A 55,774-nucleotide genomic window follows, 5' to 3' on the forward strand; every position below is an offset into this window, starting at 1 on the left:
CGGCGGGGTCGTCCTCGACAACCAAGATGAGCGGTTTTACGGCAGAGTTCGGCACAGCGCTACTCCTTATCAAACGAAACGTCGGCGACGGGAAGCTCAATCGTAAAGACCGAGCCGTGCGGGTCCGCCGCGGCAACCTCTATGCTACCGCCATGCGCCAATGCAATGGAGCGGCAGAGCGAAAGTCCCAGGCCCACGCTACGGTGGCTGTCGGCAAGACCGTGGTTGGCGGTGTAGAACGACTCAAAGATCCGCTCGCGGTCCTCGGGCGCAATGCCCGGGCCATCATCGGCCACTGAGCACGTCACGTGCCCACCGTCGACGCCAATCGAAATCACGATATGCGAGCCTGCGGGCGTATAGGTGACGGCGTTGTTCACCAGATTGACCACCAGCTGCACCATCAGGCGCGCATCGACATTGACGAGCGCCGGCTCATCGCACGGCACCACCTTAAGGTCGTGCTCGCGCACGGCAGGGTTCACGTGGCGCAGTGCCTCCTCGACGATATCGTCCATGAGCTCGAGCGTGGTCGACAGGCGCATGCCGCCACCCTCGAGCTTGGTGATAGCGAGCAGATTCTCGACAGTGGCGTTGAGCCATTGCGCATCCGAGCGAATGGACAGGAGCAGGCCGCGGCGCGTCTGGGCGTCGAGCACGGCGGTGCCGGTCGAGCCCTGGTCGAGCAGCACGTCGGCATTACCCGAAATACTGGTGAGCGGTGTGCGCAGGTCGTGCGAGATGGAACGCAGCAGGTTGGCGCGCAGCTGCTCGTTTTTGGCGAGCACCGCCGCCTCCTCGCGGGCCTCCATGGCGCGGGCGCGATCGAGTGCCAGCTCGCCTTCGCTCACGATGGCATCGGCAAGTGTCCGTTCCTCGTGTGTTAGCACATCGGGCTCGGCAACGATAGCCAGCACGCCCACCACCGAGGCGGGGTCGCCCGAGCGCACGAAGCCGTCGCCCGTGCGAACCGTCAGGTAGATGCCATAGAACGCCGAACCGCCAAACGTGGCGTCGAGCGGCGTTCCCACGTAGGCGGACGCCGAGAGCCTCGGCGGCATCTGCGGCGCCAGCTCGTGCACCGGGGCGGCATCGCCCACGGCCGTGTACGTCGCACGCGGCAGCAGGTCATCGCCCTCGGCGTCGGCGCTGTACCACACGACCGGACAGCCCGAAAGACGCGCCAGCTGCGTGGCCATGGCGTGAACGATCTGATGCTGATCGGCGCACCGCTGCAGCATGCGGTTGGTCTCGAGCACCATATGCGTGCGGCGGTCGCTGGCGGCAGCCTGTGCCAAGGCGCGGCGCAGGGCCAACGCAATCGAGCTCGACACAAGCGAGACCACAAACATGATGAAGAACATGCCGGGATAGCCGCGGTCGATAAGCGACAGCGAGTAGCGCGGGTCGACAAACAAGAAGTTGTAGAGCGCCACGGCGGCAGCCGAGCTCAGCAAGCAATACAGGCGACTCCAGGTAAAGAATGCGCACAGCTGAACGGCGAACACATAGACGATCATGATGCTCGGCGCGAGACCCGGATGGTCGAGCAGCGCGCCCACAATCGTCGCCGCGACCAGCAGCCCCACCGACACGCAGATATCGTACAGGGGGCCGCGACGCGTCATCGTAGTGCGCCGCCACCAAAAGCTATCGGCAATATCGCCGTCCGTACGGACGTCCATCAGCGTCCCGCCCCTCTCTCAAAAACAAAAACCACCACAAAGGGGACAGGCACCTTTGTGGTGGTTTCCCCTTGTGGTGGTTCCAAGTGTAAAGCCTTTGCAACCTGCGGACGTTAGACAAACAGCACGTGCGCGAGCAGTGCGCACACGCACGCCGCGACAAGCACCGTCACCACGATCGAAATCACGCGGTCGGCCATGTCCATGTTGGCCCGATTCGTAAAGAACCGATCTTCGGCAGCATCGGCGCGTATCTCATGCACCAGCTCGGTCGCAAGATCGCAACCGTCAAGCACCTTTGCATCCATGGTTTCCTCCCAGGACTCAATCCCCGTCAATACAAGCCCGCCCGTTCGCAGACAAACCTCGAGCTTCGACTACGGCCGCTCGTTGGGAGCCAGGCGCTGCATCTTGTTCACGGCCTTGAACTTGGTGAACAGCGGCACGTACTCAAAGCTCACGTTGGAGTTCTCCAGGCCGTACCAACGCGCGGGCGTGCCGGCGGCGCGGCGAATGATGTACTTGAGCGTGATGGCCGTACGCTCGCTGGGCTCCACATCGCTTTCGGGCGCCAGAAGCTTACGGATCAGGACGAACTTGAACGTGCCGATGTTACCCGGATCCTTGTAGACCGAGTAGTCATGCGTCTGCGGCGGCAGCTCGCCGGTGGCAGCCAGGTCCTGAACAACCTGACGCAGGTAGGCATTGACGCGCTGGTTGATCTTGTAGCCCAGGTACAGATGCACGCGGAACACGTAGTCGGTGCCGAACGTCTCGACCGAATAGGCAAAGGTGTGCGGTTCGTCCATAGTCTCGACATTCACAAACCACCAGGCGCGGGCGCGCTTGGGATGCTTGTCCAAAATCGAGTAGACGATGTCGCGGTCGATGTAGTCGGTATGGGTGTCCTTGGTCAGGTACACGACGTTGTCGCTCATGCGCTCGTAACGGTCGTCGTCGCGCAGGCGCTTGAGCTGCGGTAGGTAGCTGCGCAGCGGCAGCAGCGTAAACTGGCGCTGCTCGACCGCCGTGCCGTTGTACCAGCACACCATGATGCCCATGATGAGCGCGGCCATGAGGATGGTGAAGTAGCCGCCGTGGAAGAACTTGGTGAGCGAGCTCACGAAGAAGAAGCCTTCGAGCAAAAGGAAGAAGGCCGCGAAGATCCACGGCGCGACCTTGAGCTTGCGCTCCTCGTGCAGGTAGAAGAAGAGCAGCAACGTGGTGCACATCATAGTCAGCGTAATGGCAAGGCCGTAGGCGGCTTCCATATGCGCCGAGTTCTGGAACAGCAGCACCACGATGACGCAGCCGACAAGCATGACGTTGTTGACCATGGGGATGTAGAGCTGGCCCTTGGTCTCGGCAGGGTAGAAGACCTGCATGTGCGGCATGAGGTCCAGACGGCTGGCCTCGGACACCAGCGAGAATGCGCCGGTGATGAGCGCCTGCGAGGCAATGATGGCCGCAACGGTGGAAAGGCCTACGGCAAAGGGACGCAGGCCCGGGGCGAGCATCTGGTAGAACGGGTTGAGGTCGGCAATGCCCATGAGCTCGGGGTTGGCAGCGTTGTTCATAAGCCAAGCGCCCTGGCCCATATAGGAAAGCAGCAGGCAGCACTTAACGAACGGCCAGGTAGCGTAGATGTTGCCGCGGCCGACGTGGCCCATGTCGGAGTAGAGCGCCTCGGCACCGGTGGTGGCGAGGAAGCAACTGCCCAGAATCATGATGCCCGCGTGGTTGTTGGGGCTCAGCAAAAAGGCGATGCCGCGCACCGGGTTGAGGCACAGCAGCACGGCGGGGTGCTGGAAAACAAAGAACAGACCCGTGCCGCCCAGGAACAGGAACCACAGCGTCATGATGGGGCCAAAGGCGTGACCGATCTTGGCCGTACCGATGCGCTGTACCAAGAAGAGCACGATGATGATGGCGAGCGTAATGGCGACGACGCGACCCTGGTCATCGCCCAGCACGGCATGGACCGCCGGGATGGTGCGCAGGCCCTCGATGGCCGTGGTAACGGTAACGGCAGGTGTCAGGATGCCGTCGGCGAGCAGCGCGGCGCCACCCAGCATGGCGGGGATGATGAGCCACTTGCCGCAGCGCTTGACCAGGCTGTACAGGGCAAAGATGCCGCCCTCACCATGGTTATCGGCGCGCAGCGAGATGAGCACATACTTGATGGTGGTCAGCAGCGTGACCGTCCACACGACAAGGGAGAGCGCGCCGAGCACGAACTCCTCCGTGACGCTTCCGATGCCGCCGTTGCCGGCAACGAGCGCCTTGGTTACATACATAGGGCTGGTGCCGATATCGCCGTACACCACGCCCAGCGTGACGAGCATCGCCGAGATGCTCACAGGAATCGCAGCGTGCGAAGCTGCCTCCTTGGCCTTTTGTTCCATAAGCCGGTTTCCTCCCAACTTTAATGTTCGAAGGGATTATAGGTAATCGGCCCATGTTTTAATGCACTGTTTTCCCAGCTAGATAAAGATTTATACAGTCTTTAGGCCACCGCGGCGATATGAAGTGTGACAAAGGGACTATCCCCTTGTCACGTTCGTCATTTTCCGAGCCAGTTTTTGAACCACCACTCCATGGAGCGGCTCATCTCGGCCATAAAGGGGCTCGTGTGCTTGCGGGTGTAGATATCCACGACGCGCTCCCCCACCTCGCGGGCGTGCGGGCGAAACATCGCATCCATCTCGGCCACCTGCGCATCCATAGTCGCGGCATCCGCACGGCAGTAGCGCTCCTCGTGCACCAGGTTCACCACGGGGTGCGCGATTGCCGGGCGCTCCTTACGGGGCGTGCCGATGATGAGCATCGACAGCGGCATGGTATAGGGCGGCAGATCGAGCAGCGCGGCAACTTCCTCGGCGTTCTCGACGATGTCGCCGATATAGCAGCTCCCCAGCCCCAGGGCCTCGGCGGCAACCACGGCGTTTTGCGCGGCGATCACGGCATCCTGAGCCGCGATGGCAAAGTCGCCCAGACCCGGCGCGCGGCGGGGCGCCTTACCCGTGCGCTCTACAAACTCGGGCTCAAAGCAGCCCACGTGCTCAAACAGATCGATCCACTTGGCATAGTCGACCACAAATATAAGTGCCCAGGGCGCCTTGGCGATCATGGGCTGGTGGTCGCACAGGTCGGCCAGGCGGTCGAGCGTTGCCTGCTCGCGGATGCTCACGATGGAATACATCATCATGGCGCCCGCCGACGGCGCGCGGCTCGCCGCATGCAAGATCGCCGCCCGCTGCTCGTCGGTCACCGCCACGGGACGGTCGTCGTCATCACGCGCGAAGGCACGCGTGGACGAGCGGTGTTCCAAGATGTCCAGCGCCGCGTTGCCCGTAGTCTCGACCGGATAGCCGCCCGCGTCCACGCCCACAGCTCCGCCGCAGTACTCGGTGCCCGTCATACAAACCTGCTCGCCCATAGCTCTATCCTCGCTAATTCTTTAAGAAGCCTTTACGTTTCCGTGTAATTCCCGTCCATTATCGCGCAGGCCGCCACTACATTGCGCCACACCGCCGCACGTGCGCGTTAATATGGCTGGTTGTTGTGCGCAGCCACCAATTGCAGCGCATATCTTGGTAACAATCGGGTAAACCCCCGCTTTCGTACGTTTTAGTTTGTGAGGAGTCTCAGCATGTTCGCTGCCGCCATCTCGCTCGTCGGTCTTGCGGCGACCGTCTACCTTGTCTTGCGCGAGGCCAAGGCCATTCGCGCTCAGTCGGGCACCGTTGCCAAAAGCGCTCTTGGGTGGAGCGTCGTCTTCGGCCTGTTCCAGGTCTTTTTGACTATTTGGGGCGCCATTGGCCTCGTCGCCCAAAACGAGCCGCTCGCCTTTGTGATGCTCATCCTGACCAACGCCATCCTCACCGGATGCGCCTGGGCCAGCATCGCCCGCGATCGCATCGCCCCGCGCGTCTTTGCGTTCGCCAAGCCCGACGCCCCCGCCCCCACCGGCAAGCTCGCCCGCCTGCGCGGCGCCTTTGTGGGCAAACCACTCGTCGCCGCCGTCCTGTGCCTGCTGCTCGCCGGCGTCTTTGCGCTGCTGGGCATGGAGGTCTCGTCCAACCACGACTTTACCTGGGTCTACCCCCTGTGCATCCTGCTCGAGTGGGCCATCATCACCGTGCTCATGATTGGCTTGTTCTTCCTGTTCCAGCGCCACGGCGCAGCTCCCGCGGTCCTGGCCTTTGCCCTCTTTGTCCTGGGCATTGCCGAGTTCTTCGTCATCACGTTTAAATCCATGCCCATCCAGCCGGGCGACCTTTCGGCCATCTCCACCGCCGCCGCGGTCGCCGGCACCGGCTACACCTTCTCCATCTCGCTGTTCTGTGTGCTGTCCATGGGCTTTACCGCCATCGCCATGCTGCTGTGCGAGTACGCCGGCCTGGTTGCACCGCACCGCCAGAAGGATGCCGCCAACGCCAAGCGCATGCTGCTCACCAACCTGCTCGTGGCCGTGCTGTGCCTGGGCGGTGTGACCGCGCACGTCACGCTTATCGACTACTACAACACCCTCGGCATCACCGTCTACACCTGGCGCCCGCTCGAGAGCTACTGGCGCGAGGGCTACCTGCCCGCTTTCATTAGCGCGGCGCAGTCCATCAAGCCGCCCAAACCCGCCGACTACTCCGTCGACGATGCCAAGGCCACGCTCAAAAAGTACGCCAAGGCCTACGACAAGTCCGACGCCGCCAAGAGTGACGAGCGCACCGCCGCAAAGGAGCAGTTCGACAGCGAGAAGCCCACGGTCATCGCCATCATGAACGAGACGTTCTCGGATCTGTCGATCTACCAGAACATGCGCGCCGGCTACGAGGGTCCGCAGTACTTTAAGAGCCTGTCCAACTGCCTCAGCCGCGGCAAGCTCTACGTGAGCGCCTACGGCGGCGGTACCGCCAATACCGAGTTTGAGTTTATGACCGGCAACTCCATGGCCAACTTGGGCTCGGGCGTGTACCCCTACACCATCTACAACATGGAGACGACCGGGAACCTGGCAGAGCAGTTCAAATCGCTCGGCTATTCCACCACGGCTATGCACCCCAACCACGCGACCAACTGGAACCGCGAGAACGTCTACAAGGACTTTGGTTTTGACCAGTTCCTGTCCATCAACGATTTCCAGGGAGCCGATACCCTGCGCGGCATGGTGACCGACCAGGCTACCTACGACAAAATTCTTGAGCTGCTCGACCAGAACGCCGATCCTCAGTTTATCTTCGATGTGACCATGCAGAACCACTCGGGCTACGACACGGGCCTGCTTCCGGTCGACAAGCAGATGCACCTGAATATCGACACGACCGATCTGGACGCCAAGACCGTCGAGGACGGCACGCTGTCCGATGTCGACGAGTATGTCTCGTGCATCGAGCAGTCCGACCAGGCACTGCGCTACTTCCTCAACGCCCTGAGCAAGCTCGATCGCAAGGTGGTCGTGGTGTTCTGGGGCGATCACCAGCCGTTCTTCCCGTCCAAGTTCAACGATAAGTGGTTTACCGGCGAAGACGATGCCACGCATCAGGAGCGCCTGTGGCAGACCGACTACATCATTTGGGCTAACTACGACGTTGCCGGTTGCGACCAGACGAGCGAGGTCGACGACCTGTCCACCAACTACCTGTCCACGCAGCTTATGCAGCTGATCGGCGCACCCCTCTCCGACTACCAGAAGGCGCACATGACGCTGCGTGAGTCGCTGCCCGCCATCAACTCGGTGGGCTACGAGGACGCCAGCCTGCGCTGGGCGCTCTCCTCCAACGTCACCGGCGACGACGCCGCCGCAGCAGCCGCCACCAAGGCGCGCGAGGATTACGCCAAGATGCAGTACTACGAGATGTTCCGCGACGGCAAGAACGTGTACACCGAGCACTTCCAGACCGAGGCCAACGAGACCGACCCCAACCTGGCGCCGGGCACGACCAAGATCAAGTAGCGGGTCACTCATAACTGAAACGTCTGTCCGGGCGGAGGCATATAAGGTTCCCTGCTCGGACAGTCCTGCGCAAGACGAAGGCCACGTTATGTGGCCTTCTTTGTTTGCGGAAAGTGTGTCCCGGAATTCTTGTCTGGAATGGGATGCAGTTTCCGCTTGGGACCCGATTGGGAAAGTGTGTCCCACTATTCAGCTGGATTCCGGGATGTATTTTCCGGTTGAGGCTCGTTGGGAAAGTGCGTCCCACTTTGGGGGCTGATTCTGGGACGTGGTTTCCGGTTGGCTCTCATTGGGAAAGTTCATCCCATTTCTCGGCCTAATTATGGGACGCAGTTTCCCGTTGAGGACCCTTTGGGAAAGTGCGTCCCGGTCTGGGCGCTCAAACTGGGATGGATTTTCCGGATGAGGGCTTGACGGAAAATGTGTCCCGTTCCGGGCGCTAATTGTGGGATGCAGTTTCCGCTTGCGGAGTCTCCACTCAACAGAAAACCCGGGTGGCCTGTTTTTTGGCTACCCGGGTTTTTGGGTTGTCGATATGTTCGACTGGCTACTAGTGGGTCTTGCGGCGCTTGATCAGCATGATGAGGGCTATCACTACGAGCGTTGCTCCCGCTGCTGCTGCGGTGGCGACTAGGGCGAATGTTTGTTCGCCGGTGTTTGCGAGGTTCTTCGCTGTGGTCGTAGTCTTGACCTTGGTGTCGGTCTTAGCTCCGTTGTCGGACTTGGGCTTGTCCGGGTTCGTCGGGGTCTCAGGAGTCTCGGGGTCCTTTGAGCCTTCGGAATCGGTTGGGCCGGCGGTGTTTACCAGCGTATGGTCCAGGAACTTCTTGGCGCCCGCACTTGCCTGTGAGAACAGGCGGCGCGTGCGGATCGGGGTGGCGTTCACCGTTGTGGGCGCCGTCTCCTCGGCCTCGATATTCACGAGCGTCGTGCCGGTGTCGAGGCCCACGTCGTTGTATCCCACGTGGCAGTAATACTGCGCACCGTCATCGTCTGCGGTCAGGTCAATCTCGAGCTTTGAGGCCGTTCCAGCCGCGAGGTTGCCATCGGCACCCACGAGCTTAAACTCTGTCTCGCCGCGGCCCTTGCGGTACCACATATAGGTCGGTGCCAGCCCTGTTTCGCTATCGTCGGCACCGAGTTGCTTCACATGGCCAATCGCCGAGAGCGTCAGGTGGCTTCCCGCCGCGCGCTCAACCGAAGAGTCGTATCCAAGATCCGACCCCTCCGCAGCATCCGCCGCAGGTCCGCTCACGGTCATCGTCATGCCATCGGGCATGGTCTTGACCGTGATGATTGCCGAGCGAATACCTGTTTCGGTCGTGGATCCATTCTTAACGGCGGCGATGGCGAATCGATACTCCGTATTGGGCTGCAGCCCATCCCACTTGAGCGAGGTCTGCGTGTTGTCGGCAATCTTCCAGCTATTGACGACCGCATCCGCCGCATTGCTCTGCAGCATGCCCACGCCGTAGCTAAAGCCACTCTTGTTTGCGAGTACATCGTCCCAGCTAAACGTAACGCTGGTCGAATCGACGGCGTTTGCCGTAAAGCCCGTCACGGCCGGCGCGTCGGGCATCTCGACGTCCTTAACGTCATAGCCCACGATCCAGAACTGGTCGGTGTCCTTGGTGCCGAGCTTGTCGCCCGAGTCTGCCTCGAACTTGTCGACATCCACCGCGTTGACGCCCAGACGCCACACAAAACCGTACTTGCCCTGCGCGGCCTCGGGCAGGTTGTCGACGGTGCCGCCGTATTCGGTCGATTCACTCGAGGAGTTACCCGTAGTAAAGCCGGCGTTGGCACCAAAGCACAGGCCGCCAAACAACTCGTGCTTTGCGAGCTTCGCGCCCATGACAACGCTGCCGTTCAGCGTCAAGCCGAGCTCGAGCTCCTGCTCCTTGCCCTCCTCGACTTCGATGGTCTGCTCAACGCTCGCCCCCGACTGCGCGGCGGCGCCGTTAAACCCATCGTGCGTGTAGGCGCGCGTTACGCCAGGCTTGCCCAGGCCAAAGGAATCCCCAACGGGAGTCTCGCCGTTGAGCGTCGTTTGATAGGTTCCGGGTTCTCCCGACCGGTTGGTCAAAAAGTAGCTGAGCGGCGTCATATTGTGCTGTTTGGCAATGCGGTCATAGGCCTCGACATTAACGACCGAGGTCTGCGCGCCGAGCGACACGGGCGTCGCCATCACGCCCTTGCCACCAGTTTCCTCATTTTCGATCTCATACTCGTAATAGACCATCGGAATCGTGTAGAGCACGGCCTTGTCACCCTCGCCGGCATGCGACTCATAGCTTACGCTTGCGCTGACCGTGCGCTCGCTCCGGTAGTCATAGCATCCCTCGGCGGCAAAATCGACTGAAGCATTCATCGCGACCAGGGGCGGACCGGTCTGCACCTCGACGGCAACGCCCAACTCGGCGCCAATGGTATAGCCCTGGGATGTCCCCGTGCCCTTTTCCTCTCCGTATGACGTGCCGCCCAACACCAGATAGCCGTATGCCTGCTCCAGATCCTCAACATAGGGCGCATCCTGCAGCACGGCAAGCACGCGCGGGTTGGTATAGACCTTGTAGCGGTCCTTGTACGTGATCTTGACGCTGTCGTTGTCGACATCGGGCAGCGCGAGCGAGATAAATGTGCCGTAGGTAGTGCCGCGACGGTTGCTCTCGCTAATCACCTGCTCCTCGCCGCGGCGCACCTTTCCGTTCTCGTCGAGCGAAAAATGCGAGGCGGTCATCCAATAGTAGTCATCGTTCTTGCGCAGGTCCTCGTCGCGGTGCTTGCCCACCACGGCGATAAAGCTCTCGTTATAGCGGTCCGAACCCGAGACGCTGCCCGCCTTGACGTCGCTGATCCACACCTGCTCTATACCCTTGTGGTCATGCTTGTTGCTGCTGTTGTATTGCTGACCGCTCATGCTCATGGTTCCGACCATGGACCCCAAGCCCTGAGCCCCGCTCTGTGCCGTGTTGCAGGCAAAGTCGCGGAACACATCGCCGCCCACGAGCACCTCGTCGACCGCCAGCTGCTCGGACAGGCCGTCAAGGTTGGCAGTGGCAAGGGCAATAGGCGCCAAGGTGCACGGATAGCGCTTATCCTGAGCGCTATCCTTCCATGCGCTGTTGGGCACATGCATCAGCCCATAGGAGGCGAGGAGCCCGTCTCTGTATTCCTTGCAATCGGAAAGCTTGAACTCGCCAGACTCCGAGTCAAAATACGCGTAGCGGTACAGCGCGCCGTACAGCCCCTTGCTGCCGTCAGAAGCGCCGTAATCAAAAGCGCTGCGTTGCCAGTCATAGCCCGCAAGAATAAGGCCCGTGACGGTTTCACCCGTCTTCTTTCCTTCTTCATCGTAGGCGGCAAACGTGCCGAACGTCGCATTCGCAGCGACCATGGTCTTGCCGTTCGCGGAGAGGGAGATTGCGCCCGCGTCGCCCAGAGCATCGACATGGACGAGCGCACCCTTGGATGCATCCCACGAAAACAGCTCGCAATGCGTCGACTTATCAATATTCTTCTTGCCGTAGGGTGCCGAGACCACGATGGCGAGGTCATCGCAAAAATCGCGATCGAGGTCGCCGGCCGCTAGCGAAACGACAGGAGCTGACTGAAGCTGCGTCCAGGAGTCGTTCCCGCCCTTGTTGTGCGTGGTGTAGTCCGCGGCGTTACCGGCATCGATCTTGACGACGCTTTGCTTCCAGTTGCCGCCCTCCAAGTCATACATGTCGACTACAGCCTTGCGCACGCCGTTCTCGTCGACATAGCAGCCCGCGTAGACAAAAAGCTCGTCGACGCCGTCGCCATCGACATCGCCCGCCTCGACATCAAAGACGGCGTCGTGCTCTTGCAGGTAACCGGCATCCAGGTACTTAAAACGGCCTTCGTACATCATACTAGTGTTGACCGTCACCGGCAGGTGTGTGTCGAGAGTGCGCGTACGCCCGTTGCTAAACGAGTAGAGGACCAGCTCAACCTTTCCGGCGTATGACTTGCCGTCAATCGTCGTGGAGGAACTGTCGCCGTAGGCACGGAGCTCGGCAACGCGGCTCTTTTTGCCCGTGCTGGCGTCGCTGCAGAACTCAACACTCGTGGCGTGAATGCCCGAGAAACCGTTGTTGTCGTTGGCGAGTACTGTTGAGGACTCATTGTTGCTTAGGTACGACCAGGTGCCGCCACCGTAGTCGCTATGCTTGTAGAGATCGCTGTTCGTATCGAAGTTGTTGACGTTTTGCCAGAACTTTGCGGCGCCCCACACACTTCCATAGCCATCGGTGAGTTTGCTGCTGCCGCCAATGTCACCGCGCTCGACGTTCTCGAGCTTGTCGCGCAGAGTGTAGCGATTGCCATGGCTACCGTTAGCTGCCATATAGACCTCGCCGCGCGTGGCAAACGTCGTGGGGGTATCAGTGGAATAGGGGCCAACGGTATCGGCCGGAATGTCCTCGCTCGTGCCCAGACCCAGGGCTTGATAATCCTGCTCGGTCATATCGGTGATTGCAGGCGCATCTGCCGCCTGGGCAACCTGGGGCGCGGCCGTGAAGCAGGCGACGCTCGTGGCGATCAACGCAGCAAGCGCCGCCGTCCCAACAAGCGGGATTTTCGACAGCCTACGGATACGGGGGTGTGGAACGTACATGAGGGACCTCGCTTTATTCGAGTGGAGTGGACTCATTTTTACAAATGATACGTCCGATGCCCGATATCACGTGTCTCATTTTCGCCAACGGCGTGTCTCATTTTTGAGAATCCGAGATGCCGCGGAAATCTTATCCCAGCTCAAAGGCCATTTCTGGGATGTATTTTCCGTCGAGTGCCTCATCGGGAAACTGCATCCCATTTCAAGCGTCGATTCTGGGACGCACTTTCCCCTTAGACCCTCAACCGGAAACCGCATCCCACTTTGAGCGCAAATTCCGGGATGCATTTTCCGCTTGAGCCTCATTGGGAAACGGCGTCCCACTTTGAGGGCTGATTGTGGGATGCATTTTCCGGTTTTGCTCTCATTGGGAAAATGCATCCCGTTTCTTGACCGAATAATGGGACGCAATTTCCCGTTGGAGCGCCTTTGGGAAAGTGTGTCCCACTTCGACCGCCCAGAGTGGGATGCACTTTCCGCAAAGCACCTCAACGGGAAACTACGTCCCATTCCAAAGGCAAATTCCGGAACGCATTTTTCGAAAGCCTGCCCATCCGGAAAGCCCGTCCCACTTTGGACGCATCCGGGCACGGAACCATCGACCTATCAGGCCTCCCATCAATAAAGAGGCGTCCTCCCGGACGGCGGGGCACGAAGTTCATCGCGAGTTCCGCACGCAAAGAAGGCCACTTAATGTGGCCTTCGTCTTGCGCGGGACTGTAGAGCAGGGAACTTCGTGCCCCGACGCCCGGGAGGACGCTTCATTTAGAAAGATGGACCGACCGCCGTCAGCGATGGGAGCTACTCTCCCAGCACGGCCTTTTTGGCGGCTGCAGCCATGTTATCCAGATCTTCCTTGGTGGGATGGTCCTTCGCGGCAACCCAGTTGTCGAGCAGCATCTTAAATCGGGCGTTGTCGGGATCTTGCTCGAGCATGGCCTCGTAGCGCTGCTTGACCGCGGGACCCATCTTGCCCTGGCACATCGCCCAGCCCGCAAGCTCGGCATCCCCAGCCAAATTGGAAGTCACGCGATCAATAATCTGCTGGTAATAGCTCTGGTCGGCGCCAAAACCGCAGGTGCCAAACAGGAACACGCGCTTGCCGTGCAAGGCGGAGAGCAACGCCGCGACCGAAGGCGTGCACGCGCCCTTGTCGCACCAAAAACCGACGAGCACCGTGTCGGCCGCGCAGGCGCCCTGCGCCTCGAGCGCAACCTGATCTGCATCCGCATCGTCGCTCAACGCCGCGGCATGGACAAACTCAACACCCGCAGCCTGCAGAGCGCGCTTGATCGCGCCCGAAACCATCCTGGTATTACCGCTCTTGCTGTTAACCACCAAAGAGCACGTCATAGTCACGTTGCCTCGTATCCCCCAAAACTAAAGCCACTAATGCAATTTATTAGATGAATATCTTAGTACTAACGTGACAGATGTAAACCACCGTCTGTCGATTGATTAATTTGCCCCACGGGCTTGCTCACTGGGCAAACTGGCTGCGATAGAGTTCGGCGTAGAAGCCGCCTGCCGCTAGCAGCTCGTCGTGCGTGCCGCGCTCGATAATCTGGCCGTCGCGCATCACCAGAATGCAGTCGGCGTTGCGGATCGTCGACAGGCGGTGCGCCACCACAAAGCTTGTGCGGCCGGCCATAAGCTCGTCGAACGCCGCCTGCACCTGCAGCTCGGTACGCGTATCGATACTCGAGGTCGCCTCGTCCAGCAGCAGAATCGCCGGGTCGGTGAGCATGACGCGCGCGATGCACAGCAGCTGTTTTTGACCCTGGCTAAACGTGCCGCCGTCCTCGCCGATTACCGTATCGTAGCCGCCTGGCAGCTGCACGATAAACTTGTGCGCGTGCGCGCGCTTGGCAGCTTCGATAACCTGCTCGCGCGTGGCGTCGGGACAGCCGTAGGCGATGTTTTCCGCCACCGTGCCCTCGAACAGCCAAGTGTCCTGCAACACCATGCCAAAGGCGCGGCGCAAGCTTGCGCGCGTGTAATCACGCGAGGAACGGCCATCGACCGCAATGCGACCGGCATCGATATCGTAGAACCGCAGAAGCAGGTTGATGAGCGTCGTCTTGCCACAGCCCGTGGGACCGACCAGGGCAAAGCGCATGCCGGGCTTGGCCTCGATGCAGATGTCCTGCAGCAGCTTGCGGTCGGACACGTAGCTAAAGTCCACATGCTCAAAGGCGACCTCGCCCTGCGGGGCGGCAAGTTCCACGGCATCCGCCGCATCGGGCTCCTGCTCGCGCGCATCGAGCAGCGCAAACATACGACGTGCCGAGGCATACGCCGTCTGGATCTGCGTGATGACGTTGGTGACCTCGTTGAACGGCTTGGTGTACTGGTTGGCGTAGGACAGGAAAATCTGCACGCCGCCCACCGTGAGCGCCGCCGGCACGCCCGTGATCACGCCCACGCAGCCGATCACGGCGACCACGGCGTAGATGATGTTATTGATAAAGCGCGTGCCGGGGTTAGAAAGCGAACCCATAAACTGCGCGCGCTCGCCCGCCGTATAGAGCTCGGCGTTGAGGACATCGAAGCGCTGCTGAGCGTGCGGGCCGTAGGCGAAGGCGTCCACCAGCTTTTGCTCGCCCACATACTCCTCAATATGACCACCGAGCTGACCCTGAATACGCTGCTGGGCCGTAAAGCTTTTATTGGAAAGCTTGGCGATGGCGCCGGCTGCAAAAATGGAAAGAGGCGTGACGAGCACCACCACAAGCGTCATGGTCAGGTTAATGGAGAGCATAAACGCGAGCGTGCCAACGATGGTGATAACGCCGGTGAATAGCTGGGTAAAGCCCTGGAGCAGACCGTCGCCCACCTGGTCGACGTCGTTGACCACACGGCTCATAAGGTCGCCGTGGGCATGGCCGTCGATAAAGCTGAGCGGCATGCGGCTGAGCTTGTCGCTCGCCTCCACGCGCATGTCGCGCACTGTCTCGTAGGACAGGCGGTTGACGCAGTAGCCTTGCAGCCACTGGAAGGCCGCCGCGCCCACCACGACGAGCGCGAGTTTGGTAACGAGCGGCAGCAGCGCATCGAAGTCCACCTGCCCGGCGGCGACGATCAGGTCGATGCCCTCGCCGATGAGGATGGGCGTGTAGAGCTGCAGAATCACCGAGACGGCGGCACTCAAAAACGATGCCGCAAACGAGACGCGGTGCGGGCGAACGTAGCCCAGCAGGCGGCGGGTCACCGCACCCACGGGATAGCGCTCGGGGTCGCCGGGCTGGCGCGGACCGTCGCCCAGGTCGTTGAGGTTATCGTTACCGGACACGTTGGCCGTCATCGTGGCGACCGAACCGGAAGAAGTGTACGGATTCATTTAGCAGCCCTCCTTTGCGCAGACGGATGCGGGGGCGATCGGGGTGGGCGCGGGCGCCGCACTCCCCTGCTGGCCCTCGAGCTCCTCACGGCGCAGCTGCGACTGGCAAATCTCGCGATAGAGCTGGCAGGTCGCGTACAGCTCGTCATGCGTGCCCAGGCCCGCGACCGAGCCGTGGTCGAGAACGCAGATCATATCGGCGTCGCGCACGGTCGAGACGCGCTGGCTCACAATCACCGTGGTCAGCGACAGCCCGCCCTCGGCGGCACCGCGCATGCTTCGTTCGCGAATGGCATGGCGAAGCGCTGCATCGGTCTTAAAGTCGAGCGCCGAGGCGGAGTCGTCCATGATTAGGACCTGCGGAGAGCCCACCAGGGCGCGCGCGATAGTCAGGCGCTGGCGCTGGCCACCGCTAAAGTTCTTGCCGCCCGCCTCGACCGGGGCATCTAAGCCCTGTGGCTTGTTGTGTACGAACTCGCTTGCCTGTGCCATATCGAGCGCCGCCCAGAGCTCCTCGTCGGTTGCTGCCTCGTCGCGCCAGGTCAGGTTGCTGCGGATGGAGCCGCTCACCAGCGATGCGCGCTGCGGAACGGTCGCGACCACACGGCGCAGCTGGTCGAGCGGCCAGGTGCGCACGTCGGCGCCCATCACGCTCACGCTGCCGGTGCTCGCATCGTACAGGCGCGGGATGAGCGAGACGAGCGTGGACTTGCCGCTACCCGTACCGCCGATAATGCCGAGTGTCTTGCCCAGCGGGAGTTCCAGCGTCACATCGTTGACAGCATTGGCCGCGCCAGCGCCAAACGAGAAGCTCGCATGGCTCAAGCTCAGCGCGGGGACTGGAGCGACATTGCCCGGCTTGGGCAGCGCGACCGGCTGGTTGCCCTCGTCGGTGATGCCCGGCACGCAATTGAGCACCTCGTTGATACGCGACGCGCTGGCGCTCGCCTTGGTAAAGACCACGACCAGGTTGGCGACGTACACGATGGAGGTCAGGGTCTGCGTCATGTAGTTCACAAACGCCATGACCTGGCCCTGCGTAAGCTCGCCCACGCTGACCTGGATGCCGCCCACCCACAGGATGGCGCACACGCCCAGGTTCATCACCAAAAACGTGACGGGGTTGAGAATCGACGAGAGCTTGCCCACCGCGATGGCAGTATTGGCCTGGTCGTCGGCGGCCTGCGCAAAGCGCTCGCGCTCGTGATCTTCGCGCACGAAGGCGCGAACCACGCGGGCGCCCGAAAGGCCTTCGCGGCAGATAAGCGCGATGCGGTCGAGCTTTGCCTGCAGCTGCTTGTAGTACGGAATGCAGCGCGCCATGACAACCCAGAACACCAGGCCAATGGCGGGCGTGCAGATCAAAAAGATGATGCCGAGCTTAAGGTCGATGGCAAGGGCCGCGCACATGGAGCCCACCGCTAGAAAGGGCCAGCGGATGAGCATGCGCACGCCCAGCGCCACAGCGAGCTGGACCTGGTTAACGTCGTTGGTGATGCGGGTGATGAGCGACGGCGTGCCAAAGCGGTCGAGCTCAGCATAGCTCAGCTTGTTGATGTGCTCGTAGAGCGCGCCGCGAATGTCGGTGCCCATGCCCTGCGAGGTGAGCGCCGCCATCTTTTGGCAGACGAGCGTAAACGAGATGCCGATCACGGCCATGGCGGCAAGTAGCATGCCGTAGTGGATAACGGCGCTCACGTCGTGCGAGCCAATGCCCTTGTCGATCATCTGGGCAATCACCAGCGGCGTCAGCAGGTCAAAGATCACTTCGATCAGCTTACACGCAGGGCCGATCACCATATACCGGCGAAACTTACCACCAAAACGCCTAAGCAGCTCAATCATAAAAAGGCGCTCCCTATCATCATCCACATTCAATTCGAATCATGATAGTACCGCCACCCCAAAAGAAGCGTAAACAACTCGTCATTTCTAACGGGATTCAGTTTTCAGAGAGGTATACGCGCGCACCCAGCCAGTGTCGGGTCGACCGCTTGGTATACTTACATTAGTGCTACCAAGTTAGTCGCCGACCCTTGAAATGAGGTGCCGAGATGAACGACATTCTCGCAAGAAGAGCAAGACGAGCAACTGTGGGCATCGCCCTTTCCGCGGCACTTGTCGCGGGAATCGCCCCCGTAGCGGCGATCGCGGCAGAAACCAGTTCCCCCACCGGTGCGGCCGTTTCGCAGACGAGCGCCACCAGCGGCAATTCGGGCACCCCGCAGACAGAAGATGCGGCCGCCGCAAAAGAAAAAGCGTATGCAGCCATGCAGGAAGCGCTCAAAAAACTCGAGGCCGCAAAAAACGCCGCAAGTCCCGAGAAAATTGCGGAAATCGATACTAAAATTGCCATTTTTCAAAAGAACTACGACACTAATTTGGCGCGAGCTGCCATATATAAGGAATCCCTTCCTACCATGCAAGCGGACATCGATGCAGCCCAATCCGAATGCGATAAGGCCCACAACCGAACAAGAGACCTTGAGGCAGAATTAAATAAAATCCCCCACACGGATTACGAAACTAGATGGCAGTTGGAACTGGCGATCATGGATGCACAAGAGCAAGAATCTCGTTGTGAAGATAAGCTTGAGCACTGCCGAATGCGCCTCGAAAGTCAGAAAAGCCTGATTTATTTCTTAGAAAGCGAAGTAGAGTTTAATAAAACCCACCTCGACGGAGAAACAGCCAAGCGAGATGCGCTCCTCGATAATTTGAAAAAGGCGCAAGCGGCCTATGACGACGCCTGCAAGGCATACGAAGAGGCAAAAGCCGCAGCAGATACGGCCGCCTCGCCCGAGATAACGAAACCCACCGAGACAACGCCTCCCTCCGGCTCGGCGCAACCGGCCGAGACGGCACAGCCCGCCGGCTCGCCCGCGGCCGGCAAAGACGCCGCACCGAGCTCCGCCAAGCAGGCGAACACAAGCAACGGCAAGCAAGCAACTACGACCGCCGACAAGCTCGCAAACACAGGCGACACAACGCCAAGCGCAATCGCGCTAGCAGGAATCGCCGCCACAGGCCTCGGAATAACCGCCACAGCCACCCGCCGCATCAAGAACTCAAAATAGCCGCCAGCGGTTATTGTCTTCGCCAACCCACAAGCCCAGAGACAAAAAGAGGCCCGTTTCCCCAACCCAGGGAAACGGACCTCTTTACTTGAAAAAACAAATGGTAATGCCGCCGTCTCTTGAACCACGCAGCCATCAATGCCCAGACAACACCAGCAAGCCGCATTCCGCAAGGGATAGATTAAATTAGATAAACGCGCCTTTACGGGTGATTTTTGGACGACGGGGCCCGGCCGGCGGCGAGGTGTTTGGTAGTCGAGCGATCCCGCAGGCGAAGCCGAGGACCAGCGAGACACCAAATACCTCGTCGCCGGCCGGGCCATGTCGCGGCACCAAAAAGCGCCCGTGCGCTCGATGGATTCGGATGCCCGACAGAGGCTCCTTATGGCTGCTTCCTTCCGGACCTGACCAGATTCGGAACATGTCGTCATCCGAACCCATCGAACGCGCTAGGCGCTCGGTATATCTTACCTGCTCCCGCCCGCCAGAGCAAGGTAGCTAATTTGGGACGGGGCTTTTTGACTACTTGGGCAATCAGATCGACAGGTAGTCAAATAAGCCCCGTCCCAAAAAGACTGGTCTGCTGCCGTGCCACAAAAGGGGCCTATCTACTACGTTTAGGCCGCAGGGGTCAACCATAGCCGGCTTTTTCGAAAATCGGCAAGCTTTCTACCTGCGGTTTTAATTTCACAAAATCCGGGATGGTCAAGGGCGCTCGGCTAAACGTAGTAGATGGCCGCATTTCATGGCGGACGGTCCGACCCAAGGCCCAAGGCGACCAGCCTCGGATAGCCATTCTCGAAGTTGCGGTGGAATAGTTCCTGTTTTTGCCGCCTGAGCCGCCAAACAGGAACTATTCCACCGCAACTTATAGGGAGTTGGGTTTTAGAGGCGGGCGAGGTCGTAGGCTTGGGCGGCTGCTTCACCGGCGCAGATGAGGTTGGTTGTGGCTTCTTGCGGATCGATCGCCTGTTCCAGGCCCATGGGTTTGCGGCAAATCGGCAAAACCAAGTCAATACCCTGCTCATACACCGCATCCAGGTTGACGGCGCGACCGCCCACGACAGCGATCACCGGCTTGCCACACCGCTTGGCACGGCGAGCCACACCCACCGGTGCCTTACCGGCGGCGGATTGCTCATCCATATTGCCCTCGCCTGTAATGACCAGGTCGACATCGCGCACGCGCTCGTCAAACCCAATCAGATCGAGCACCGTCTCCACGCCCGAACGCAACTCAGCACCGAGCGCCAGCAGCGCGGCGCCCAAGCCACCTGCCGCGCCCGCGCCAGGCACGCCGAGCACCGAGCCAAATGTCCGCACGCCCTCGGGCACGCGCAACAACCCCTGAGCCCGCACCCCGGTAATCGCCGCATCGAGCAGGCGGCCGTAGCCGACCATCCAACTGTCGTACCTGCCCAGCGCTTCGACATCGTCTGTCGGCAGGCCCTTTTGCCCGCCAAACACTGCAAGTGCCCCACGACGCCCCACGAGCGGGTTCTCGACATCAGAGAGCACGACGATACGCGCGCTATTCAGCGCCCGAAGCGCCGGTGCCAAATCGATACTCGCCACCTGCTCAAGCCCCGCGAGACCAGGGGCGACATCGCAGCCCTGATCATCGACCACACGCGCGCCCAGCGCCTGCAGCATGCCGGCGCCACCGTCGTTGGTGGCACTGCCGCCCAGACCAATATAGATAGTCTTTGCCCCAGCACGAACCGCTCGAAGCATGAGCTCGCCCACGCCATAGGTCGTAGCGGCCAACGCCGCCGGCTCTGTGCAAGGCGAATACCCAATACCCGCCGCCTCGGCCATCTCGATTACAGCCGACTCGTACTCGCCGTCCACCAGCATCCGGGCAGACACACAGTCGCCCAGAGGGCCTGCGACTTCACATGCCACGACCTCACCGCCGCACGCGGCAACGGCATCGAGCGTTCCCTCGCCGCCATCCGCCAGCGGCAGCGCGCTTACCTGGGCATCGGGCCACACGCGGCGCACACCTTCGGCAACGGCCTCCTCCGCCTGCGCGCTCGAAACGCTGCCCTTAAAGGAGTCGATCGCCAGCAGCACACGGCGGGGCCGACGGCATGCAGGACCAAAGTCAACCGCCGTGCCAGCATCCTCACCGGCACCTGCAAGCGCTGCGGCGTGAGCGGCGTGTGCTTCAAGATCGGCCCCACAACCGCAATCAGCGCCGCCCGCTCCGCGCAGACCGCCAAAATAGCTACTTAGCAGCTCGCGGCATTCATCCGCCAGGACCCCAGCCGTCACGTTAAACCGATGATTCAGGCGCGAATCGGCATTCAGGTCATACAGCGAACCCAGCGCGCCCGCCTTGGCATCAGCCGCGCCATACACGCAGCGCCCCGCGCGCGCGTTAACCATAAGCCCCGCACACATGCAGCATGGCTCGAGCGTCACGTAGACCGTGCAATCGGGAAGGCGCCAGCGACCGAGCGACCGAGCGGCAGCGCACAGGGCCGCGAACTCTGCATGAGCCGAAGGATCCTGGTCGAGCTCGCGCCGATTGTGCGCCCTCGCGACGATCTCGCCGTCGCGCACCACTACGGCTCCGATGGGCACCTCGCCCACCGTCGCGGCGGCGCGCGCCTCCGCCAACGCCTCGCGCATGAACTTCTCGTCGATTTCGGTGATCGTCATCGTTCGCCTTCCCTGTTGCAAATTCAAAACGATGCTATCATTACGACTCACGGAGAGATGGCAGAGCGGTTGAATGCGGCGGTCTTGAAAACCGTTGAGCGCGAGAGCGTTCCGGGGGTTCGAATCCCCCTCTCTCCGCCACTTTAGTGATTCACCGGTGTCATGGTCCGCTCAAACAGCGCATCGACCACGTCGGCTATCTCAGGTCGACGCTCAAGATCGTGGCCCGATTCCCACCATATCGTGAAAAGTCGAATAATACCGCCGGCGACAAACTCAGACGTCGTCTCGAGTGACACGGGGGCCAGGGCATCCTCGGCAAGCACGTTCATCACACGCTCGCGGATGGAGCGGGCAATGCGGTCGCAAATAACGTTGGTCAACATGCCCGACATGCTGCTTGCCAAAATGTTGTCCATGAGCCGCTCGTGCGTCAGAATCAAATCCATGGCATCGTCCAAAATCGCGTGCCGAAGCGCGCGCACGTCCTCGGCAGACACCGCGCCGGCCTCATCGGGCTGTTTTTGCGGCAAGCCCGACATGAGCTCATCGATATAAAAGGCAAAGTAATCGTTCTTGTCGCGAAAGTGCTTGTAGAACGTCGTGCGGCGAATCATGGCCCGGTCGCACAGCATGGCGACCGTCAGGTCCTCAAACCGATGCTCCTCGAGAAGCTCGGTGAAGGCATCGAACAGGGAGCGGTAGGTTTTCTTAATGCGAAGGTCCACTGGTATCGCCATCCTCAGGGCAAAGACAACACTCGTCAATCTGTCGCATATCTTACACCTGTACCTCGCGCGCTTTGCCCCGGTGCCGGCCCCGCCGAAAACACAACGCTTACCGGAAAGTTCGGCACGGCAAAACGTTGCGGGTATACTAGTAGCGTTATACCAACGGCAGCTGGCGCATGCCGCCGCGGCCATTCGAAACGGAGACATCATGATTACCGTCATCATCGGCATCGTTGTTGTCATTGTGATTGTCTGCGCCATCGCCGGCATCTACAACAACATGGTCACCAAGCGTAACCGCATCGATAACGCCTGGCAGAACATCGATACGCAGCTGCAGCGCCGTAACGACCTGATCCCCAACCTGGTCGAGACCGTCAAGGGCTACGCCAAGCACGAGCAGGAGACGCTCTCCGCCGTGATCAGCGCGCGTAACACCGCCGTCAAGGCCACCACGCCCGAGGCCAAGATGGAAGCCGACAACGTGCTGACCGGCGCACTGCGCCAGCTCTTCGCTGTGGCCGAGGCCTATCCCGATCTTAAGGCAAACACCAACTTTACGCAGCTGCAGGCATCGCTCGAGGACACCGAGAACAAGATTAGCTATGCACGCCAGAGCTACAACGACTGCGTGCTCAGCTACAACAACGCCATTCAGACGTTCCCGGCTGTCATCTTTGCTGGCATCTTCCAGTTTAAGGAGCGCCAGGGCTTCGAGGCCGCTGAAGCAGCCCGCCAGGCCCCGACCGTCAAGTTCTAGTAGTTTGACAGCGCATCCTTAATCGGCCAAATGCATAAACCGCCCCGTCGAATGCATACTTCGACGGGGCGGTTTCCTTTTTCGCGAAGGTCCCCCTCTAAGCGTCGTGCATTTTTAGGAGTATTCAACATAACCAAGGGCTTCGGGCGCCACGACAAATGCCAAAGACCGCGAATATCCCTGCAAATCAAACGCTGTCAGCCCGTAACCCCACCCATCATTCGTAGAAAACATCGAGAACTCCCGATTTTTTTGCCCGAAGCCGGTATGCAGGGGCCTTCGATTGCAGAATACTCGCAAAAATGCACGTCGCCACCGCCCCCACATGGCGCGAAGCAAAACAAAAGGGCGACCTTCCTTTCCGGCGCACTCCGCAGGACGAAAGAACCTCCGCCGCACAAAGTGCGCAGCGGAGGTTCTTTCATGTCCGAGGACGCGCCGGAAAGGAAGGTCGCCCTCGGGCCGGACAGCTAAGACAGCTTACGCGACGGTGTAAACCCAGTTGTGCTTGTCCTCGACAGCACCAGACTGGATACCAGTCAGGGTCTCGCGGAGCTTCTTCATCACAGGGCCAATCTCGGTGTAGCCAGCCGGGAAGGTCACAGTCTCGTCGGCACCGTAAACCTTGTTGTCGATCTCGCCCACCGGGGAGATGACGGCAGCGGTACCGCACAGGCCGCACTCCACAAAGGTGCCGGCCTTGACCTCGGCCCACTCGACGGGACGCTGATCGACGGTCATACCCAGGTCCTGAGCGACCTGAACGAGCGAACGGCGGGTGATGGAAGGCAGGATGGAGTCGGTGTGCGACTGCGGAACGACGAGGGTGCCGTCCTCCTTCACGAACAGCACGTTGGCGCCACCGGTCTCCTCGACATAGGTGCGGGACTCGGAGTCGAGATACAGGTTCTCGGCATAGCCCTCGCGGTGAGCCTCCATCGTGGGCTTGAGGGACATGGCGTAGTTCAGGCCGGCCTTGATGTTGCCGGTGCCGTGCGGTGCGGCACGGTCATACTCGGAAACGCGCAGCTTGACGGGCTTGAGGCCGCCCTTAAAGTACGGACCGACCGGGGTCACGAGAATGCGGAACGTGTACTCAGGAGCGGGAGCCACGCCGATCACGTCACCGGAGCCGATCATAAACGGACGCACGTACAGGGTCGCGCCGGAACCGAAGGGCGGAACCCAGGCGGCGTTGGCAGAAACGACCTGCTTGACGGCCTCAACGAACTTGTCCTTGGGGAACGGGGGCATCTCGAGGCGCTGCGCAGAGTTGTACATGCGCTCGGCGTTCATGTCGGGACGGAAGCAGACGATGCTGCCGTCCTCGGCGGTGTAGGCCTTCAGGCCCTCAAAGACCTCCTGGCAGTAATGGAAGATGCCGCCGCACTCGGAGACATGCAGGGTGTGGTCGGTGGTCAGGCCGCCCTCGTCCCACTCGCCATCCTTCCAATGAGCCTCGTAGCTGTAATCGGTCTTCATGTAGCCAAAGCCGAGGCTACCCCAATCGATATCCTTCTTCTCGACAGTCATATGTCGCTCCTTACATACACAGTTGCATACTCGCGAACCCGCACGCAAGGACCGAGGCCGACCGCGTCGCAACGTCGCACGCCCGGAGCGTAGAGCCGGACGGGACACGCGAGCAGCATCAAAGCCGATGGCACGTCGATTCGCATGCACGAGATTGTACTCCCCGCACGCGTCTGATAAAACGCTTTTCTTTAACTAAGTAAAGTATTTTCATTTGACCGAAGCAAAAAGGCCCGCCACCGTAAGCGGTGACGGGCCTCAACTGTACGGTCTGCGCGCTGGCTCGAGCTAGGCGTTCTATTTACCCAGCTTGGCCCTAACCAGACCGACCACGGTCGGGATGATCGACACGGAAACGATGCCGATAATCAGCAGCTCAAAGTGCTCCTGCACAAAGGGAATGCCGCCAAAGAAGTAGCCCAGCAGCGTAAAGACCGTCGACCAGGTAATGCCGCCCAGCACGTTAAAGACGACAAAGTTGCGCCAGTGCATGCCGCCCATGCCAGCGATAAAGGGCACAAAGGTGCGGATAAACGGGAAGAAGCGACCCAGGAAGATGGCCAGGTGACCCCACTTGTCCAAGAAGTCCTCGGACTTTTTGATGCGCTCGGGCGTCATGGCCTTGACCTTGCCCGAAGCGATGATCTTGCGGCCAAAGAAGTGACCGATCATAAAGTTGCACTGATCGCCCAAAATGGCAGCGGCCCATGCGGTGGCCAGAAGCGCCACGATGTTAAAGCCGCCGTTGTGGGCAAAGAAACCCGAGGCGAACAGCAGCGAATCACCGGGAAGGAACGGGAAGAACACCACGCCCGTCTCGATAAAGATGATCAGGAATACGCAGCCGTAGGCCATAAGCGGGCCGGCGGCGATCCAGCTGGCGATCGCGGTGCGCGGGTCCTTAAGCAGCTCGGCAATAAAATTGATGAAACCCATGAAGTAAAACCTCTCAGTTGTGGGCGCGGATACGTCCAAGTTGACCAGTATACGGTTGCGGTGCCCCCTCGTGCGCAACCCCACAAAAGCATGACTCCATTACCAGCAAGTTTGCATAACTGACACTTGTAGCGCAAAGCCGCCAAGATTGTCCTTTTTAATCCCTAGCAAATCGCTATACTTTATTGAATCGCATTGCCATGGCGCTAAGGGAGGGCGGCCGGTGAGCTTTATCAATACCATTCGCGAGGACATCAAGACCGTCCAGGCGCAGGACCCCGCCGCGCAAAACGGTCTGGTCATCTTCCTTTCCTATCCTGGCCTGCACGCCAAGTGGAACCACGTGCCCGAGCACTGGCTGTGGGAGCATGGACATCGCTCGCTCGCCCGCGTGCTCTCGCAAATCACCCGTCATATCACCGGCGTCGAGATTCATCCCGCCGCACAGATCGGCAAGCACTTCTTTATCGACCACGCCATGGGCGTCGTCATCGGCGAGACCACCATTGTGGGCGACAACTGCGTGCTCTATCAGGGCGTCACGCTCGGCGGTACCGGCAACGAGACCGGCAAACGCCACCCCACCCTGGGCAACAACGTCACCGTGGGCACGGGTGCCAAGGTGCTCGGCAACATCCGCATCGGCAACAACGTCAAAATCGGCGGCAACTCGGTTGTCGTCAAGGACGTGCCCGACAACTGCACCGTCGTGGGCGTGCCGGGACGCATCATCAAACGCAACGGCTGCCGCGTGTTCGAGGAGAGCTTCGATGCCAAGCAGCATCGCGAGTACATGCCCGATGACGCCGCCGAGCAGAGTGCCCTCAACCGCCAGGGCATCACCGAGAATGCCCGCCGCGTCAAAGAACTCGAGCGAGAGGTGGCCGAGCTCAAAACCCTCGTCGCCAAGCTCATGGACGAACGTTAGGAACGCAAGCGGCACAAAACGACATCGGCACCGACGCAAAAGGCGCGCCAGGGAATCAATCCCCGGCGCGCCATTCCTTTTGATGTGACAAAGGGACTGTCCCTTTGTCACATTATGCGAACTGACTCAGATAGAGGTCGGCATAAGCGCCCTCGGCTGCGAGCAGCTCCTTATGCGTGCCCTGCTCGATAATGTTGCCGTGATCCATGACCAAGATCAGGTCGGCATCCACAATCGTCGACAGGCGGTGTGCGATCACAAAGCTCGTGCGCCCGCGCATAAGCGCATCCATGGCACGGCCGATGGCAAGCTCGGTACGCGTGTCCACGCTTGAGGTCGCCTCGTCCAGGATGAGAATCGCCGGGTTGTTGAGCAGCACGCGTGCGATGGTCAGCAGCTGACGCTGGCCCTGGCTGATGCTTTCGGCATCGTTGGCCACGCGCGTGTCGTAGCCCTGCGGCATGGTGCGCACAAAGAAGTCGACCTGCGCGGCACGAGCCGCGGCCACAATTTCGTCGCGCGTTGCCTCGGGGCAGCCGTAGGCGATGTTTTCGGCAATCGTGCCATCGAACAGCCAGGCGTCCTGCAGCACCATGCCAAACTGCTGCCGTAGCTCGCCGCGGTCCATGCAGCTCGTATCCACGCCGTCGAGCGTAATACGCCCGCCGTCAATCTCGTAGAAGCGCATGAGCAGGTTGATGAGCGTCGTCTTGCCCGCGCCCGTGGTTCCCACCACGGCAATCTTCTGGCCCGGCTCGGCGGTAAACGACACGTCGTGCATAAGCGGCTTGTCGGGCGAATAACCAAAGCGCACGTGCTCAAAGGAGACGCGACCCTCAACGCGACCCGGCAGCTTGGCGGCCTCGTCCGGCAGCGGATCGGCCTCCATCTCGGGCTCATCGAGCAGGTCGAACACGCGCTCCGCACTCGCCAACGCGCTCTGCAGCGAGTTGAAGGTAAACGACAGCTGCGTCATGGGTTCGGACGCCTCGTAGATAAACTGGAAGAACGCCTGGAACACGCCGACGGTCATGTGACCGGCAACCAGCATGCTGCAGCCCACCAGCGCGATCACGATCTGCGCCAAACGGCCGATAAAGCGCACCGCAGGGCCGACGGCGTTAATCATAAAGTCGGCCTTGGCACTCACGCGTGCCAGCTCGCCCGAGGCCTGGTGCACCTCGGCAGAACTTTGGCGCTCGCGGTTAAACGCGCGAATCACCAGACGGCCCGAGTAGCCTTCCTCGACCGCACTCGTAATCTTGGACACCCACTCTTGGCGCTCACCGGTTACGTCATGCGTGCGGCGCGAGACCACCTTGGTCACCAGCAGCGACAACGCCGTAAAGAACAAAAAGACCAGCGTAAGTGGCACGCTAAACACGAACATCACGCTCACGGCGCCCACCACGGTACCGATCGACACCAGAAGCTGCAGCAAGCCGCGCTGCATGCTCTCGGACATCTTGTCCAAGTCGTTGGTCGCACGGCTGACGACCTCACCGGGACGATGCGCGTCAAAAAAGGCAAGCGGCAGACGGTTGAGCTTTTGTGCGATGCGGTTGCGTAGGCACAGGCTGAGGCGTTCGGCAACGCTCGACATCAAAAAGCTCTGGAGCGCGTAGAACGAGGCAGCGGCCGTCCAGATCATAAAGTAGATGAAGATGGTCCTGCCGCAGTTCTCCCAGGTGATGTTGAAGGTGGTGTCGTTGGCAAACGCCACCTGAATGTGGCTCCACAGCTCATCGATCACGCGGGCGCTATATGCCGGCGCAGCAGTGTTAAAGATGGCATAGAACACAATGCTCGCGAACACGATATAGAAGCGCCAATGGTCGCCGGCAGCCTCGCTCCACAGGCGGCGCACCGTCGCCCAGGTATCTCGAGGCGTCTCGTCCTCGTCTTCATCGTCCACGTCGCGCATACGCTCTGCCTCGGCGCGGGCGCGCTCGTCCTCGGCACGTTCGTTTTCCTCGTAGAGCGCTTGGCGGCGAGCCTCGCGCTCGGCTGCAGCCTTGGCGGCGTCATCCAGCTCGGGTGCCACGGCAGCCGTTTCCTCGACCAGTCCCGCGGCAGCGGCGTCATCAACGCCGCCCTGTTTCTTGAGCTCCTCGGTCATGCTACTCACCTCCCTTCATCTGCGATTCCGCGATGGCGCGGTACACCTCGCAGGTTTCCATAAGCTCGCTATGCGTGCCCAAGCCCACAACCTCGCCATCCTTGAGCACGACGATCTGGTCGGCGTGCAAGATCGTCGAGATGCGCTGCGCGATGATGAGCACCGCAGCGTCACGCGTCTCGTCTTGCAACGCATGACGCAGGGCGGCATCGGTCTTAAAGTCCAGGGCCGAAAAACTGTCATCGAAGATATATAGATCGGCATGCTTCATGAGCGCACGGGCGATTGCCAAACGCTGGCGCTGGCCGCCCGAAAAGTTCGTACCGCCCTGCGCCACCGGGGTATCGAGCCCCTGCGGTTGGTCGAGTACAAAGGTGCTCTGGGCAACCTCAAGCGCGTGAAGCATGTCGCCCTCGGTCGCGCCTTCGTTACCAAAGCGAAGGTTGCTCGCCACCGTGCCCGAGAACAGCCACGCCTTCTGCGGCACATAGGCAATGCGCCCGCGGATTTCGTCTTGCGTAAGCTCGCGCAGGTCCACACCATTCAGGCGAATGGAGCCCTTGGTGGCATCGTGGAAGCGCAGCAGAAGCTTTGCCACCGTCGATTTGCCCGAGCCTGTCGAGCCAACGATCGCAGTCGTCTGACCGCGACGGCAGGCAAAGCTCAGGTCGCACAGGGTGTCCTCGTCGGCATCGTCAAAGCGAAACGACATGTGGTCGAACACGGCCACCGCATCGGCACCATCTGCGGACTCAGGCGCCCCGTCGCCCAGCGTTGCCTTGCCGTCCACGATGCTCGGCTCGATTTCGAGCACCTGTTGCGCGCGGTTGAGGCACGCCGCAGCGCGCGGAAGCGTCAGAATCACCATCTGCGCCATCATCACAAAGAACAGGATCAAGATCGCGTATTCCAACACGGCCGAGATGCTGCCGATTTGCATGGCGTGGACGCCCGCGCGGTTGCCGCCCACCCACAGCACCGCCACCTCGGCGATATTCATCAAAAAGAAGCTGGAACTGTCGAGACCCACAAACAGGTGGTTGACCTTGATGGCGTTGGCCGCGTAATCGCTAAACACCTCGTCCAGGCGCTGCTCCTCGTGGCGCTCCTTGTTAAATGCGCGGATGACGCGCACGCCCACGATGTTCTCGCGCAGCACCACGTTCATGCGGTCGATAAAGCTCTGCAGGCGCATAAAGATCGGCGCGGCGTTAGCCACCGTAAAGACCGCCGCCACCAGCACGATCGCAACGACCACACCAAGCAGCGTGCCCATGGCGGGATCGATGAACCAAGCAAAAATGATGCCTGCCACGGCCAAGAACGGCACCGGCAGCACCAACTGAATCGTCTGAAGGACAGCTTGCTGAATCACGTTGATGTCGTTGAGTGAGCGCGTGATCATCGAACCCGTGCCAAAGCGCTCAAAGTCGCTGGCGGACAGCTCGAGCGACTTGTCGTACACGGCATTGCGGATATCGCAGGCCACGTTGGCGGCCAGGCGCGCCGAAAGATAGCAGCCCAACACCGTGCCGCCGCTGGCCATGCCGGTCGCGATAAGCATGTACAGGCCGTTGCGTAAAATATAGTCGATGTCGCCCGTGGTAATACCGGTGTTGACCATGTTCGCCAGCATCGTGGGAACCAACAGCGTACCGACGTTATCTATCAGCACCGCAAACAGCGTCACCGCAATCAGACCGCGGTACGGCCTCATAAACCTCATTAAGAGTCGCATGTGTCCCCCTCGCCCTTATCGTCAGCCTCGTTCTCGGCGGCCACTTGCCGTTTAAATGCCTCGCACTCTTCGTTAAGAACATGGGAGAACTTACCGACCAAGCGCATGATCTCGCGCTGTTCCCACGGCTCGAGCGCCTCGAATGCCTGTTGCTCGGCTTTTTGCGCCGGCAACGCGTAGCGCTTGGCAAACTGCACGCCTTCTTCGGTCAGTCGCACAACCTTGTTCTTACGACTGCCCTCGGCAAACTCAAACGTCGCAAGCCCTCGCGCCCTAAGCGTCTTGATCGCCGAATTGATGGTCTGTTTGCTGTAGAACCATTCACTCGTCAGCCGACTCACGGCAACGCTTCCGCCCGCCGCACTCGTGTCGACGAGCATCCAGTAGGCGCAGTCCGAAAGACCGCAGGCGCGCGCGAACTCCGAATAGATACGGTCAAGCCCGTTGAGCATCCGGTCGAAATCGACCAGCGTAACCGCACTGTTCATCTATCCCACCATTCGATTGTCCGATTTTTGACCAATTTTGTGTCTCTAGATTAGTCCGAGTTTTGACTATCGTCAACAGGCTCTCCGCAAATGCTTGCACTTTTATGGTCTATCGGCAGAAAAAGACCGCCGGCGCGGGGGCGGCGCCAGCGGTCACGTGAAAATCGGGTTTTATTGCCTGTTAAGCGGCAACAGCCTCATAGACCGTAGCGCCCGAGAAGCTGTCATGCAGGCTCTTGCCGGCAATCCACGGCAGCTCGACGACCTCGCAGACCGTGTTGACCAGCTCGGAGCAGTCAGTAAAGTGGCCCTTATCGTTGAGGGCCTCGCAATCCTGAACACGCCAATAGCCATCGGTGTGCGTGATGTAGTACTCGTGATCGTTGATCGACACGAAAGCGCGCGTCTTGGAACGCAGCAGCTTCAGAAATCCTTCGAAATCGGTCTCGACGACATCTCCAGCCTGGAACATGATGTTACCTCCTGGCCCGGCGCCACCACGGCGCATTGATAAACGTTGGTGCTCCTTTAGTAAAACCTTTATCAGAGGTTATGCGTTCGTCATTTAGGCAAGTGGTAAAAAACCGCAGGGTAGACGGGATAAAACGTTTAACCATCCCATTTGTTTGTCACATTCTGAAGGTACTTTTATGCAAACCTACTTTCCCAATTGGAATCTATCCTTTTGTCCGGGCAATTGACCGTCTATCGTTTAAGCCCGACGGGTATGAACGGGGCATCTGCAACGCCACCGCGAGGAGACACCATGGAGACTATCGAAGCACTCATTCACCGCCGCAGCTGCCGCAAATACAGCGATCGTCCCGTCGAGGCCGAAAAGCTTGCACGTATTATCGAAGCCGGCCAATATGCACCGAGCGGCATGGGCCGCCAGCCGGTGACGTTTGTCGCCGTCACCGACCCCGCGACCATCGAGCGTCTCTCGAAGCTCAACGCCCAGGTCATGGGCAGCAACAGCGACCCCTTCTATGGCGCCAAGACCGTTGTGGTGGTGCTGGTTGACCGCAGCGTGCCCACACATCTGGAAGACGGCTCGCTCGCCATGGGCAACCTGCTCAACGCGGCTTATGCACTGGGCGTCGATTCGTGCTGGATTCATCGCGCGCATGAGGTCTTTGACTCGCCCGAGGGCCTGGAGCTGCTGGTCAGCTGGGGCCTGCCCGCCGACGGCAGCCTGCGCGGTGTCGGTAACTGCATTCTTGGCTACGCCGAGGACACGCTACCCGAAGCAAAGCCGCGCCGCGACAACATCATCTACGTAAGGTAATTAGTTCCGCCGTTCTACCGAACGGCGGGCTCGTTGACGCTGCGCGGGCCGCATTCACGCCAATCTGACGTTCAATTTCGGGGGCGCGACCAGAAGGTCAGCGCCTCTCATTTCACGTCACCTTGGCGCAAATGCGGCTCGCTCGCTTTTGGCGACTGACATCGAATGAGCCACTGTCTTGGGCAGCTAAAAAAGCCCCGTCCCAAATTAGCTACCCCACTCGTAACTTATATTGACGTCGCCGTTGTCGTCGTTTCGTTCGTCTGGGTCGTTTCGGCGTCGTTACCTTGCTCGCCTTCGTCCTTTTGAGCATCTGCGATGGTGGAGGCCGCCGCAACGATACCGCGCTGGGGCGCGACGCCTGTCTGGGTCTGTGCGCCCTCGACAACTTCTGTGCCTGCATGCGCGAGCTCGGGCGATTTAAACATTGCGTCCAAGTTGGCGCCACCGCCGGCATATCCGAGCGCAGCGAGCGCGATGACGATCACTGCAACGGCGGCCACGATCGGCACGTAGCGATGCCAGCCGGCGGGATTGAGTCCGCTGCGGCGAGCCGCCCCGCGGCTGATGTAACCGAGCGTTCCATCGTGCTTGAGCTTTGAGCCCACCACGCGTTTCCGGCCCCATAGCGAGGACTCTGCCTGCATGGCCAAGCGGGCGCTTGCCGAAGGATAGCCGTATTTAGTGCGCTTGAACGAGCCGTCAAACCCCGAGGCGTGTTTACCCCACGTCACCGATGTTGTGCGTCGGTTGACCGGCGCGGCACTCCGCCTTCTGCGGCTCGGTTTTGAAGTCTCAGCCATATGCCCTCGCACGCCGTAACCGAATCGAAACAATAACGCTTTGGACTGTAGCACACGCGTCGCGCGCGGTCACGGGCGCCTCGCTCAACGGTCATCGTCCTTCAGCAAGCGCCACAGCGTTGTACGGCTTATGCCCAGCACCTCCGCCGCACGGGTTCGGTTGCCGTGGAGATGATCTACAACCAGATGCGCGATATCTCGCTCGGTATCGGCCAGCGGTCGCAGGATATACAGGTCACTTTCGAGCGTCGGGGCGCCAAAGGTTGCGGTCTTAATCACGTCCTCTTGGGCGAGCACTTCCTCCGCCACAGCGCGGTCCACCGTGCCCGCCCCCACCAATATATACAGTCGTTCCGAGACCTCGCGGAGCTGCAGATAGTTGCGCGGCCAGCGGTAAGCATCGAGCTTCTTCGTCGCCGCGGCAGACAGCGCGGGCGTTGCCGTCCCAAATGCATCAGCGAGATATTCCAAATAGCGCGCAACCTTCGTCGACGCGGCTCCCTGCTCGGCGATTGCCGGCGCCACGCTCACCGCACAGGCGAAGCGCTCGGTCACAAAGGCGGCTTGATCACTTTCGCCGCCGCCCGGCATGTCATTCGCCGTCAGCACCACATGGCAGCGCGTCGCCAACGCGGTGTCGGTCATCGTGGAGACCAGCTCGCGGAGGCGCTGGGGGCCAACCGCGTTCCAGCCCTCAATGCAAAGGGTCAGCCCCGTTTGGAACAACGGCGATTCGGCGCTTTTGAGCACATGGCGCCAACCGCGCTCGGTGAGCTCATCGAGCGCAACGGAAACAAAGGGCTGACCGGCAAAAGGACCGTCCAGATAGAGACGCTTGGCGATCTCGACCTGACCCGCTCCCAGCTCGCCCTCGAGCATAAGGGGCACGCCGCGCGCATAGCTCTCGGCAACCGGTGCAGCTACCGCAGCGGCACCCTCAACGATGCCGTACGCGCTCGATTCGTAGCGGGCCTCAACTTCGTCGGCGTTGAGCCACTCGATGCCCGCATGCGCCGCGGCACCGCGCACCTCGCGGACCACGACGACCCAAAGGCCCCCGCCCTCTTTGTCGGTGGGGCGAACGGTCAGGCTCAGGCGCGTACCCGCACGCCCCATAACAAGACGCGCGCCGCCTCCTATACGGTCGAGGCGTTCGGCAACAAAAGCCGCCACATCCCGCTCAAGCGCCGCGTCATTCATGGTCGAGATCGCGACGTCCCCACGCGCATCGATTGTCAATGCCGAGGCCCCGGCAGCAGCTAGGGCCTCGGTCAAGATGTTCAGCTTGGCATCGCTATCCATGATTTGCCCCTGTCCGCAGCGACGTGCAACCGCCGACGGTCGCACTACCGAGTGTTTCAAAATTGAACGATATTGCTCACCAAACACTATAGGGCAGAAAGCGCCGTCCTGCGAGTATAGGTGTTGCCCCGCATCGCCATCCTGGCGGGGCGATAAGAGCTCTTCGGGACTTATAAACCTGCGGACAAGCCATACCCGCAAGAGCTCCTATCGCTCCACCGTGAGAATGTGCTCGCCAGCACGCAAATAAGCTACTTCTCTACCAGATTCCCAGCACGTGTTGCATTCCCAAACTCATGCACGCAATGCCAATCCAGCAGCAAAAGCCCAATGCGATGGGCTTGCCGCCCTTTTTGACCAGCTCGACGATATCGGTATTAAAACCAATAGCCGCCATGGCCATCACGATAAAGAACTTTGACAGCTCCTTGATGGGCGCCGTGATGGACACAGGAAGCTGAAACACCGTGGTGATCACGCTCGCCAGCACAAAGAACAGCACAAACATGGGAAACGCGCGTTTAAGCGAGAACGTGCTCTTAGCGTCGCCGCCGGCCTTGCGTGCCAGATGCATCTGCCAGCATGCGAGGACCAACGTGATGGGAATAATGGCCAGCGTTCTGGTGAGCTTGACCACCGTGGCGCTCTCGAGCACATTGGCGCCGGGATGCATGCTGTCCCAGGCGCTCGCCGCAGCCGTTACGGACGAGGTGTCGTTAATGGCGGTGCCGGCAAACAGGCCAAAGCCCTCGTTGGTCAGCCCGAGCATGCCGCCGAGCGTCGGAAACACGAGCGCCGCGATAACGTTAAACAGGAAGATGACCGAAATGGCCTGGGCAATCTCGCGGTCGTCGGCATCGATGACGGGCGCGGTCGCAGCGATGGCCGAACCGCCGCAAATCGACGAACCAACACCTACAAGCGTCGCGATCTTGCCCGGCACGTTCATAACGCGGCAGAGCACAAAGGCGATGACAAGCGAAGTCGAAATCGTCGCCACGATAATCGGCAGCGACTGGGCGCCCTTGGACAGAATCTGGGAGAGGTTCATGCCAAAGCCAAGCAGGATAACCGCGTACTGCAAGACTTTTTTGGACGTATAGGTGACACCGGCGGCGAGCTGTTCGCGACGATTCTTGGGAAAGACGAGCGCCAGGACCATGCCAAAGAGGATGGCAAATACCGGACCGCCGACCACCTCAATTTGTTTGCCGAGCAACGTCGCGGGAATGGCAATGATCAGGCAGAACAAGACGCCTTTCCAGCGCTCGCGAACGATATTTGCCAGTTGCATATGGGATTCCTTCTTTCTATTTCACGTTTGCGACGGCTTATGATACGGCAACATTGAGCACAGCCTTGCGCAAACACAGACTAAGATGCCGCAATAGTTCTCAGGCAACAGCCGAATTGCCCACCGCGGAGAGCTGATTCGCGGCATAATTAACAACTGACATATGAGTTTGATAGAACAGTTGCGAGGCGCTATGGAAGAATCGATGCACGTCGGCGAGCAGGAAACGAGCCTACAGGACCAGTCCTACCACACCATTCGACGCAAAATCGTCTACCTGGACTACAAGCCGGGCGAAAAGCTGGGCGTCAAGCAACTTTGCGACGACCTAGATATGGGGCGCACCCCTGTGCGCGAGGCTTTGGTTCGTTTGGCGCAGGAAGGCCTGGTGCGCACCGTGCCCCAGAGCGGTACCTACGTCTCGCCCATCAACCTCACCCTTGCCGAGAGTGCCTGTTACATCCGCGAGCATCTGGAAAAGCAGGTGATTGTGGAGTGCTGTGCGCGCGCCACGTCGGCCGGCATCGAGCAGCTCGACCGCGCCATCGTGCTGCAGGAAAAGGCCATGGCCGAAGAGGATCGCATCGGCTTCTTTTTGAGCGACAACCTCATGCATCACATGATTTTTAGCATCGCATGTCGCAGCACCGTGTGGTCGTGGCTCGAAGAGACCAATGCCGACCTGGAGCGCTTCCGCTGGCTGCGCGCCGCCACGCAGGTTCTCGACAATCAGGACATCGTGAACGAGCACAAGCAGATTCGCCGCGCTATCGCCGGTCGCGACCCCATCGAAGCGAGCTTTTTGGTCAGCAAGCACCTGCATATGATGTTCCGCAACCAGACCGAGGTTCTGGACCAGTTCCCCGAGTACTTCGAGACCAGCAAGCTCCGCTAACCTGCCAAATAGGGACAGGTTCATTTTGGCAGGTTTTATCTGGGCAAATGAAACAAGGCCCGGCTCCGCTGCAACGGAGCCGGGCCTTGGTCGCCAGAATGGCGGAACCAACTACTCCACGGTAACGCTCTTTGCCAGGTTGCGGGGCTGGTCGACGTCGCAGCCGCGCAGGATGGCAACCTCGCGGGCGAGCAGCTGCAGCGGGACGCTCGCCGTGATGGGGCTGAACACGTCGCGGACGGCCGGCACGCGAATGATGCAGTCGGCAATCTTGTTGATTTCCTCGTCGCCCTCGGTAGCAACGACGATGACCTTGGCGCCGCGCGCCTTGCACTCCATGAGGTTCGACACGGTCTTGTCGTAGGTGGCACTCTTGGTGGCCACGGCGATGACAGGGAAGCCCGGGTCGATCAAGGCAATGGGGCCGTGCTTCATCTCGCCGGCGGCGTAGGCCTCGGCGTGCAGGTAGCTGACCTCTTTGAGCTTAAGCGCGCCCTCGTAGGAAATAGCGGCACCCATGCCACGGCCCACGAACAGCGCCGACTGCGCGTCCTTGCACAGCAGGGCGGCCTCATGAACGGCCTCGGTTTGGGTATCCAAAATCCACTGGATCTGCTCGGCCGTATCGGAAAGCTCGCGGAACAGCATGCGCGCCTGCTTGGTGGTCAAGCGGTACTTGACCTGCGCCAGCAGCAGGGCCAAAAGCGTAAGGCTCACGACCTGGCCGATGAAGCTCTTGGTCGAGGCGACCGCGATCTCCTTGTTGGCCTTGGTGTAGATGACGCCGTCGCTCTCACGCGCCACGGGGCTGCCCACCACGTTGGTGATGCCGAAGACCTTGGCACCCTTGATGCGCGCGTCGCGAATGGCGGCAAGGGTATCGGCCGTCTCGCCCGACTGGGACACGGCCACGACGAGCGTCGTCGGCGTGATGATGGGGTTGCGATAGCGGAACTCGCTGGCCGCCTCCACCTCGGTGGGGATGCGAGCCCAGCCCTCAATGAGATTCTTGGCAATGAGGCCAGCGTGATAGCTGGTGCCGCAAGCGATCACGTAGACGCGGTCGATGTCGTTGAGTTCCTCGAGCGAAAGGCCCAGCTCGTCGATGTCGAGCTCGCCGGCCGGCGTCATACGACCAACCAGCGTGTCGCGCACAACGCGCGGCTGCTCGTGAATCTCCTTGAGCATAAAGTCGGGATAACCGCCCTTTTCTGCCATGTCCAGGTCCCAGTCGATGTGGGTGACCTTGGGCTCGATAACGTTGCCGGCCTCGTCGGTGTACTCGACGCCTGCGGGCGTGAGCTTGGCAAACTGACCGTCCTCGAGCACCACGACATCGCGGGTGGCGTCGATGAGCGCGATGACATCGGAAGCAACATAGGAGCCGGTTTCGCCCACACCGACTACGATCGGGGAATCCTTGCGGGCCACGGCGATCACGCCGGGCTCGTCAGCGCACACGGCGGCCAGACCATAGGCACCGACCACGTGGGTGCAAGCCTCGCGCACGGAGGCCATCAGGTCGTGCGTCTCGGCATAAGCCTCTTCGATCAGATGCGCGAAGACCTCGGTATCGGTCTCGCTCTTAAAGTGGTGGCCGCGACCCTCCAGCTCTTCGCGCAGCTCGGCGAAGTTCTCGATGATGCCGTTGTGGACGATGGCGATACGACCGTCGCAGCTGGTGTGGGGGTGAGCGTTAACGACGGAGGGCTTGCCGTGGGTGGCCCAACGGGTATGGCCGATACCGCAGGTAGCGTCGCTGTCGATGTTGGAAAGCTCGCTCTCCAGGCCCGCGACCTTGCCCACGCGGCGGATGACGTCGAGGTGCGCCGCGGCGCCCTCGCCCACCTCGAGCGCGACGCCCGAGGAATCATAGCCGCGATACTCCATACGCTTGAGGCCCGTGACTAGGATGTTCTTTGCAATATCAGAGCCGGTGTAGCCGACAATTCCGCACATAGGATAAATCCCTTCGTCCGCTTGACTGCAAAACGTCCACGCACAGGGGGCGCTGAGACGCATAACGTTCGAGTATTGTACTCACGCAAACGCAAGCTGATATACCAGAGGTGGTATCTCAACTTAGATACCACTCGATGCACACACGTCCAGCCGGTCCAAACCACCACAAAGGTACCTGCCCCCTTCGTGGTGGTCGCGCTGGCAACGGCGTTTCCCCAGATAAACCTGCCAAAATAAACCTGTCCCTTTTTGGTAGGTTTGGGATGCTACAATCTGGCTTGTACTTGAAACGCATCAAAGGGGCCGCTATGGCAAAGGTAAAAATCAGCGACGTCGCGCGCGAGGCCGGGGTTTCGTTGGGCACGGTTTCCAACGCGCTCAACCACCCCGAAAAGCTGCGCCCCGAGACCCTCAAGCTCATCAACGAGACCATCAATCGCCTTGGCTACCTGCCCAACCAAAGCGCCCGTCAGCTCGCGGGCGGCGCCACCAAGTCCTTTGGCCTGGTGCTCCCCCGTCTCGATCACGGCTTTTCGCTCCAAATCGCCAGCGGCGCCCACAACGAGGCCCGCAAGCACGGCTACGACTTGCTCATCGCCAACGCCGATAACGACGATATTCTCGAGGATCATTACCTGCGCTACTTTATGGGCACCCAGATGTCCGGCGTCATGGTTCAGCCCATGGCATCCCCCGACTGGCACCCCGCCATGGCCAAGATGCCCGTGCCGATTGTCTACCTGGACATCCATTGCTCCGAGCCCGGCTACTACGTAGCGGCCGACAACGAGGCCCAGGGTCGCATCATTGCCGAACTTGCCATCGCCCGCGGCGCGCACCATATTGTCGTCGTCGGCCGAGCAGCATTTATGCAACTCACCCTGCGCGTCCTTGGCATTCATAAGGCGCTCGCCCTGCACCCCGATATCAAGATCGAAGTCATCGACGCCGGCGAATGGAATACCGCTGCCGACGGCTACGGCATCGGTGCCCAAATCGCCGAGCGCCCCGCGGACGAACGTCCCGATTTTGTCGTCGGCCTGACCGATGTGTTGGCCTCGGGCGTCGTTTCGGCACTGGTCGACAAGGGCATCTCTGTCCCCGGGCAAGTACGCGTAGCAGGCTGCGATGGCAACCCGCTCGCTTGGAGCGGATCGGTCCCGCTCACTACGGTAGCGCCCCCGGGCTACGAGATTGGCCGCAAGGGTGTCCAACTGCTGATGGAGCAAATCGAGAACAAGGCCCCGGCAAAGATCAAGCATATCCGTGTCGGCTCCGCAGCGCGTACCGTCACCGCAGTCGCCGCCGAGGATATCAACCGCCAAGAACTGGTACGTCCGTTCCTACTGGAACGCGCCAGCACCCAGGCAAGCAGCCAGACCGACGCCACGGCCATCAACCTCGGTGCGTATCTATAGCACGCCCGCGAGTATGCTAAGTCGCCGCTTAAGCAAAAGGGGCCCGACCATTGCCGGACCCCTTTTGCTTAAGCACAAACGTGGGCAATCGCTCGTTTCAACGCCGCAATTTTCTAGCGCACAGTCTTGATTGCCGCCGCCAGGTCGAACAGCGTATCGAGCACGGCCTCGCAGCCATCCACCACGTCCTGCGGCAGCGGCACGATATCGGGGACGGCGAAGACATGGCATCCGGCCGTGATGCCCGAGACGCAGCCGTTGCGCGAATCCTCGACCACGGCACATTCCTCGGGAGCAAAGCCCGCGCGCTCGCAGGCGAGCAGATACATCTCGGGGTCGGGCTTGCCGTGCACGACGTCCTCGCCACACGTTACCGTTTCAAACTTGCCAAAAAGACCGACCATCTTAAGGTTGCGCTCGGCCGTAACGAGGCGCGACGACGTCGCTAGACCCACGTGATAGCCCGCAGCCAGCAGCTCGTCTAGGCACTCGGCGGCACCGGCCTTAAGTTCCAGTTCGGTCTTGACCATCTCGTCGCGAATCTCCTTGTGGCGACGATAGATCGCCTCGGTGGTTTCATGGCTGCCGTAATGCTCATCAAGGATGTCCATAACATCGGGCAGCGTGCGGCCGATAAACTGATGGATCAGCGCTTCATCAATCGCGAGCCCCAGCTCAGCGGCGCCTGCCTTCCAGGCCTTAATCCCCAAACGCTCGGTATCGACCAGCGTTCCATCCATGTCAAAAATAACAGCCTTGATCATATCGGTCCCCCATCGACTCTCGCTGTCGCATTGCCGCAACTCTACCGCATTTGGCAACTTGTATATAACGTATATACCATATTGCACTTTCGTTACACAGATAGAAGTCTTATGGCAAGTAACGCATTAGGATTATAGTTTTCGATCGAGTACTCAACGATAAGGAACGTTTCATGATTTTAGACACCACGGCACCCGCAGAGGAGCTTCAAGACAAGCTATCGGCGCTCGAACAGCTGCTTTTGGCATACGGGCGCGTGGCCATCGGGTTTTCCGGCGGCGTTGACAGCAGCTTTTTGGCCGCCGTGTGCGCCCGCATCATGCCTACCAATACCCTCCTCATCCATCTCACCACGCCGCTCATCGGCACGCCCGAACAGACTTCGTTTGAGCAGTCCGTTGATGGACAGGCCAATGAGGGGCCGCATTTTAAGCTCCCCGTGCTCAATCTTTCGGTGGATCAGCTGCAGCTCCCCCAAGTAGCCTGCAACGATGCTAATCGCTGCTACCACTGCAAGCACGCCGGCTTTACCGCCATCGTCAACCACGCCAAGTCGCTCGGCTTTCCCACCGTCATCGATGGCAGCAATGCAAGCGATCGCGGTGACTACCGCCCCGGCATGCGTGCGGCAGAAGAGCTCGGCGTACGCTCCCCTCTCATGGAGGTCGGCTTTACCAAGGACGAAGAGCGCGAGCTGCTGCGCGCATGGGGCTATCCCGTTTGGAACCTGCCGGCGGGAGCATGTCTTGCCACCCGCGTCCCCACGGGCGAGGAGCTTACGCGCGAGAAGGTCGATTTGATCCGCACCTGCGAGGACTACCTGCACGATCTTGACCTGGCACAGGTACGCGCGCGCTTGGTCGGCGGCTGCATGCATATCGAGGCCGCACCCGCAGATGTCGCCAAGATTGCCGCGCTCGGCGGCACCGCCGTCGATGCCGAGGGCAAGACCCCGCTGCCCGCCGCTATCGAGTCCGCGCTGCGCGGGCTGGGCTGCGACCATATCTCCCCCGAGGTCACCCCCTACATTCACGGCAACATGAACCTTTAGGTTACGCCGTTTTACAAACGGCGTAACTGCTCGGCGCTGCGCGGGCTCCGGACACGGCAATCTGACGTTCAACTTCACGGGCGCGACCAAAAGGTCAGCGCCCGCTTGTTTCACGTCACCTTACCGCACCCGGAGACCGCTCGCTCGCATATGCTCAACCTGCACTGCGTTAACTGACCCGCCAATAAGGGACAGGTTTATTTTGGCAGGTTTTATCTGGGGAAATATCGCGAGGCAGTCGCCCCCCTAGCACCCATCTCACTTCGAGAGACACAAGAGGGGCGACTCGGCTGCATCTACTTCTTCCGATAGCGGCGGTTGCGGCTCGTCGATGAACCCATTACTTCGATGAGTCCTTTATCCGCCATTTTTGGCAGATGGTAGCTGACGGACGAATTTTGGCATTCCGTCTCTCTAAAACAAGGCGCTCATCTCTCTAAAGTTAGAGAGATGAGCGCCTTGTTTTAGAGAGACATTAAGAGAGATGTATCGAATTCGCTGCTAGATTGCCTAATGCTATCTCTCTAACCAACCTTCTCTTTAGAGAGACATTTAGAGAGATGAGCGCGACCTCTCTAATCATGGGCTCCACTCTTTAAGGTGCACACTTCCTAACCGTGCCCTAAGTTGCGGTGAAATAGTCCCCGATTAACCTACCAAAAAGGGACAGGTTTATTTTGGCAGGTTTTATCTGGGGAAACGCAAATAGGGCCGTGACACCCATACGGCGTCGCGGCCCTTTTCCTTGGAGAAGGATCAATTGATTGAACGGGATGACCGTTCTAGTCTTCGAGTCCGCTATTGATGAGCTCCGCAATCTCAACGGGATCGGTGCTCGCGCGCACCTTGTCACGGAAGCCGGCGTCCATCAGCATCACGGCAGCCTTGGAGAGCAAGCGCAGGTGCGTGGTTCCTGCCTCGCCGGCAGGCACGTACAGCGCGAGCGCAACATCGACGGGCACACCATCGAAGCTCGGCCATTCAACGGGCTCGACCAGCTTAAGCACGGCAACGCCCGGCGTGTGGATAGCATCGCTTTTGGCATGTGGAACGGCAAAACCGGCGACAAGGCCAGTCTCGGCCTCGTTCTCGCGAGCCATGAAGGCAGCCTCTACGGCAGATGCGTCGTCAGCAAAGCCGAGCTCGACGGCCTGATCGGACAAATAATGCAGGGCATCCTCGCGCGAGGCGGCGGTATACCCTATCGTCACTTGGTTGGCAGATACAAATCCCATGGAAACCTTCCTTACAACACAGACCTGACCGCAGCTTCGATGCCGTCGGCGTCCAAACCGTACTTGTGCAGCAAATCGACCGCAGGGCCGGACTCGCCATACACATCGCGCACGCCGACGCGACGCATCGGCACCGGATACTGCTCCGCTAGCACCGAGGCAACGGCCTCGCCAAGACCACCGACAATCGAATGCTCCTCGGCGGTGACCACGCGACCGGTCTTCTTGGCGCTGGCAACCACCAGGCGCTCATCAAGCGGCTTGATCGTGTGCATATTGATGACCTCGGCATCGATACCATCGGCAGCGAGCGCCTCGGCAGCCTCAAGCGCCTCGGCGACCATAAGGCCACAAGCGATGATGGTCACATCGGACCCCTCGCGCACGACCACGCCGCGACCAATCTTGAACTCATAGTCCTCGTGATCGTTGATGACCGGTGTTGCCAGGCGGCCGAAGCGCATGTAAACCGGGCCCTCAAACTCATAGGCGGCGCGCACGCAAGCGCGGGCCTCGATGTCATCGGCGGGAACGATTACCGTCATACCCGGGATCGTGCGCATGAGCGCGATGTCCTCGCAGCACTGATGCGTGGCGCCGTCTTCACCGACCGAGATACCCGCATGCGTGGCACCGATTTTGACGTTGAGGTGCGGATAGCCAATGGAATTACGCACTTGTTCGTACGCACGGCCGGCGGCGAACATGGCAAAGGTGCTCGCAAAGGCGACGTGGCCCGTGGTCGCAATGCCGGCGGCGAGCCCCATCAAGTTGCTCTCGGCAATGCCGGCATCGTAGAAGCGCTCAGGGTGCGCAGCCTTAAACTTACCCGTCTGCGTAGCGGCAGCCAGGTCGGCATCGAGCACTACAAAGTCATCGTGCTCATTGCCCAGCTCGACGAGCGCCTCGCCGTAGCTTACGCGCGTGGCGACTTTTTTGACGTCTGCCATTAGAGCTCCTCCCCTGCTGCTGCGAGCTCGGCCATGGCCTGCTCAAACTGTTCATCGTTGGGCGCCTTGCCATGCCAGCCAACCTGGTTCTCCATAAAGGAGACGCCTTTGCCCTTCACCGTCTCGGCGATGATGGCGACGGGCGCGCCGGTCACCTCGCGAGCCTCGGCGAAAGCCGCCTCAATCTGCGCCATGTCGTTGCCATCGGCTAGCTCGATCACATGCCACTTGAAGGCGCGGAACTTATCGGCGAGCGGCATGGCCGAGTTGACTTCATCGATCGTGCCGTCAATCTGCAAGCCGTTGTGGTCGACGGCGGCAACAAGATTGTCGAGCGCATGGTTGCCGGCAAACATGGCCGCCTCCCACACCTGGCCTTCCTCGCACTCACCGTCGCCCAGCAACGTGTAGACACGGTAGCCGTCGCCCCAGTGCTTAGCGGCAAGCGCCATTCCAACTGCAGCAGAGATGCCCTGACCGAGCGATCCGGTGGACATATCGATGCCCGGGGTGTCGTTCATGTTGGGATGGCCCTGCAGTCGGCTGCCGATATGACGGAGCGTCTCGAGCTCTTCGACGGGAAAATAGCCGCGATTTGCCAACACCGAATACAGCCCCGGCGCCGCGTGACCCTTGGAGAGCACAAAGCGATCGCGATCGGCCTTGCGAGGGTCGGCAGGATCGATATTCATTTCCTCAAAGTACAGATACGTCATGATGTCGGCAGCACCGAGCGATCCACCCGGATGTCCCGACTTGGCCGCGTGAACCGCAGTCACGACACCCTTCCTGACCTCATTGGCGACCTTCGCCAGCTCCTGGTTGGTCATACGAATTCCTCTCTTGAGAACAACCCCGGCACCGGATGACGCGATGCCGGGGCAATCCACTCGTTAAGCCTGAGCGACGACCTTCTGCCAGTCAGCCTCGAACGAGGCAAGGCCCTGGTCGGTCAGCGGGTGATGCAGGCACTTCTTGAGAGCGGCCATGGGCACGGTCGCGATGTCGGCGCCAAGAAGAGCCGCCTGGGTCACGTGGTTGGGCGTGCGGACCGAAGCGGTGATGATCTCAACGGTGTCGTCGACGTTCTTGCCGGTCCAGTCATAGTTCTTGATGCAAGTCACGACATTGTCGAGCTGCGAGATGCCGTCCTCGGCGATGTCGTCAAAGCGGCCGACAAACGGGCTGATGTAGCGGGCACCGGCGTTGGCGGCCATAAGGGCCTGCGTCGGCGAGAAGACGAGCGTCATGTTGACGCGCACGCCAGCATCGGCCAGCGCACGGCAGGCGGCAAGGCCGGCCTCGCACACGGGAAGCTTGACCACGATGTTGGGGGCGAGGGCGGCAAGGCGCTTGCCCTCCTCGATCATACCCTCGGCAGTGGTCGCGGTAGACTCGGCGGACACGGGCAGGCCCTCGCAGAGCTCGGCAATCTTGAGCATATGCGGCTCAAAGTCGGCAAGCTTGCCGCCGGTCTTGGCGTACAGGGACGGGTTGGTGGTAACACCGGCCAGGCAGCCCCAGCTCTTGGCCTCGGCAATCTCGTCCAGATTGGCGGTATCGATAAAGAACTTCATGGTGAACCCCTTCAAAGGAAGCTAAAACTCAAAAGAATGGGACAAAGGGACTGCCCCTTTGTCCCATGTGCCGGGCCTGCAGCTGGGACATGCCCCAGGCCCGGCGTCGCGTAGGAAAAGCTACTTACTCGGCAAGAGCGGCCTCGATGCGGGTCGTGACGCCCTTGAGGTTAAGACCGACGACGTACTGCTTGATCGGGCGCTTGATGTGCTCGATCACAAAGCGCTTGCCGTCGATGTCCTGGGCAGCGAGGTTGCGATAGAGCTTCTCGACCTGCTCCTTGACCTCGGGATCGTTGAACGCGTAGTGGCCGGAGACATCCAGAATCTTCAGGCTGAGCTCGTCATCGGCCAGAATGTCGTCAACCTGCAGGTTGACGTCGTCGCCGGTCATCCACTTGCGCCAGCGCTCGGTCTTGATAGCCTTGACCAGCAGCGTGTGATACAGGTCGGAGGGATCGTCGCACAGGCCGTTGTCGACCAGAATCTGCTCGGTAGCGCAGAGCTTAAGGTAAGCGCGGGTCTCCTCGGTGCCGTACTGAGGGGCGACATTGGAGGCCGTCACGTGAGCCGGGATGTGCTCGAGCAGCGTTGCGTCATCCAGGTAGTCGGCGTTGTGCTCCTTCAGGCCCACGCCGTAGCGCTTAGCCATGTCGGCGAGCTCGCGGGCATTCTTAAAGTTGTAATGACCGACCTGCTCGGTCCAACGGGTGAGCGTACCGGTCTGGCCGACGATAAAGGTGGGCATGGGGCAGCCGCGCTTCTCGAGCTCGGGCTGCAGCTGAGAAATGAACTCCTCGTACTTATCGGTAGAGGTCAAGCCGCCATTGGTCTCCTCGGTACCGACCTCATAGGCGACCTCGGGCAGGTTATGCTCGCGACGGTACTGCTCAAGGTAGTCGATAAGATCGATCGTGCGGCGAAGCACCACGTCGAGCGGAATAACCTTGCCGATCTGATAGGGGTCCTTGGTGGGGTCGACCATCAGCAGGTCAAAGCCTGCCTCCATGTCGGCGACGAAGGACTTGCGGGCGAGCTCCATGGCCTCGTCCTCGGGCAGGTGGGCGTTACGCTCCTCGTCGCGTTGCCACGGACCGCCGTGATCGCGGCACAGGTAGTACGGACCGGTGTAACCCACCTCGTCGGCAACCTTCTTGATGTCGGCGGCAAAGCGCGTCTGGTCCCAACCGTTAACGTAGCCGGCGCCCATCTCGTCCATATCGACCTGGTTGCGGCTGGCGATAAACATGGGCGGGAAATCCTCGTCCTTGGCAAGCTCGAACACGGCCTGAATCAGGTTGGGGCTCATGGGGCCAATGCCGACCATGGTTGCGTGATCGCCGCTATCCTGCAGCTTGAGCATGCCCTGAACGGCCTGACGGATGGTGAGGTTGGACATTTTGTTCTCCTTCTCCAGAGGATTTTTGACAAAAGTTCCCTGGGACCCAGATGTGGGCCCTATCAGTACGGATGGATTTTGTTGTGTAGGGGCGGTTGTGCGGAGTCAAATCCATCCCTCCGCACAACCGGAGTCCTTAAAGGTTTACTTGGCCTGCTTATCGAGCGTGGGCTTCATGGCAATCAGGATTGCAGCGGCGACCACGGCGCCAATCACGATGTCCAGGCAGAACAGCGCGACGTTGTTGGTGGCAAGGGCGACGATAAAGCCACCGTGCGGGACGTAGCAGTCGATGCCCTGGAAGGCGGCAAGTGCCGCACCCACGGCAGAGCCGATGCAAATGCCGGGCAGGGTGTGACCGAGGTCCTTGACCGCGAAGGGGATAGCGCCCTCGGTAATACCGATGCAGCCCATGAACAGCGCGGAGATGCCCATCTGGCGGTCAGCGTCATCGAACTTGTTCTTGGCGATGAGCGCAGCGAGGCCACAGGCGATCGGGGGAACGGCGACGGCGACGCGGAACATACCGTTAGGACCGTAGATACCGGAGGCCATGATGGCCATGGTGAAGGTCGAGGCGGTCTTGTTGATGGGGCCACCCATATCGAAGGCGGTCATAACGCCAATGACCAGACCCAGGACAACTGCGGAACCGCCCTGCAGGCTGCCGAGCACGCCGGTGAGCCAGTCCATCACAAAGCCAAGCGGCGTGGCCAGGATGTAGATATAGGCCATGCCTAGGACAAGCGAGGTCAGAATCGGGATGATCAGGATGGGCATGATGGTCTGGATGGTGTTGTTGACCTTCCAGGTCTTCATCCAGCGGACAAAGTAGCCGCAGATGACCGCCATGATCATGGCGCCCAAGAAGCCGGTCGAAACGCTGTTGCCGTTAGGGGTAACGACTGCGTTGTTGACCAGGTAGCCCAGGACAAAACCGGGGGCGAGCGCGGGCTTGCCGGCCATCGAGTAGGAGATGTATGCCGCAAGCACCGGGATCATCATGGAGATGCCGGCCATGCCGATGGTGTTAAGGCTCACCATCAGCGGGTTCGTAACCTCCATGCCGTTGGCGCCGGCGGTACCGGATGCCAGCGAGAAGGCAAGAAACACGCCGCCGATAACGACGATGGGGATAAAATAGGAAACGCCGGTATTGAATGCATTGAGCAGCGTCTTGCCAGGATCGGCAAAGATAGACTGCTTGGACGCCGGTGTCGGGGCCTGCGGGGCAGCGGAGACGGCCTTCTTCTCTGCCTTGGCCTCGGCCTTGGGCGCGTCAACGGCGCCACCCGTCGCCTTGATGATCTCAATGGCCTGGTCGATGATCTTTACCGGATCGGCGATTACATCAGAGGTGCCGACCTTCAGGAACTTGCCCTCGGCCATCTTCTGCTCAAAACGGTCCTCGTTCTCGACACCCACGTCGACGGACTCCAGGACCAGGTCGGCGGAGTCCACGTCTTCCTGCGTGAGCTCATTCTCGATACCCAGGCCACCCTGAGCCTCGACCTTGCACTCGATGCCACGGGCGGCGCATTCATCCTGAATCGCCTTCTGGGCCATATACGTGTGGGCGATACCCACAGTACAGGCGGCAACGCCTACGATCTTCATTGCTTCCCTCTTTTCATAGAGTTGCGTGCGCAAGACACCGTTTGCGGAGGCCTCCGGAGCATCCCCTGCCGTTTGGACTTGCTGTCTTTTCGACAAGAACAATATAGGTGCTCGTTTTTCTTAATGCCAGCTTATTTCGGTAAACGCGCAGGTCAGAGCGTTGGTTATGCGATTTAGTTATGCGTTTAACCAAAAATGAATCCTGCGATTTTGCCCTCGATTTCAAAAGTCAAGAAGTATTTGATTTTCTCGGTAGACGGCAGATGCGCATGCCGGTCACAAATTTCGACCCCACCCGTATGCCGCATTTGTTGCATACTCATATGAAAGGAAAAAGCCGCTCACCGAAGCGTATCCTTCACCAAGACTCAAAGTCATCATGTTGGAAAATGCTCATCTGTCGGAAGGAGTCGCTGTGGCAAAACAGCGCGTTACGATCGCAGACGTCGCTCGAGAGGCGGGAACCTCGACGGCAAGCGTCTCGTATTACCTCAACGACAAACGAGAAAAGCTTAGCGAGAAGACGCAGAACAAAATCGCGCGCGTCATTAAGGAACTCGGATACGTTCCCAACGCCCAAGCGCAGACGCTCACCGGCAAGCAAACCCACGTCATTGCCATCATCATTTTGGATAACACCAACAAATGGGCGGGGCTCGTTCTCAATGGCATGGAGCAGGTCATGCTCCCCGCGGGCTACCAGACGGTCGTTTGCACGAGCAACTTTAACCCCGAGACCGAGCTCATGTACGTCGACAAGATGCTCTCGCTGGGCGTCGATGGCTTTATCATCCAGCCCACGGCAAACTTCAAAGCCGTGCATGACCGCATTAGACGCGCCGGCAAGCCGGTCGTCTTTTTCGATGCGGCCATCTATAGCCCAGGTACCAGCTGGATCAAAACCAACCTTTACGACGGCGTGTACAACGCCACACAGGCACTCCTCGACGCCGGCTACGAAGATTTCTTTTCCATTGCCGCCAACATGACCGAAATGCGCACCCGCATGGAGCGTTTTCAGGGGTATGCCGAGGCGCTGGCAGCGAACGGGCAGCTCTACAAAGCGATTCCCATCGATCACAACAAGCCGTCAATCAACGAGCTCACTGAATACTTTAAATTCAAGTTCAATCCCGCCAAGCGAACCCTTATCTTCGTGCAAAATCAGTGGGCACTTCCCCGTGTCTACAAGGCCCTCCAGCCAATGGCCCATCTGCTTCCGCAGCAAATCGGCCTTTTGGGACTCAACTGCGAAGACTGGACTAATCTCACCACACCGACCGTCTCCACCATCATCGAGCCCGTCGACCAAGAAGGTCGCGAAGCAGCCGAGATGCTGCTCGCCCTACTTGACGGAAGCAGCGAACCCGGCGAGCAGCGCATTCTCGAGTGCAAGCTCAACTGGCTCGACTCCACCTCGATCTAGACCGCGGGACAAATGAATCAGTAGCGTTTGTCTCAAATCTTAAGTATTTGTTCGACAGAACGGCCCTTGCCGGCTCCTGCTAGACTGGTAGATTCCCAACCGTCCATCCAGGAGCCTCAATGTCGCGCAAGCCCGCCTACAAGCAAGCACTTTCCATCGGCACCGCCGTGGTGCTGGGGTTTGCGCTGTTTACGGGATCGCTCGACGGAGCGCCCAAGTTGCTGTCGCCGCAAGGCGATGAGCAGGCGGCGGCTCTGGCCGAAAAACAAAACGAGAGTCCCAGCCGCACCGACGACGAGGCAGACCTGGTCGCTCGGCTCGAATCGGGAACGGCGAGCGCGGCGGACCCTCAAAACAGCCAGGACTCTGGCGATGGCTCCGATTCCGCCGCGACCGACACCGATGACGACGTTTCCGCGGGCAGTGCCGCCACCCCCATCGACGAGGTCGAAAACCCCGACCTCAACCGCGCCCGCGGTGTTTATCTCAGCAGCATTCCCGACTACGCCGGCAACCCCTACGTTGCCCTTCGCGCCGACAGCACGCACCCGCTCGGCACGCCGTCATTCACACTCGATGAATACGATCGCGCCACCGAAGAGGGCTGCTTTAAGAAATTCTCCAAGCTCGACAGCCTGGGTCGCACTCGCAAGGCGCTCGCCTGTGTAGGCCCCGAGTCGCTCGGACAGGGAAAGCGCGGCGATATCTCGCGCATCCATCCTGCCGGTTGGCACCAGCAGCGCTACGACTTTATTCCGGGCCAGAGCCTCTACAACCGCTGCCACCTTATCGCCTGGTCGCTCTGCGGCGAAAACGCCAACCGCAAGAATCTCCTCACCGGCACGCGCTATCTCAACGAGACGGGCATGCTGCCGTTTGAAGAGCAGATTCTCAACTATATTCGCGATACGGGCAACCATGTGCTCTACCGCGTCACGCCTATGTATAACGAAGAGGAACTTGTCTGCCGTGGCATGCGCCTTGAGGCGCAATCGGTCGAGGACCACGGCAAGACCCTCTGCTTCCACGTGTACTGCTACAACCTGCAGCCGCACGTGCAGATCGACTACGCCACCGGCCGCAACCAGGCATCCGGAGACTAGTGCCGACCGCACCGCCCGTAACCCAAAAATGATTCGTTTTCCTCCGTCCCCATGGGATCAAAAAAGGCCGCCCTGGATTACCCAGGGCGGCCTTTTCGTCAGCGTCCACATTGCAGGCAAAACCACACGCTACTTGGCGCGGCCCTCCTCATAGCGCTCGACCAGCTTGGCCTGAACATCGTAGGGAACCTGCTCGTAGCCAGCGGGCTTCATGGTAAAGTCACCCGTGCCGCGCGTGATAGAGCGCAGGCGCGTCGAGTAATCCGTCAGCTCGGCGAGAGGTGCCTGGGCGATGACCACGGTGTCGCCGCGCTCATCGGTCTCCATGCCCGTCACGCGACCGCGCGATGCCGAGATGTCGCCCATCACGGCGCCGGCGTAGCTCTCGGGGATAGTCACCGTGATTTCCTCGATGGGCTCCAGCACCACCGGATCGGCATCGGCGCATGCCTTGCGCAGGCCGATGCGAGCCGCCGCGCGAAACGCCATCTCGTTGGAGTCGACGCTGTGATACGAACCGTCGTACACAGCCACGCGAATGCCCGTAAGCGGGTAGCCGGCAATAATACCGTCCTTCATGGTCTCCTGGACGCCCTTGTCCACGGCGGGAATCAGCGAGCGCGGAATGCGGCCGCCCACGACCTCGTCCACAAACTCATAGCCGTCGCTCGTGCCGTCGGGCCCAATGAGCGGCTCCACGCGCAGCCAGCAGTCGCCGTACTGACCGGCGCCGCCGGTCTGCTTCTTATGGCGGCCCTGGGCACTTGCCGTACGGCGAATGGTCTCGCGATACGGAATGCGGATCGGCACGCTCTTGGCCACGACTTTGGTGCGATCCTCCAAACGGTTGAGCAGCACCGAAACCTGCGCCTCACCCACCGCCGAAATGATGGTCTGGCCGGTCTCCTCGTCACGATCGATGCTCATGGTCGGATCAGCCTTGCACGCCTTCTCGATAAACGTATAGAGCTTCTCTTCGTCGCCACGGTTCTCGGCCTCGATGGCAATGCGGTACTGCGAGTTGGGGAACTTAAACGCCGCCGCCTCGACCTTACCGGTAATGGAGAGTGTGTCACCCGTCTCGGCAGCCAGCTTGGGCGCCACGATGATGTCACCGGCATAGGCGTGACCGACCTCGGTCATGTCACGGCCGCACATCACATACAGGTGGGCCAGACGATCGCTCTTGCGGGTACGCGCGTTGATCAGCTCAAGACCCGGCTCAAGCGTACCCGTCAGCACCTTGATAAAGCTGATGCGACCCTGCTGCGGATCGGCCAGCGTCTTAAACACAAACGCCACCGGACGGTCATCGTCGCTCGAAATCTTGAGCGAATCACCGTCGATGAGCGGCATCTCGCCGTAGTCCGTCGGCGCCGGGAAGTATGTGGCGATGTCGTCCATCAGCGAGTTGACGCCCTGCTCCTTAATGCAATCGCCCGCAAAGACCGGCACAAAGATGCGCTCGGCGATCGCCTTCGACAGCAGGCCTTCAAGCTCCTCCTGCGTCAGCGTCTCCTCGCCTTCCAAGTACTTCATCATCAGTTCGTCGTCAGCCTCGGCCACCAGCTCGCACAGATGGTCATGGGCCTCCTCGGCCTGGGCACGATACTCCTCGGGAATCTCCGACTCAACGGCTTCGGTGCCGTTGCAATGGCGCGCCTTCATGCGCACCAGGTCGATGATGCCGTCAAAGTCCTCGCCCTCGCCCCAGGGAAGGGTCACGGCGCCCAGGCGCGTGCCAAAGCGCTCCTGCAGCAGGTCCATCGTGGTCGCAAAGCTGGCCTCGGAGCGCGACAGGCGGTTTACGAACACCGCACGCGCCAGGCGCAGGTCCTCGGCGGCATACCAGAGCTTAACCGTCGTAGGCTGCGGGCCGGCCTCGGCGTCGACCACAAACAGAGCCGTCTCGCAGACGCTCATCGCGGCAAAGGCGTCGCCGATAAAATCGGGGTAACACGGGGCATCGAGCACATTGATGCGCGCGCCCTTCCAGTCGATCGGCGCGATGGTCGTCGAGATGGAGAATGAACGCTTAACCTCTTCGGGGTCATAGTCGAGCGTGGGCTTGGTGCCGTCGTGGCCGCCCAGGCGGGCGGTCTTGCCGGAAAGGTGGAGCATGGCTTCGGCGAGTGAAGTCTTGCCCACCCCGCCTTGGCCTACGAGCACCACGTTCCTTACGTTACCGGTCTTGGGAGCACCCATGATGACCTCCTTGCAGGGCCGCGCGCAATGCGCGACGCCAACGGGGAGAGTTCGCGGTCGGTGCCATCCCGGGAGCAGCATGGTCGGCAACCGAGCCGACTCACCCTCCAAATGTCCTATGCCACCACCCTACCCTCACGGGCGGCCGTCCATGCATACCTTTCGGCGCACGTATGAATACAGGCGGCGAGAGGAAGAGACAAGCTTGTGAGGCGATTATTGAACCCCGTCGATGCAAACAAAAAGCCGCCACAGACCGTAAGACCTGCGACGGCTTCGCCTCAATTAATAGTTGAGTAAATACCTGAGCCTATCCCTCGATACGGCTCAAGAACTCACGGGTGCGCTGCTCACGCGGATGGTCGATGACCTGCTCGGCAGGGCCCTCCTCGACAATGCGGCCTCCGTCCATAAAGACCACGCGATCGGCAACATCGTGCGCAAACTGCATCGCGTGCGTCACGATCACCATCGTCATATTCTGCGCCGCCAGGTCCTTAATGACGCGCAGCACCTCGGCCGTCAGCTCGGGGTCGAGCGCCGAGGTCGGCTCGTCAAAGAACAGGATCTCCGGGTCGAGCGCTAGGGCGCGGGCAATACTCACGCGTTGCTGCTGACCGCCCGAAAGCTCACACGGAACCTTGTTCTCGTTGCCCACAAGCCCCATCTGAGCAATCAATTCATGCGCACGAGCTTCCGCCTGCTCGCGCGGGCGCTTAAGCACGCGAATCGGCGCGTCGATGATGTTTTTCATCACGGTATAGTGCGGGAACAGGTTGTAATTTTGGAACACCAGGCCGAATCGCGACCGCGCCTGCTTGGGCACGTCGCCCTTCGCATAGACCGCGCCCAAACCTGCATCCGTCGCAACGGCAAGGTCGCCAAACGAGAGCGAGCCTCCGTCGAGCGTCTCGAGCAGCGTGGCACAGCGCAGCAGCGTGGACTTGCCGCCGCCCGAAGGCCCGATAATCGCCACGACCTCGCCACGCTTCACCTCAAGCGAGATATCCTTGAGCACCTCATTGCCGCCAAACGCCTTGCGCGCGTTCGATATATTCATTACCGAATTAATCATGGTAGTAATCCATTTTTTTCTCGGCAGCACCCAACAGCATCTCGACCACAAAGTTAAAGACCCAGTAGATCAGTGCCGCGATCGCAAACGGCACCATGCTCACCTGCGAGGCGACCAGCGCCTTGGCCGTCGAGAACATCTCACCCACGCCAATGGCAAACGCCAGCGACGTATCCTTGACCAGCGTGATGATCTCGTTGCCCATCGCCGGCAAAATGCGCTTGGCGACCTGCGGCATCACGATATACAGAAACGTCTGCATGCGCGAATAGCCCAGCACCTCGGCTGCCTCGTATTGACCGCGCGGAATGGACTGAAGGCCCGAGCGATAGATCTCGGCAAAGTAACCGGCGTAGTTGATGATGAATGCCACAACGCACGCCGTCCACTTGGAATCGGGCGTGAGCGAAATGCCAAACACGTAGTACGGAGCAAAGTAGATGGCAAACATCTGCAGCATGAGCGGCGTACCGCGCATGACCGAAATGTAGATGCGCGCAATCCAGCGAATCGGCGCGATTTTGCTCATGCGCATAAACGCCACGGGGATTCCCAGCGGAATCGACCCCAGCAGTGTCAGCACAAACAACTGCAAACTGACCAAGAACCCCTGGCCAAGCATCTGCATCATGACCTGAATAGACAACCCAAGCTCTCTTTCACAGTAACAGAACAGCAGGTGTTAATTGAAATAGGCACAGTGCCCAAGATTGCGAGCGACAAGCCCGACGAAGCGTACTTTGGTACGCGAGGAGGGTTGGAGCCGCAAGGTTGGGTGCTGTGGCTATTTCAAAACCCAGTTGTCGAAGGATAGACCGTAGCTTGAATACTTGTCACACAGGCCCTTAACCGTGCCATCCTCGTAGAGCGCCTTGAGCGACTCAGTCACGGCGTCGGCCGACTTGGTGTCGCCCTTCTTAAAGCCAACGGCGTAGTGCTCGCTGGACAGCGGCTTGTCGAGCTGCGTATAGGCATCGGGCTTGGCGGCAAGCTGATACTGAGCGATCGAGAGGTCACAGGCGACGGCATCGACCGCACCACTCTCGAGCTGCATAAACGCCGTGTTGTACTCACCGATGGTATCGAGCGTGGCAAACGTCGCGGCCAAATCCTTCTGGTCGCCCTCGAGCACATCCTGCGCAGCGGAATCGGTCTGAGTGATCACGGTCTTGCCAGCAAGATCGTCCCAGCTCTTGATACCCGCGTCCTTCTTGACCACGAGCACCTGCTCGTTGAGCATGTACGGCTCGGAGAACGTGTAGTCGTCCTCGCGACCCTCCATGGTAAAGCCGTTCCAGATGCAGTTGATGGCGCCCGAGTTGAGCAGCGTATCCTTGGCGTCCCAGTCGATGGCCTCGTATTTGACCTCCCAGCCTTGCTTGTCGGCAACTGCCTTGGCCAGATCGAGGTCAAAACCGGTGTACTCGCCATCGTCGCCCACAAAGCCATACGGAGGGTAGGACTTGTCAAAGCCCACCACGAGCTTCTTGGACTCCGCAGCGCCCTTCACATCCTTGGCCGCGGTAGATCCGGCAGCAGAGCCCCTATCGGCACCACCGCCGCAGCCGACAAGACCGAGGCCAAGCACCGTGGCAAACGAGCCGGCTAGACCAACAAACTGACGACGAGACAGATTGCTATCCATGGTATTCCCCCTTGGTGGCACTTTAGTTAAGTAAAGTGAGTCATGTAACGTTCAGAATCATACACTCTACCTAGATAAAGTACAAGGGAGGGGTTGCCCGGCGTGGGCGGGGAGCGGCGCGTAATTAAGTTTATCGCGAGTTCCGCACGCAAAGGAAAGCACTTAATGTG

42 protein-coding genes, 1 tRNA gene and 1 other RNA gene (1 of these 44 running past the window's edge) are annotated in these 55,774 nt (G+C 60.2%); 11 read left to right on the plus strand and 33 right to left on the minus strand.

Translation table 11 applies throughout. The annotated features are described in order from the left end of the window. The 5 genes from ABG996_RS04495 to ABG996_RS04515 form a co-directional block, all read right to left on the minus strand. Nucleotides 1–55, minus strand: the beginning of a protein-coding gene (locus ABG996_RS04495; protein WP_347478671.1) for a response regulator. It extends 659 nt beyond the left edge of the window; 55 of the gene's 714 nt are visible here — the first part of the coding sequence; its start codon is at nucleotides 53–55; its stop codon lies beyond the left edge, outside the window. A gap of 4 nt (nucleotides 56–59) precedes the next feature. Continuing rightward, on the minus strand, nucleotides 60–1,685 hold the full coding sequence (locus ABG996_RS04500; RefSeq protein WP_347478669.1) for a sensor histidine kinase: 1,626 nt from the start codon (nucleotides 1,683–1,685) through the stop codon (nucleotides 60–62). A gap of 113 nt (nucleotides 1,686–1,798) precedes the next feature. Then, complete coding sequence (locus tag ABG996_RS04505; protein WP_217750693.1) at nucleotides 1,799–1,993, minus strand: hypothetical protein; 195 nt, start codon at nucleotides 1,991–1,993, stop codon at nucleotides 1,799–1,801. A 69-nt stretch (nucleotides 1,994–2,062) separates the two neighbouring features. Then, nucleotides 2,063–4,090, minus strand: a complete 2,028-nt coding sequence (locus ABG996_RS04510) for a KUP/HAK/KT family potassium transporter (RefSeq protein WP_035138754.1) — start codon at nucleotides 4,088–4,090, stop codon at nucleotides 2,063–2,065. A gap of 158 nt (nucleotides 4,091–4,248) precedes the next feature. Beyond that, complete coding sequence (locus ABG996_RS04515) at nucleotides 4,249–5,124, minus strand: nitroreductase family protein (protein WP_347478666.1); 876 nt, start codon at nucleotides 5,122–5,124, stop codon at nucleotides 4,249–4,251. Nucleotides 5,125–5,337: 213 nt separating this feature from the next. Here ABG996_RS04515 and ABG996_RS04520 point away from each other — a divergent pair, with 213 nt between their 5' ends. After that, nucleotides 5,338–7,638 carry an LTA synthase family protein gene (locus tag ABG996_RS04520; RefSeq protein ID WP_347478665.1) on the plus strand — a complete coding sequence of 767 codons (2,301 nt, stop codon included), beginning with the start codon at nucleotides 5,338–5,340 and terminating at the stop codon, nucleotides 7,636–7,638. 550 nt (nucleotides 7,639–8,188) lie between these two features. Here the strand turns inward: ABG996_RS04520 and ABG996_RS04525 are convergent. The 4 genes from ABG996_RS04525 to ABG996_RS04540 form a co-directional block, all read right to left on the minus strand. Further along, nucleotides 8,189–12,277, minus strand: coding sequence for a fibronectin type III domain-containing protein (locus ABG996_RS04525; protein ID WP_347478663.1), 4,089 nt, complete (start codon nucleotides 12,275–12,277; stop codon nucleotides 8,189–8,191). 801 nt (nucleotides 12,278–13,078) lie between these two features. After that, nucleotides 13,079–13,630, minus strand: a complete 552-nt coding sequence (gene bilS, locus ABG996_RS04530) for a flavodoxin family protein BilS (RefSeq protein ID WP_099432355.1) — start codon at nucleotides 13,628–13,630, stop codon at nucleotides 13,079–13,081. 127 nt (nucleotides 13,631–13,757) lie between these two features. Continuing rightward, on the minus strand, nucleotides 13,758–15,617 hold the full coding sequence (locus ABG996_RS04535; protein ID WP_347478662.1) for an ABC transporter ATP-binding protein: 1,860 nt from the start codon (nucleotides 15,615–15,617) through the stop codon (nucleotides 13,758–13,760). Further along, the gene (locus tag ABG996_RS04540; protein ID WP_347478661.1) at nucleotides 15,618–17,462 is read right to left on the minus strand and encodes an ABC transporter ATP-binding protein; all 1,845 of its coding nucleotides are present in this window, start codon (nucleotides 17,460–17,462) and stop codon (nucleotides 15,618–15,620) included. A gap of 209 nt (nucleotides 17,463–17,671) precedes the next feature. Between ABG996_RS04540 and ABG996_RS04545 the strand changes: the two genes are divergently transcribed. Then, complete coding sequence (locus ABG996_RS04545; protein WP_347478660.1) at nucleotides 17,672–18,694, plus strand: LPXTG cell wall anchor domain-containing protein; 1,023 nt, start codon at nucleotides 17,672–17,674, stop codon at nucleotides 18,692–18,694. A 348-nt stretch (nucleotides 18,695–19,042) separates the two neighbouring features. On the opposite strand, the gene ffs is transcribed toward ABG996_RS04545, so the two are convergent. Both ffs and tadA read right to left on the minus strand, forming a co-directional pair. Next, an RNA gene (ffs, locus tag ABG996_RS04550) (signal recognition particle sRNA small type) lies at nucleotides 19,043–19,138 on the minus strand. A gap of 441 nt (nucleotides 19,139–19,579) precedes the next feature. Then, entirely contained in the window at nucleotides 19,580–21,361 is a 1,782-nt protein-coding gene (gene tadA / locus ABG996_RS04555; protein WP_347478657.1) for a tRNA adenosine(34) deaminase TadA, read from the minus strand. A 51-nt stretch (nucleotides 21,362–21,412) separates the two neighbouring features. Between tadA and ABG996_RS04560 the strand changes: the two genes are divergently transcribed. Next, a tRNA-Ser gene (locus tag ABG996_RS04560) sits at nucleotides 21,413–21,502 on the plus strand. A gap of 2 nt (nucleotides 21,503–21,504) precedes the next feature. Here ABG996_RS04560 and ABG996_RS04565 read toward each other — a convergent pair. Further along, nucleotides 21,505–22,089: a TetR/AcrR family transcriptional regulator gene (locus tag ABG996_RS04565; protein ID WP_347478656.1), complete on the minus strand. Its 585-nt coding sequence runs from the start codon at nucleotides 22,087–22,089 to the stop codon at nucleotides 21,505–21,507. Between the two features lie 211 nt (nucleotides 22,090–22,300). On the opposite strand from ABG996_RS04565, the gene ABG996_RS04570 reads away from it, so the two are divergent. After that, complete coding sequence (locus ABG996_RS04570) at nucleotides 22,301–22,852, plus strand: LemA family protein (protein ID WP_082421874.1); 552 nt, start codon at nucleotides 22,301–22,303, stop codon at nucleotides 22,850–22,852. Between the two features lie 480 nt (nucleotides 22,853–23,332). Here the strand turns inward: ABG996_RS04570 and ABG996_RS04575 are convergent, their stop codons facing one another. Continuing rightward, a complete protein-coding gene (locus tag ABG996_RS04575; RefSeq protein ID WP_035138743.1) occupies nucleotides 23,333–24,385 on the minus strand; it encodes a branched-chain amino acid aminotransferase in 1,053 nt (350 codons plus the stop codon). 297 nt (nucleotides 24,386–24,682) lie between these two features. Further along, the gene (locus tag ABG996_RS04580; protein WP_347478653.1) at nucleotides 24,683–25,321 is read right to left on the minus strand and encodes a DedA family protein; all 639 of its coding nucleotides are present in this window, start codon (nucleotides 25,319–25,321) and stop codon (nucleotides 24,683–24,685) included. A gap of 223 nt (nucleotides 25,322–25,544) precedes the next feature. On the opposite strand from ABG996_RS04580, the gene cysE reads away from it, so the two are divergent. Continuing rightward, on the plus strand, nucleotides 25,545–26,249 hold the full coding sequence (cysE, locus tag ABG996_RS04585; protein WP_346965035.1) for a serine O-acetyltransferase: 705 nt from the start codon (nucleotides 25,545–25,547) through the stop codon (nucleotides 26,247–26,249). Nucleotides 26,250–26,361: 112 nt separating this feature from the next. Here the strand turns inward: cysE and ABG996_RS04590 are convergent, their stop codons facing one another. The 4 genes from ABG996_RS04590 to ABG996_RS04605 all read right to left on the minus strand — a co-directional run bounded on the left by ABG996_RS04590 (nucleotide 26,362) and on the right by ABG996_RS04605 (nucleotide 31,066). Then, nucleotides 26,362–28,368, minus strand: a complete 2,007-nt coding sequence (locus ABG996_RS04590) for an ABC transporter ATP-binding protein (RefSeq protein WP_347478651.1) — start codon at nucleotides 28,366–28,368, stop codon at nucleotides 26,362–26,364. Nucleotide 28,369: 1 nt separating this feature from the next. Continuing rightward, the gene (locus tag ABG996_RS04595) at nucleotides 28,370–30,094 is read right to left on the minus strand and encodes an ABC transporter ATP-binding protein (RefSeq protein WP_430733167.1); all 1,725 of its coding nucleotides are present in this window, start codon (nucleotides 30,092–30,094) and stop codon (nucleotides 28,370–28,372) included. Further along, nucleotides 30,094–30,594, minus strand: a complete 501-nt coding sequence (locus tag ABG996_RS04600) for a MarR family winged helix-turn-helix transcriptional regulator (RefSeq protein WP_347478649.1) — start codon at nucleotides 30,592–30,594, stop codon at nucleotides 30,094–30,096. The genes ABG996_RS04595 and ABG996_RS04600 overlap by 1 nt, the downstream gene beginning before the upstream one ends. A 181-nt stretch (nucleotides 30,595–30,775) precedes the next feature. Next, nucleotides 30,776–31,066 (minus strand): hypothetical protein, encoded by a 291-nt coding sequence (locus ABG996_RS04605; RefSeq protein ID WP_006235631.1) that lies wholly within the window; start codon nucleotides 31,064–31,066, stop codon nucleotides 30,776–30,778. Nucleotides 31,067–31,360: 294 nt separating this feature from the next. On the opposite strand from ABG996_RS04605, the gene ABG996_RS04610 reads away from it, so the two are divergent. Beyond that, the gene (locus ABG996_RS04610) at nucleotides 31,361–31,882 is read left to right on the plus strand and encodes a nitroreductase family protein (protein WP_347478647.1); all 522 of its coding nucleotides are present in this window, start codon (nucleotides 31,361–31,363) and stop codon (nucleotides 31,880–31,882) included. Between the two features lie 227 nt (nucleotides 31,883–32,109). On the opposite strand, the gene ABG996_RS04615 is transcribed toward ABG996_RS04610, so the two are convergent. The 3 genes from ABG996_RS04615 to ABG996_RS04625 all read right to left on the minus strand — a co-directional run bounded on the left by ABG996_RS04615 (nucleotide 32,110) and on the right by ABG996_RS04625 (nucleotide 35,281). After that, nucleotides 32,110–32,685, minus strand: a complete 576-nt coding sequence (locus ABG996_RS04615) for a hypothetical protein (RefSeq protein WP_347478645.1) — start codon at nucleotides 32,683–32,685, stop codon at nucleotides 32,110–32,112. An 84-nt stretch (nucleotides 32,686–32,769) separates the two neighbouring features. Then, nucleotides 32,770–33,987 carry a helix-turn-helix domain-containing protein gene (locus ABG996_RS04620; RefSeq protein WP_347478644.1) on the minus strand — a complete coding sequence of 406 codons (1,218 nt, stop codon included), beginning with the start codon at nucleotides 33,985–33,987 and terminating at the stop codon, nucleotides 32,770–32,772. A gap of 259 nt (nucleotides 33,988–34,246) precedes the next feature. After that, complete coding sequence (locus tag ABG996_RS04625; RefSeq protein ID WP_161115400.1) at nucleotides 34,247–35,281, minus strand: YeiH family protein; 1,035 nt, start codon at nucleotides 35,279–35,281, stop codon at nucleotides 34,247–34,249. A gap of 193 nt (nucleotides 35,282–35,474) precedes the next feature. Here ABG996_RS04625 and ABG996_RS04630 point away from each other — a divergent pair, with 193 nt between their 5' ends. Beyond that, complete coding sequence (locus ABG996_RS04630) at nucleotides 35,475–36,176, plus strand: GntR family transcriptional regulator (RefSeq protein WP_050766156.1); 702 nt, start codon at nucleotides 35,475–35,477, stop codon at nucleotides 36,174–36,176. 111 nt (nucleotides 36,177–36,287) lie between these two features. On the opposite strand, the gene glmS is transcribed toward ABG996_RS04630, so the two are convergent. Beyond that, a complete protein-coding gene (gene glmS, locus ABG996_RS04635) occupies nucleotides 36,288–38,135 on the minus strand; it encodes a glutamine--fructose-6-phosphate transaminase (isomerizing) (protein WP_117582939.1) in 1,848 nt (615 codons plus the stop codon). Between the two features lie 311 nt (nucleotides 38,136–38,446). On the opposite strand from glmS, the gene ABG996_RS04640 reads away from it, so the two are divergent. Continuing rightward, nucleotides 38,447–39,556 carry a LacI family DNA-binding transcriptional regulator gene (locus ABG996_RS04640; RefSeq protein ID WP_347478643.1) on the plus strand — a complete coding sequence of 370 codons (1,110 nt, stop codon included), beginning with the start codon at nucleotides 38,447–38,449 and terminating at the stop codon, nucleotides 39,554–39,556. A gap of 113 nt (nucleotides 39,557–39,669) precedes the next feature. On the opposite strand, the gene ABG996_RS04645 is transcribed toward ABG996_RS04640, so the two are convergent. Continuing rightward, on the minus strand, nucleotides 39,670–40,320 hold the full coding sequence (locus tag ABG996_RS04645; RefSeq protein ID WP_271737186.1) for an HAD family hydrolase: 651 nt from the start codon (nucleotides 40,318–40,320) through the stop codon (nucleotides 39,670–39,672). Between the two features lie 173 nt (nucleotides 40,321–40,493). Here ABG996_RS04645 and larE point away from each other — a divergent pair, with 173 nt between their 5' ends. Beyond that, a complete protein-coding gene (gene larE / locus ABG996_RS04650; protein ID WP_195544778.1) occupies nucleotides 40,494–41,372 on the plus strand; it encodes an ATP-dependent sacrificial sulfur transferase LarE in 879 nt (292 codons plus the stop codon). A 782-nt stretch (nucleotides 41,373–42,154) separates the two neighbouring features. Here larE and ABG996_RS04655 read toward each other — a convergent pair. The 6 genes from ABG996_RS04655 to ABG996_RS04680 form a co-directional block, all read right to left on the minus strand. Beyond that, entirely contained in the window at nucleotides 42,155–42,607 is a 453-nt protein-coding gene (locus tag ABG996_RS04655) for a PTS sugar transporter subunit IIA (RefSeq protein WP_347478641.1), read from the minus strand. Nucleotides 42,608–42,618: 11 nt separating this feature from the next. Then, nucleotides 42,619–43,557, minus strand: a complete 939-nt coding sequence (locus ABG996_RS04660; RefSeq protein WP_347478640.1) for a transketolase family protein — start codon at nucleotides 43,555–43,557, stop codon at nucleotides 42,619–42,621. Then, nucleotides 43,557–44,387 carry a transketolase gene (locus ABG996_RS04665; RefSeq protein WP_347478639.1) on the minus strand — a complete coding sequence of 277 codons (831 nt, stop codon included), beginning with the start codon at nucleotides 44,385–44,387 and terminating at the stop codon, nucleotides 43,557–43,559. The genes ABG996_RS04660 and ABG996_RS04665 overlap by 1 nt, the downstream gene beginning before the upstream one ends. 63 nt (nucleotides 44,388–44,450) lie before the next feature. After that, complete coding sequence (gene fsa, locus ABG996_RS04670) at nucleotides 44,451–45,134, minus strand: fructose-6-phosphate aldolase (RefSeq protein WP_006235616.1); 684 nt, start codon at nucleotides 45,132–45,134, stop codon at nucleotides 44,451–44,453. Nucleotides 45,135–45,258: 124 nt separating this feature from the next. Next, on the minus strand, nucleotides 45,259–46,533 hold the full coding sequence (locus ABG996_RS04675) for a class II D-tagatose-bisphosphate aldolase non-catalytic subunit (RefSeq protein WP_195192740.1): 1,275 nt from the start codon (nucleotides 46,531–46,533) through the stop codon (nucleotides 45,259–45,261). Nucleotides 46,534–46,677: 144 nt separating this feature from the next. Next, the gene (locus ABG996_RS04680) at nucleotides 46,678–48,150 is read right to left on the minus strand and encodes a PTS fructose transporter subunit IIC (protein ID WP_006235614.1); all 1,473 of its coding nucleotides are present in this window, start codon (nucleotides 48,148–48,150) and stop codon (nucleotides 46,678–46,680) included. A 415-nt stretch (nucleotides 48,151–48,565) separates the two neighbouring features. Between ABG996_RS04680 and ABG996_RS04685 the strand changes: the two genes are divergently transcribed. Further along, on the plus strand, nucleotides 48,566–49,576 hold the full coding sequence (locus tag ABG996_RS04685) for a LacI family DNA-binding transcriptional regulator (protein WP_040359542.1): 1,011 nt from the start codon (nucleotides 48,566–48,568) through the stop codon (nucleotides 49,574–49,576). 119 nt (nucleotides 49,577–49,695) lie between these two features. Next, nucleotides 49,696–50,679, plus strand: a complete 984-nt coding sequence (locus tag ABG996_RS04690; RefSeq protein ID WP_347478636.1) for a DNA/RNA non-specific endonuclease — start codon at nucleotides 49,696–49,698, stop codon at nucleotides 50,677–50,679. Nucleotides 50,680–50,808: 129 nt separating this feature from the next. Here the strand turns inward: ABG996_RS04690 and ABG996_RS04695 are convergent, their stop codons facing one another. The 4 genes from ABG996_RS04695 to ABG996_RS04710 form a co-directional block, all read right to left on the minus strand. After that, entirely contained in the window at nucleotides 50,809–52,884 is a 2,076-nt protein-coding gene (locus ABG996_RS04695; RefSeq protein WP_161115408.1) for an elongation factor G, read from the minus strand. Between the two features lie 310 nt (nucleotides 52,885–53,194). Further along, nucleotides 53,195–53,959 (minus strand): amino acid ABC transporter ATP-binding protein, encoded by a 765-nt coding sequence (locus ABG996_RS04700; RefSeq protein ID WP_347478635.1) that lies wholly within the window; start codon nucleotides 53,957–53,959, stop codon nucleotides 53,195–53,197. Then, nucleotides 53,952–54,605: an amino acid ABC transporter permease gene (locus ABG996_RS04705; RefSeq protein WP_430733166.1), complete on the minus strand. Its 654-nt coding sequence runs from the start codon at nucleotides 54,603–54,605 to the stop codon at nucleotides 53,952–53,954. Before ABG996_RS04705 ends, ABG996_RS04700 begins: the two co-directional genes overlap by 8 nt. Before the next feature lie 138 nt (nucleotides 54,606–54,743). Further along, nucleotides 54,744–55,604, minus strand: a complete 861-nt coding sequence (locus ABG996_RS04710; protein WP_347478633.1) for a transporter substrate-binding domain-containing protein — start codon at nucleotides 55,602–55,604, stop codon at nucleotides 54,744–54,746. Nucleotides 55,605–55,774: the final 170 nt, after the last annotated feature.

This window comes from Collinsella aerofaciens (genome assembly GCF_039836695.1).
GTDB classification, from domain to species: Bacteria; Actinomycetota; Coriobacteriia; order Coriobacteriales; family Coriobacteriaceae; genus Collinsella; species Collinsella aerofaciens_BD.

Excerpts from the sequence above, each read along its gene's own strand:
- ABG996_RS04680 (WP_006235614.1), bottom strand. The coding sequence starts at position 48,150 with ATGAAGATCGTAGGCGTTGCCGCCTGTACTGTGGGTATCGCCCACACG.
- ABG996_RS04605 (WP_006235631.1), bottom strand. The coding sequence starts at position 31,066 with ATGTTCCAGGCTGGAGATGTCGTCGAGACCGATTTCGAAGGATTTCTG.
- ABG996_RS04640 (WP_347478643.1), top strand. The coding sequence starts at position 38,447 with ATGGCAAAGGTAAAAATCAGCGACGTCGCGCGCGAGGCCGGGGTTTCG.
- ABG996_RS04590 (WP_347478651.1), bottom strand. The coding sequence starts at position 28,368 with ATGACCGAGGAGCTCAAGAAACAGGGCGGCGTTGATGACGCCGCTGCC.
- ABG996_RS04600 (WP_347478649.1), bottom strand. The coding sequence starts at position 30,594 with ATGAACAGTGCGGTTACGCTGGTCGATTTCGACCGGATGCTCAACGGG.
- ABG996_RS04610 (WP_347478647.1), top strand. The coding sequence starts at position 31,361 with ATGGAGACTATCGAAGCACTCATTCACCGCCGCAGCTGCCGCAAATAC.
- ABG996_RS04570 (WP_082421874.1), top strand. The coding sequence starts at position 22,301 with ATGATTACCGTCATCATCGGCATCGTTGTTGTCATTGTGATTGTCTGC.
- ABG996_RS04535 (WP_347478662.1), bottom strand. The coding sequence starts at position 15,617 with ATGAATCCGTACACTTCTTCCGGTTCGGTCGCCACGATGACGGCCAAC.
- ABG996_RS04580 (WP_347478653.1), bottom strand. The coding sequence starts at position 25,321 with ATGGGTTTCATCAATTTTATTGCCGAGCTGCTTAAGGACCCGCGCACC.
- ABG996_RS04520 (WP_347478665.1), top strand. The coding sequence starts at position 5,338 with ATGTTCGCTGCCGCCATCTCGCTCGTCGGTCTTGCGGCGACCGTCTAC.
- ABG996_RS04690 (WP_347478636.1), top strand. The coding sequence starts at position 49,696 with ATGTCGCGCAAGCCCGCCTACAAGCAAGCACTTTCCATCGGCACCGCC.
- larE (WP_195544778.1), top strand. The coding sequence starts at position 40,494 with ATGATTTTAGACACCACGGCACCCGCAGAGGAGCTTCAAGACAAGCTA.
- ABG996_RS04710 (WP_347478633.1), bottom strand. The coding sequence starts at position 55,604 with ATGGATAGCAATCTGTCTCGTCGTCAGTTTGTTGGTCTAGCCGGCTCG.
- ABG996_RS04540 (WP_347478661.1), bottom strand. The coding sequence starts at position 17,462 with ATGATTGAGCTGCTTAGGCGTTTTGGTGGTAAGTTTCGCCGGTATATG.
- ABG996_RS04615 (WP_347478645.1), bottom strand. The coding sequence starts at position 32,685 with ATGGCTGAGACTTCAAAACCGAGCCGCAGAAGGCGGAGTGCCGCGCCG.
- ABG996_RS04510 (WP_035138754.1), bottom strand. The coding sequence starts at position 4,090 with ATGGAACAAAAGGCCAAGGAGGCAGCTTCGCACGCTGCGATTCCTGTG.
- ABG996_RS04695 (WP_161115408.1), bottom strand. The coding sequence starts at position 52,884 with ATGGGTGCTCCCAAGACCGGTAACGTAAGGAACGTGGTGCTCGTAGGC.
- ABG996_RS04625 (WP_161115400.1), bottom strand. The coding sequence starts at position 35,281 with ATGCAACTGGCAAATATCGTTCGCGAGCGCTGGAAAGGCGTCTTGTTC.
- fsa (WP_006235616.1), bottom strand. The coding sequence starts at position 45,134 with ATGAAGTTCTTTATCGATACCGCCAATCTGGACGAGATTGCCGAGGCC.
- ABG996_RS04660 (WP_347478640.1), bottom strand. The coding sequence starts at position 43,557 with ATGGCAGACGTCAAAAAAGTCGCCACGCGCGTAAGCTACGGCGAGGCG.
- ABG996_RS04675 (WP_195192740.1), bottom strand. The coding sequence starts at position 46,533 with ATGTCCAACCTCACCATCCGTCAGGCCGTTCAGGGCATGCTCAAGCTG.
- ABG996_RS04525 (WP_347478663.1), bottom strand. The coding sequence starts at position 12,277 with ATGTACGTTCCACACCCCCGTATCCGTAGGCTGTCGAAAATCCCGCTT.
- ABG996_RS04515 (WP_347478666.1), bottom strand. The coding sequence starts at position 5,124 with ATGGGCGAGCAGGTTTGTATGACGGGCACCGAGTACTGCGGCGGAGCT.
- ABG996_RS04665 (WP_347478639.1), bottom strand. The coding sequence starts at position 44,387 with ATGACCAACCAGGAGCTGGCGAAGGTCGCCAATGAGGTCAGGAAGGGT.
- glmS (WP_117582939.1), bottom strand. The coding sequence starts at position 38,135 with ATGTGCGGAATTGTCGGCTACACCGGCTCTGATATTGCAAAGAACATC.
- ABG996_RS04505 (WP_217750693.1), bottom strand. The coding sequence starts at position 1,993 with ATGGATGCAAAGGTGCTTGACGGTTGCGATCTTGCGACCGAGCTGGTG.
- ABG996_RS04620 (WP_347478644.1), bottom strand. The coding sequence starts at position 33,987 with ATGGATAGCGATGCCAAGCTGAACATCTTGACCGAGGCCCTAGCTGCT.
- ABG996_RS04500 (WP_347478669.1), bottom strand. The coding sequence starts at position 1,685 with ATGGACGTCCGTACGGACGGCGATATTGCCGATAGCTTTTGGTGGCGG.
- tadA (WP_347478657.1), bottom strand. The coding sequence starts at position 21,361 with ATGACGATCACCGAAATCGACGAGAAGTTCATGCGCGAGGCGTTGGCG.
- ABG996_RS04595 (WP_430733167.1), bottom strand. The coding sequence starts at position 30,094 with ATGAGGTTTATGAGGCCGTACCGCGGTCTGATTGCGGTGACGCTGTTT.
- ABG996_RS04575 (WP_035138743.1), bottom strand. The coding sequence starts at position 24,385 with ATGACTGTCGAGAAGAAGGATATCGATTGGGGTAGCCTCGGCTTTGGC.
- ABG996_RS04655 (WP_347478641.1), bottom strand. The coding sequence starts at position 42,607 with ATGGGATTTGTATCTGCCAACCAAGTGACGATAGGGTATACCGCCGCC.
- ABG996_RS04645 (WP_271737186.1), bottom strand. The coding sequence starts at position 40,320 with ATGATCAAGGCTGTTATTTTTGACATGGATGGAACGCTGGTCGATACC.
- ABG996_RS04545 (WP_347478660.1), top strand. The coding sequence starts at position 17,672 with ATGAACGACATTCTCGCAAGAAGAGCAAGACGAGCAACTGTGGGCATC.
- ABG996_RS04700 (WP_347478635.1), bottom strand. The coding sequence starts at position 53,959 with ATGATTAATTCGGTAATGAATATATCGAACGCGCGCAAGGCGTTTGGC.
- bilS (WP_099432355.1), bottom strand. The coding sequence starts at position 13,630 with ATGACGTGCTCTTTGGTGGTTAACAGCAAGAGCGGTAATACCAGGATG.
- ABG996_RS04630 (WP_050766156.1), top strand. The coding sequence starts at position 35,475 with ATGGAAGAATCGATGCACGTCGGCGAGCAGGAAACGAGCCTACAGGAC.